Genomic DNA, 57671 nt, shown 5'->3' with positions numbered 1-57671 from the left:
GGTTCACTCTGCAGGTGGCACTGCGGACGCTGGTTGGTGCGGAGAAGATCGACTGGGCCATCCTGCTGCCGGCATCTGTCATCTCCATGATCCCGCTGGTCCTGATTTTCATGTTCTGCCAAAAGTACATCGTTGGTTCGGATGTCGATGCAGCCTTCAAGGGCTGAGCCATGTCCGGGCGGACATTCCATGGAGGAAAGGCCTATGTGATGTCAGATATGTCCTACACCCAAATCCTGAGCAGTAGCTCGCTGCGATTCGTTCGCACACGCTTGCAGGCTCTGGATAGGGATTCTGATTTGCTGGCTGGTTTGTCGCACCGTCCGACGATGGAGCTGATCAAGGCCGTGGTTGCTGTGTCTGCAATATGTCCCTCCGGGCAGACGGCGGACTTGGCCGAAATGCTCCCGGCCCTGCTGGAGCACTTGGCCGACTTGCAGTTGGAGGAGGGGCTCTTCTCTGGCGGGGATAATCTGGTTTCTCCTCCCGATAGCGCCTTCACCATCAATGATCTGTGCCTGACCTTGGAGTTGATGCAGGTCCAGGACTGCCCCCAGTCCGTGATCCAGGCCGTGCGTGAACCCCTCTTTGAGATAGCCCGCCGTGCCGCCCCGGCCATGTTGCAGGGGGGCGTGCATACTCCCAACCACCGATGGGAGATAGCCAGCGCCCTGGTTGGGCTCAACCTCTTCCTGGGTGGGAGCGAACTGCGTTCCCGTGCTGAGGCCTGGCTGGCCGAAGGCATCGATATTCAGCCCGATGGTCTCTATTCGGAGCGCAGCCCCAACTACGCAGCCTATGTGACCAACCCATGTCTGATTGCCATGTCGCGCAGGACCGGACATACCCAATACCTGGACCTGGTCGAGAGGAACCTGCGCGCCCAGGTTGCTCTGATGCGACCAGACGGAATGATGGAGACCGTTCAATCGCGTCGTCAGGACCAGAACCGGCCATTCGACCCCGAGCCCTTCCTTTCGCAGGCCCGGCTGTTGGCTGTGGTCAAGGGCGACCCGCGGGTGGTTCGCTGGGCCTCGTGGCTTTCCCGGCGCCGTCTGGCTGATCCGGCTCGACATCTGGCTGAGCTTCTGGTGGATCCGCGCCTGGCTGGGCCTCTGCCCCAGGTCGATGGGGCCGAGGACCGCGATGATCGGGTTCAGGAGTATCAGCAGTCCGGGCTGACCAGGGTCCTGCTGTCCGGGGATTCATGGGCTCAATCGAGCATGACAGCCTCCATTTATGCCGGATCGGACTTTCCCGATACTGGTCGGGTGGCCTCGGGGCTGGCCAACAACTCCACGATTGTCGATTTCTCAACGCCTGGGCTGACTCTGGAGACACTGAGAATATCCCCGGAGTTCTTCGGCCTGGGTCCGTTGCGCCCCGGCCACTGCGTCAGGCAGGGCAACAGGCTGGCCTGGGTCATGCGCGATATGCGTACCAGCGGCTATTACCAGCCGCTTGATCAGAGATTCTGCCGAAACGATGCTGCATACCGGTTAACCGACGAAGGAAGGTTCTTCGCCTGCATGGACTTCGATCGGCGCCGACGGGACGATCTGACTCTGTCTACGCGGATCGAAGTCGAGATGTGCCCGGATGGATTCAATCTGCGCGCCCGCTTTCAAGGTCCCGTCACTACCTATACGTGCCTGTTGGCTCTGCAGGGGGACCAGATGGGGATTCGTGCCGGAGCCAGGGCCGATGGCAATGGGGTTTGGAGGATTTCCGAGGCACAGCCGGCGGAGATCGTAGCCGGGGCCGAGGATGATCGCACCTGTTTGCGCCTGAGCATTCAGGGCCGACCGTCTGAGCATCCCATGGCATACGATCCCGGGGAATGCTATACCTACCCGGGAGGCGACGATGCAGTGGCTGGCCAGAAGTTGATTTACTCGGGGTCGACCGCCGGAGATCTGGTTCTTTCGGCTCGCTGGCAACGGAGTATGGCAAGAGCATGAAACAAAGTCAAACCCTGCAGACATTGCTATTACAGTTGACCAATCAATCGGAGATGGTGAGGAGGAAGCCCAAGGATGATTACCGTTGCAGTGAGGGGGCATGACGTTCCCGGGGTCGATGACTTCGAATCCCTGGGCGCCCGACTGGAAGGGTATGGGGTCCATGCGGTCCAGCTGTCTCTGGCTCGGCAGTTCCCCGATCTGGCTTCGGTGGACCGAATCAATCCCGGCATTGGTCAGACCTGTCGTCGTCAGTTGGGGGCGCACGGGGTCGATGTGGCTGTACTGGGGTGTTATATCAACATGATCCATCCCGACCCGGTGCGTCGGGAGGCCTTGCTGCGGCAATTCGAGGCGCATCTGCGCTTCGCGCGCTGCTTCGGCGCGCCGATGGTGGCCAGCGAGACAGGTTCGGTTCTTCCCGAGCCTATAAGTCGCACCGAGGCCAACTTCACTGAGGAAGCCTACCGGCAGGCCCGCGCATCCATATCACGGCTTGTGGCCTACGGGGAGCGTATGGGAACCATGGTCGGCATCGAGCCGGGCATCAACCATCCCATCTGTTCGGTGGCGCGCACTCGGCGGCTGCTGGATGAGATCGATTCGCCCTACCTGGGCGTGGTCTTCGATCCGACTTCCCTGATTTTTGCCGGCAATGCCGGGGAACAGATGGACTTGGCCCGGGCCGGGTTTGATGCCTTTGCTGACAGGATCCTGGCCGTTCATGTACGGGACTATCGAATCGTACCCGGCAAGGAACAGGTCCAACCCTGCGACAATGGCGAGGGGATCATGGACGTTCCCGCCGTTCTGGATCTTGTCAAGGCCTATAGGCCCATGTCGGCTGTGGTCTTCGAGGAGACCAAGGGGCCGGCCATCGCCCGCGTGGTGGAGAGATATGCCAATTATTGAATTGACGTATATTCGCGTCCGCGGAGCAGAGGAAAACGGTTGGGTGCCTTGGACCCCGACCAATTCGTAAGGAGGTTATCATGACAGGGTTTTCCATGGACCAGTTTTCACTTAAAGGTAAGGTAGCGCTGGTCACCGGGGCCGTCTACGGCATTGGATTCGCCATTGCTTCGGCCTTGCATGAGGCAGGCGCCACCATCGTCTTCAACGCCTCCAATCCCAAATCGGTGGATCGTGGATTGGCCGCTTATCGGGAAGCCGGGATTCCGGTGCATGGCTACGTCTGCGATGTCACGGATGAGCAGGCTGTGGCGGCCATGGTGGAGCGCATCGGCAAGGAGGTGGGTACCGTAGACATCCTGGTCAATAACGCAGGCGTCATCAAGCGCATTCCCATGCTTGACATGAGCGCCGCCGATTTCCGCAAGGTGGTGGACGTGGATCTGAATGGCCCCTTCATCGTCTCCAAAGCTGTGCTGCCGGGCATGATCGCCAAGGGCGCAGGGAAGATCATCAACATCTGCTCCATGATGAGCGAGCTCGGAAGGGAAACAGTATCCGCCTATGCGGCGGCCAAGGGCGGTTTGAAGATGCTGACCCGAAACATCTGCGCCGAGTATGGGCACGCCAACATCCAGTGCAATGCCATTGGCCCAGGCTACATCGCCACACCACAGACGGCTCCCCTGCGCGAGCGCCAGCCTGATGGATCCCGGCACCCATTCGATCGGTTCATCATCTCCAAGACCCCGGCTGCCCGCTGGGGTTCGACCGCAGACCTACAAGGGCCTGCAGTCTTCCTGGCTTCCCCGGCATCCGACTTCGTCAACGGTCAGGTGCTGTATGTGGATGGGGGCATCCTGGCTTATATCGGCAAGCAGCCGGAGTGAACTGCGGTGCCAGAATCCCACTATATTGACAATCTATCAGCAAAGGAGAATGCACGATCATGAAAGTGGCATTAATCAACGAAAATTCTCAGGCCGCCAAGAATCAGATTATTTTTGAGACCTTGAAGAAGGTCTGCGACAGCAAGGGATATCAGACTTTCAACTACGGTATGTACGGCAAGCAGGGGGAGAGCCAGCTGACCTATGTGCAGAATGGGCTATTGGCATCCATCCTGCTCAACGCTGGGGCAGTCGACTTCGTGATCACCGGCTGCGGCACAGGTCAAGGGGCCATGACCGCCCTGAACAGCTTCCCCGGGATTGTCTGCGGTCTGGCGGAGGAGCCCACTGACGCCTATCTGTTCAGCCAGATCAACGGAGGCAACGCCCTGTCGATTCCCTTCGCCAAGGGTTTTGGCTGGGGCGGTGAGCTCAATCTGGAGCTGATCTTCGAGCGGCTCTTCGCAGAGCCCATGGGAGGCGGCTATCCCAAGGAGCGGGCTGTGCCGGAGCGTTGCAATGCCGGTATCCTGCAGAAGGTGAAGGCTCAAGTCTATCGTCCTCTCACCGAAGTGCTGGATAGGCTGGATCCTGATTTCGTCAAGGAAACCATAGCAGGCGAACACTTTGCGGAATACTTCATGGCCAACGCCCAGGATGGGCCAATCAAAGACCGCATCGCTGCCCTGCTGGCCTGAACGGCTAAAGACAGGTCAGAAAATATAAATGAGGCGCCGGGATTCCGGCGCCTCATTTATATCTACAAGTGCGAACGGAGGGAGTTGAACCCTCACGAGCATCAGCTCACTGCCACCTGAAGACAGCGCGTCTACCATTCCGCCACGTTCGCAGACAACTGAAAAGGTTAGCACGGTTGTCTGCGCGGCGCAATAAGGGCGTGTTGGTTCAGCCCTTGGATCCGTGAGCGTAGAACCGGGCCAGGGTCTCCTTCTTGTACTCGTCAAAGTAGCCGCCGTCGATGGACTGGCGGATTTCGTCCAGCAGCCTCACAAAGAAGCGTTCGTTGTGGATGGTGGCCAGCGTGTAGCCGTTGAGCTCATGGGCGCGAAGGAGATGGTCGATGTAGGCCCGGGAGTAGTGGGTGCAGGTGTAGCAGTCGCAGTCCTCTTCGATGGGTCTGAAATCGGTCTTGAACTGGGCGCGCTTGATGTTCCAGCGGCCGTCACGGGTGAAGACGGCCCCGTTGCGGCCGCAGCGGGCCGGGGATACGCAGTCGAAGGTGTCCCCGCCGTTCTCCACGCCTGCAAAGATGTCGTCCACGGCGGCGATGCCCAGCACGTGCCTGGGCCGGGATTCGGGCATTTCGTCGCAGATCCAGGCGCAGGTCTGTCCCAGCAGCCGTTTCTCTATGGCGCCTCCGATGCCCACGCCGTCGAAGTCCAGGGAGGCGATCTGGCGGGCGGCGCGTCTGCGCAGATCCTCATAGTTGGCCCCCTGTACCACGCCGAACAGGGCCTGGTAGGGCTTGCCGGTCCGTGCCTGGGTCAGCCTCTGGTGCTCCTCCACGCAGCGTTTGGCCCAACGGAAGGTGCGCTCCACTGACTGTTCCTGGTAGGTGCGGGTGTTCATCAGTGTGGTCAGCTCGTCGAAGGAGAACATGATGTCGGCGCCGATGCGGTGCTGGATGCCCATGGAGATTTCGGCCGAGAAGCGGTGACGGTCACCGTTGAGCGGAGACTTGAAGGTGACTCCGTCCTCGTCCACGAAGGCCAGGCGCTCCTTGCCTTCAGCGATCACCTGGTCCGATTTCATGCCGGTCACGTCCATGGCCAGGGTCTTCTTGAATCCAGCCCCCAGCGAGAGGACCTGGAAGCCGCCCGAGTCGGTATAGGTGGGGCCGTCCCAGTTCATGAACCGGGCCAGGCCGCCTGCTTGGTCCAGAATGTCGGGACCGGGACGTTCAAACAGGTGGAAGGCGTTGGCCAGGAGGACCTGGGCACCCAGCTCCCGCATCTGCTCGGGCAGGACGGCCTTCATGGCCGCCTGGGTGGCCACGGGGATGAACGCGGGGGTGTGGATGTCTCCGTGAGGGGTGTGGATGATGCCGGTGCGGCCGTAGCGGCGGCCATCGTGTCCCAGGCCTTCGGCGCTGTCGGGCAGGCGGTTCAGGGTCTCGAATGAGAATGCGGCGCGGTCGCCGGGTCGGCCCGGCGCGGTTCCCAGTGGGTTGGTGATCAGGCTCATGGCTCCACTGTATCCAAGACTTCCAACCGTCCCGCTGCCGCCCTGCGAACAGTCGATGTGACTTTCATCCAATGTTCAGACAACATTCAGCATTTCGGCTCTAGACTTGGAAGCAATGCATGCGAGGACCCGCTTCGCCTGTCAGCCGGAAACAGCAAAAACCGCGGGCGACGGGGTAGATTGACAAGCGTGACCGAATAGCAGGCAGCGGCATCGATCCAAAGGAGCAGAAATGGCTGAAGAGCACAAGGCCGACCCTTGGAGGGGCGGCGATGACGATCAGTCCTGGCAGCCAAGCCACATCGAGCGCGGGGCCGCCGATCAAGAGCAGGAGACGGGAGCTTCCACGGACCAGACTGACTCTGCTCAAGTCCCTGCGACAGAAGAAGGGGACCAGCAGACCCAGGCCTGGGACCAGAGGCCCACCACCCCCATCACCATGCCTGGTGGTGATGCCCGGCCTACGACTACGGAAAACGGGTCGAATGACGATAGCGGCACCGGGACTTCAGCCTTCGCTTCCAGCGGCTCGACCACGGGGCAGGATGCGCCGACGCAGCAACAGCCTTTCTACCGGCCTGCGCCCGAATATGGAGCTTACGCGCCAGCAGGCTCGCGTCCGCCTGCCAACGATCAGGGTCAGCAGCAGCCGAACCAGCAGCCCAACAACCAGGGGTATGGTTCCAGTCCTCAGCAGGGTTTCTTCGGACAATACGGGCAGCCTGGCCAGTTCGGTCAGGGTGGCCAGCCCCGTCAGAATGCCGGCCAGAACCCCCAGGGTGGCCAGCCCTCCGGTCAGGGGCCGTTCGTGCCCTTCGGCTCCGGCGGCCCCAACGGCCGGCCCGGTCCAGCCAACAACGCCGGCAGCAACATGAGCGGCACGGGCAAGTATGTCTTCACCGCCGTGGTGGCCGCACTAGTGGCTGCCGCCCTCATGCTGGGCCTGGGTTGGGCGGCACTGTCCAACGGATGGATCACCCTGCCCTCGTCCTCCTCGCTCAGTGGGGTCTCCTCCAACTCCTCGGGCCAGGGCACAGCCAAGGTCCAGGGCGGGCAGGCTCCTGACTGGCAGGCCATCAGCAAGCAGGTCTCCGAGTCCGTGGTCTCCATCCAGGTGCAGACCAAGAGCGGGGTGGGGGCTGGATCGGGCGCGGTCTTCGATACCCAGGGCCATGTGGTCACCAACAACCACGTAGTCGATGGCGCCCAGGAGATTCACGTCACCCTCTCCAATGGGCAGATGTACACGGCCAAGGTGGTCGGCACCGACACCACGGCCGATCTGGCCATCCTCAGCCTGGATCATGCGCCCTCCGACCTGAAGCCCGTGAAGTTCGCCGACTCCGAAAAGCTGGCTGTGGGCGAGAATGTCATGGCCATTGGCAATCCCTTGGGCTACGAGAACACGGCCACCACCGGCATCGTCTCGGCTCTGAACCGCCCGGTCTCGGTCATGGACGAGAGCAACAACAACCCCATCGTGACCAACGCGGTTCAGCTGGATGCGGCAATCAACCCCGGCAACTCAGGCGGTCCAACCTTCAACGCGGCTGGCGAGGTCATCGGGATCAACTCCTCCATCGCATCCATGGCCTCCTCCAAGTCCGAGGCGGGATCCATCGGCATCGGGTTCGCCATCCCGTCCAACCTGGTCAAGCGGATTGCCGATGAAATCATCAAGGACGGCAAGGCCAAGCATGTCTCCTTGGGTGTCACCATCCAGAGCAGCACGGCCCAGGCCGATGGGGTAACCCGAGGCGGGGCCAAGGTCACCAAGGTGGTCTCCGGCTCACCGGCCGACAAGGCGGGCATCAAGACGGGCGACACCATCGTGGCTTTCAACGGCCATGCGGTCAACAACAACTACTCCCTGCTGGGCTTCGTCCGGGCTGCCGCCTTCGGCGATTCGGTCAAGATCACCGTGGTGCGCGACGGCAAGACCGCCGAATTGAGCGCCACACTGGACAGCGAGGAGCAGACCGTCCAGGGCAAGCCCAGGACCAACAGGAGGAACTCGGACGGCAGTGGTCAGGACGGTGACTCTGGCCAGGGCGGTTCGGGCGACGACGATGACTCCATGGATCCCTTCCGCTTCTTCTTCGGGCAGTGATCCGGGACTGAACCCAGGGGCCGCATCCGTCAGATGACAGGTGCGGCCCCTTGTCATACCGCCGTCCATCGCTGACCCCTGCGCGGTATAGGCTTGAAATGTCAAGAGCAGAAGAGAGCCGTGATCCGGCTACGGCTGTCAGGTCGACAAGTCCGGAGCGGGGAAGTGGTCATGTCAAGAATCCTGGGTTTCGCCAAGAAGGTCCCCATGCTTTGGGTGGTGCTGGTCTGCGGGCTGGTCATGGGCCTGCTCTGGCACCCCTATCGCCAGGCTGCCCAATGGCTGGTCGCCGTCCTGGTGGCCGTCTCGTTGGTGGATACCCTCAAGGGGATGATCGATGACGTGCGCCAGGGCCACGTGGGCGTGGACATCCTGGCCGTGGTCGCCATCCTCTCCACCCTCGCTGTGCAGCAGTACTGGGCCAGTTGGGCCGTGGTCCTCATGCTTTACTCAGGTGACGCCATCGAGCAGTACGCAGGGAACAAGGCGCAGAACAACTTGACCGTGCTGGTCCAGGCTGCACCCCAGGTGGCCCATGTGGTCCAGGCAGAGTTGCCAGAGGGGGAGCATGCCCTTCCCAAGGAGAGCGACTGGAGCACGGTGGATGTCGATAAGGTCCGTCTGAACGACCTCCTGGTGGTCAAGCCCGGCGAGACCGTGCCCGTTGATGGTGAGCTGATCAGCCCGACCGCCACCCTGGACATGTCCACCATCAACGGCGAGCCCATGCCCCGCAGGCTCTACCAGGACGCCCAGGTCATGTCCGGAGCGGTCAACGGTTCGGGCACCTTCCTGATGCGGGCCCGGCAGCTGGCGCGGGACTCCCAGTACCAGCGAATCCTCAGCCTGGTGCGCTCCGCCCAGAACTCCCGGGCTGCAGTCGTCAGAACAGCCGACCTGATGGCGGTCCCCTTCACCGTGGTGGCCTTCATCATCGCCTGCGTGGCCTGGATCATCTCCGGCGTGCCGACCCGGTTCGCCCAGGTTCTGGTCCTGGCAACCCCCTGCCCTCTGCTGATTGCCGCCCCTGTGGCCTACATGGCCGGGACGGGAAGGCTGGCCAAGGCGGGGCTGCTGATCAAGACCCAGGATGTGATCGAGAATCTGGGCCGGGTCTCGCACATCTTTTTCGACAAAACCGGCACGTTGACCGTAAAACGTCCCCAGGTGTCCAAGATCGACCTGCCATACGGTGAAAAGCAGAAGGTCGATACAGACCGGATTCTGGCCATGGCGGGCGCTGTGGAGTCCTACTCGGTCCACATTCTGGCCAACGGGATCGCTGAAGCGGGAGCCGCCGCCCAGGACCGACTGCGGGCACAGGGCAAGGGAGAGGCCCATCTGCATGCGCGGGAGGTTCAGGAGGACTCCGGCAACGGGGTACAGGGCCAGGTCGACGGCCACCAGGTCAAGGTGGGCAGGGCCCAGTTCGTGGCAGACGGGCATTCAAGTGATTTATTCGGCCCCCTGGCGCCTGATGAGATGGCCTCCTACGTCTCTATTGATGGGGTCTTGGCCGCCAGGGTAGTCATGAAGGACGTGCCCAGGTCGGATGCCGCCCGGACCATTACCCAGCTGCGGGAGTTGGGCATCACCCGTCTCTCCATGGTCACCGGTGACAAGGAGGCCTCGGCCCGGATCATCGCCGACCAGGTGGGCATCACCGACGTGCATGCCGGTCTTTTCCCGGAGGACAAGGCCGATCTGATTGCCAAGGCCTCCAAGGAGGAGCCCAACCGGCAGCCCATCTGGGACATCTGGCTGTCCAAATTCCTTGGTGAGTCAGTAACCAAATCCATCACCCTGATGGTGGGGGACGGGGTCAACGATGCCCCGGTCCTGGCCGCGGCCGACGTGGGCATGGCCATCACCGACGGAACCACCACGGCCGCCTCCGAGTCCGCCCAGGCCGTGATCATGAATGACGACATCGCCTGCCTGCCCAGGTCAATCACCATTGCACGCAGGACCAAGCGGGTCATGCTCCAGGCGGTCATGCTGGGGCTGACCCTGGCCACGGTGGGCATGCTCTGTGCCGCCTTCGATCTGATTCCGGTGGTTGTCGGCGCCTTTACGCAAGAGGCCATCGACGTGGTTTCAATCCTCTGGGCCCTGACTGCGCTGATAGACCGGGACTGAGGCCTTTTCGCGACGCTTGGTGAAAGTCCCGGGGATGGAGCCCAATTTGCTCTGTTCCCGGCAGTCGCTTTGCGTTAGGCTGACAAGCATGAGCGATAATAATGTCAACGATTCCACCATGCCCGCACCGGCCCGCGGCGAGGAAGCCGACTCCCCCCTGCGCGTGGCCGTCATAGGCGCGGGGCCTGCAGGGGTCTACGCCTCTGACATCCTGCTGCGGCAACTTCGGGAGAAGGGCGCAGACCTGGGTCTGGGCGACAGGGCCCGAATCGATCTGTTCGAGAAGTTGCCTGTTCCCTTCGGCCTGGTCCGTTACGGCGTGGCCCCGGACCATCCCAGCATCAAATACATAGCTGGTGCCTTGGAGAAGACCCTGGACAACCCCGAGATCCACCTCTATGCGGATGTGGAGTTCGGCAAGGACGTCAACTTGGATGATCTGCTTCAGCGCTACGATGTGGTCCTCTTCGCCACCGGCGCCGTGGACGACCGCCCCCTGGAGATCGCCGGGCACGAACTTGATGGCGTTCACGGTGCCGCCCACTTCGTCGAATGGTATGACGGCTATCCTGATGCTGACCAGGACTGGCCCCTGGATGCCAAGCAGGTGGCCGTTATCGGAGGCGGGAATGTGGCCATGGATGTCTCCAGAATCCTGATGCGCCGGGCCGACGACCTGCTGGGCACGGACATCCCCGATAATGTCTACCAGGGGATCCAGGGCAACCAGGCCCGTGAGCTGCACATGTTCATCCGTCGCGGTCCGGCCCAGGCCAAGTTTTCGGTCCAGGAACTGCGTGAGCTGGAGAAGCTGCCCGGAGTGCAAATCGTCATCGACGAGGAGGACTTCGACCTGGATCAGGAGACCATCGACCGGGCCGGTGCCGACAAGCTGACCCGGCAGATGCTGGAGGAGCTCTTCACCATTAGGGAGATGGCCGAGGACATGGCTGAGGACGGCGGCGTCGACTTCGAAGGCAATCCCGCCGACCGCCGTTTCTATATGCACTTCTACCGGATGCCTGCCGCAATCATAGGCCAGGACGGCAGGGTGACCGGCATTCGCGTGGAGAAGACCAAGGTTACGCCCGAGGGCACCATGGAAGAGACCAGCCAGTACGAGGAGTATCCGGTACAGGCCGTCTACCACGCCATCGGCTACAAGCCTGCCGAGGTTCCCGGCATTCCTTACGACTTCTCCGGCTACACTCTTTCCAACGTCCACGGTCGCGTGACTACTGCTCCCGAAGGGCAGGATGGTCGACCTATCGACCGGCTCTACGCCACGGGCTGGGCCAAGCGGGGACCCGTGGGCCTGATCGGGTCCACCAAGTCCGATGCCCTGGAGACCATCGGCAACATGCTGGATGACTTGGCTGCCAGCCCGTCTCGCGGCCGCTTCGCCAAGGACCGGGACGACGATTCGATTGATCGCTTCCTGGCTGACAAGGGCATCCAGCCCATCGACTTCGCCGGCTGGAAGCGGGTGGATGCCTACGAGCGAGCCGAAGGGGCTAAGGTCGGCCGCGAGCACATCAAGGTCATCGACCCCGACCAGCTCCGCCAGCTCGCCCACGGCGAGTAGGCGATCGGCCATAGGCCGTCAGTGGTAGGGCCTGGATGAGGTTCATGAATCCTCATCCAGGCCCTGTTTTTAATCTGGACTACTGGGCGCTCGCAGCGGACGGATAGGCCTGGCGCAAGTATCATTGTTACTAGGAGCCCTCACTGAATCGAAGGAGCGTGACATGGCTAACCTGACTCTCTACCCGGCCACCCTCCAGTGGGCCGTTGAGGAGAGCGATGCCGATCCAGTGGCCCTGTCCCGGCGCCGGGGGCTTGGCCAGTTGCCGGATTGGCTGGAATCCAAGGAACCCGTGTCCGTATCCTTCAACAAGGTTGAGCAGCTCAGCAGGGCCCTGCATGTGCCTTTCGGCGCCTTGGTCAGGTCGGTCGTGCCCCGGCACCGCCTTGAGCCCCTGGTCCGGTACCGTACCGTAGGCAATACGTCTGTGCAGCCCAGCAAAAATCTGCAGGACACCATCGACCAGATGCGATTCAGACAGGAATGGGCCAGGGATGAATTGCTCGAATCCGGTTTGGATGCTAACCCGCTGGTCGGGTCGGTAGGGGATGCAGAGCAGGACGACGCCCTGGCTGATGCGCTTCGCTCCACCCTAGGACTGGATGTGCGCTCTACCTGGGAGGGCGGCAATTCCAGTGACCGCTTCCGTCAGATCAAGGAACGGGCCTCTAATGCAGGCATTATGATCATGCTCAACTCCCAGGTGGGCTCCATGAGTTCTCGAAAGCTGGATCTTCAGGAATTCCGCGGGTTCGTGCTGATCGACGACATGGCTCCGCTGGTGTTCATCAACAGAAACGATTCCTTTGACGGCATGATCTTCACCTTGATTCATGAGGTGGGGCACGTATTGCTGGGCACTCAGGAGCTCTTCGACGGCATTGGCGGCCAAGGGGATCGCAAGGTCATGGAGCGCGCTATAAACCGGGCAGTGGTGAAGGCCGTGATCGACGATGAGCGCTTCCGGCAGGTGTGGCGAGAGCAGTTGGAAGAGGGACAAAAGCCTGCCGATGCCGCCGAGTCCATAGCTGATGACTTCCACCTGAGTGCCTTGGCTATGGGCATACAAGCCCATCAGTTCGGCTTGACTGGCGAGGATACGCTTGAGGAACTGCAGGCACGAATGAATCGGCATCTTCAGGACAAGGCAACTCGCCATCAGGATCGGGAACCCCATGGCAATGGCAACAGGACCAACGCATCCAGGGTCGACACCGGTTTCGTCCGCCTGGTCAATGCCGCCATGGACGGGGGCAGATTGGCCCCGACCGAGGGCTTCGACCTGGTGGGGGTGCGTTCTCCGCAGTCTTATCAGGGTTTGATTCGTGAAAAGAAGCTGATATGACCCCTACTCTCTACCTGCCCGATTCCAACGTCTTCATCGCCTCCTACCGGCTCAACCATCCTTTCGACTACAAGGAGTTCCACCCCTTCTGGCGATGGATGGAAAAGCTGGCTGAGGACAGGGTGATTGCCATGGTGGATGTCGTCTACGACGAGCTGGTCAACGAGCAGGCCGCTGATCCCGATATGTTGGCTCTTTGGGTGCGTGCAGTGTTCAAAGGCCGCCAAATAAGCCACAAGGACGACAGGTATGCACAGGTCTATGCGAAAATCCAGGATTATCTGGTCACCTGCGGGCAGTATACGGAAGGGTCGCGCCAATACTGGGAGTCAGAGGACAAGGCGGATCCCTGGCTGATTGCCGTTGCCAAGGTCGAAGGGGCGGTCATTGTGACGGATGAGGCCCGAGTTCCGCTGCAACAGGGGCAGCACATGAAGAAAGAGCCCAAGATTCCCAACATCGCAGACCAGTTTGGGGTGAAGACCATGAATCTTCGGCGATTCTTCGATGCCAACGGGAGGTTGAAGAAGGCCCAATATGTTCCTAAGCCTCGTGACAGGAAGAGCGTAGATCCAATCGTATTGTTCTGAACAAAGAGGGGGACATCGGCAGCCCCATCTTTTCAGCGGTCGTTCAGCAAAAATTCAGCGGTATTGTCTACCATGGAATCCATGAATGGCAAGCTGAAGGTTCACGGACATTTCAACGGCCTTAAAACGACGCTTTTGTTCGCCCTCATGTGGGCCGTTATCATGCTCATCTGGTGGCTGACTGGCGGTCGCCAGGGGACGCTGGGCATCTATATCCTTATAGGCCTGGCCACCACTTTCGGGTCCTACTGGTTCTCCGACAAGGTGGCGATTGCATCCATGCATGCCCGGCCGGTCAGCGAGCAGGAGGCCCCCGACCTCTACCGGATCGTCCGAGAGCTGTCGGGGAGGGCCGGTAAGCCCATGCCCCGCATCTACATTGCCCCCACTGACTCGCCCAACGCTTTCGCCACAGGTCGCAACGAGCGCCATGCCGCCGTCTGCTGCACCCAGGGGATTCTGCGCATCCTCAACGAGCGGGAGATTCGCGGGGTGCTGGGCCACGAACTCATGCACGTCTACAACCACGACATCCTCACTTCAGCTGTGGCTTCGGCCATGGCCACGGTCATCACCTACCTGGGTTACTCCCTCATGTATTTCGGCGGTGACAGCCGGGACAGGGATAGTGATTCCGGCGTCTTCGGCCTCCTGGGCGTGCTGATCAGCTCGATTCTGGCCCCTCTGGGTGCTTCCCTGATCCAGATGGCCATTTCGCGCACCCGTGAGTATGACGCCGACGAGGACGGCAGCCGGCTGACTGGGGATCCGGCGGCTCTGGCGTCGGCGCTGAACAAAATATCCTATGGGTCTCAGGCTGCGCCTATGCCGCAGACCGCCGGTACCCAGAGCGCCGCCGCCATGATGATCGAGAACCCCTTCTCGGTCAAAGGATTCAGCAGGCTCTTCTCCACTCATCCGCCCACCGATGAGCGCATCGCCCGCCTGATGCAGATGAGTCAGGAGATGGGGCAGACCCAGGTGAATTCCGGGCATGGAGCTCAGGTGGGGTACTGAGAGGTCGAGCAGTTTTGCGTCCCTGTCGATAGGAGATGATGCCTGGGATGACGGAGACCATCAATCTGGCCATCGTCGACGATCAGGAGCTGGTCAGAGCAGGACTGGTCTCGATACTGGCTGATGAGGACGATATCAACATTGTCGCGGATGCAGCCAGTGCCCGGGAGCTTCTGGAGCACCCTCGCCTGAGAGATGTCGATGTGGCCCTGGTTGACTGCCGTATGCCTGACATTGACGGGATTCGCCTCATCGACATCTTGCGTAAGAGAGGACTGAAAGCCCGATGCATCGCACTGACGGCATTCGACGAGGATGAGAACCTTGTGGGAAGCATCAAGGCTGGAGCATATGGGCACCTGCTCAAAGACGCCGATGCAGAGGAGATCATCGGCACCGTGCATAGGGTCTATAGGGGTGAACGCGTCCTCGGGACTGCAGAGTCGGGTAGGCTGATGGACCTCATCAGCAGGGAAGGCGAACCGTCGCAGCCTGTCAAAGCAGCGGGAGGAGTCGACGTAGCCGACGACTTCGATCGGACTGACCGTCAGATCATCGACATGATTGTGGCTGGTTTAACCAACAGGGAGATTGCCGATCATCTCTGCCTATCCCTGGGCACGGTCAGAAACCGCATCAGTAGCATTTTCGACAAAACCGGCGTGCGCAATCGCACCGAGTTGGCCATGACCTCAAGGCGGTCATGAGCCCGTCAGAAACTGAGTCGTCTCAGGAGCGGAAACCAGGGTCCCTCCCATACGTGGGCCTGGTGGAGGTCGCTTCGTTCTGCTGCTCCTTCCTGTGGTCAAAATATGGCAATCCTCTCAACTTCTTCCTCTTCCAGACGGTCATGGTGTCGGCCTGGCTGGGTTATAGGCTGATTCGGCGACGTATTCCTGCCCTCATTTGTGGGGGCCTTCTCATCGCGGTTTGTCTGTCAGCCACTCTCTTCGACAATCCGCCGCAGATGTTTCTCACCACCATCGTGACCGTGGATGTTCTCTTCGCCTTTCCGGAGATCTGGACCTGGGTCGCAGTAGGAGGGGAAATAGGGGTCTACATTCTGCATATGGCATGGAGGGGAGAATGGCGACGGGACTCCTGGGGCGATACGGTCCTGAACCTGGCTCTGATCGTCTTCTTCGCGGTGGCTTTCCTCTTTTACGCACGGGCCAGCCGTCTGCTCATTGAAAAGAACCGGCAGCTCGCCAGGCAGTCGCTCACAATAGAGAGCCTGGCCCTAGCTAAGGAGCGGGCAGAGATGGCCTCGCAGATGCATGATTCGATTGGTCAGTACCTATCGGCCATGCACATGGAGCTTGAGGCGGCGCAAAGGACCCTGCACAAGGGTTCATCCATCGACCGGGCCCTCACCCATGTGATCAAGGCCGAAGACATCGATAAGAAGGCACTGGCTCAGGTACGTCAGCAGGCCAGGGCTTTGAACCCGGCTGCCTTTGGCGGGGAGCTGACCAAGGAGTCGATTGTCGGTCTGGCAGACTCCTTTGAATCCACAGGTCTGCATGTGACCGCTACGGTGAATGGGAGCCTGGAGGGCCTGTCATCGCAGAATAAGGTCCTTATCTACCGGGCCTTGCAGGAGACTTTGACCAACGTGGTCCGTCACGCCCATGCCTCCTCCGCCTCGATTGTTATTGATCTGGCACCGAGAACCCTTCGCCTGTGTGTGACGGACGACGGGGTGGGTCCTGGCAAAGGGTCTGGTCGGTTTGTGCCGGGCTTCGGCCTGTCCTCCCTTGAGCAGAGGGTAAAGGACTTGGGCGGCTTCCTGCAGGTAGGACCGGCAGAGACAGCGGAGTCTTCCCGAGGTACCCGGGTAATACTCTCCCTTCCATTGACCGCGGATTCTTGCAGGTAACTTCTGCGGTGCAGCGGACGCAGTGACATTTGTCCTCCTGATGGTGACATCTGTCGGTAGCATCTCCACTATCCGTCGATATAGCTTGGCCCTATGCAATGGGCAGCAATAGGCGGTGAAAGGAAAGGACCCGGAACGGAAGGGGCTGAGGGGCGGAGTATTAGGATCGGGTACATCCGCCTGGTGAATTCCTTGTGGAGGGGAAACCGCGGCCTGCAAATCCTGAACATCCTGGCTGGAGCCTGTCCCATGGCCTTGATTCTCCTGGTTCTTGAGGCTATGGTCCGGGGAGGAGAGGGTGCCGATTCGGCCACTCCGGTAGTCATGGTAGCCATCTTTCTGACGTCTTCAGCTTCCGTTTCCAAGACCATCAGCGACCATGCCTTCACTGCTCAATGGGACAGGCTCATGCGCATCCGTCTGCTGGGCGCCTCCCCCTGTCGGCTCCTGGGCTCGATACTGGCCGTCCAAGGTCTCATGGCTGCCTTCTCAGGCCTCATTGGCGTGGCTCTGGGCGAGCTGATGAAGCCTCTGGCAAGGCCTGCCATGGCACGGCTGGACATGCTTTTGCCGGAGCATGGCATCCTGCCAAACCTCTCCTACATTCTTATGACGGTCCTGCTTTCCGTTTTGTGCCAATGTCTGGGCGCCATATTGGCTGCAGTGAGGGTCATCCGAGCTCGGCCCGATTTGCAGTCCATGCCCCGCTCTTCCGGGAGACGGCACCGCGCCCTGTCTACTGCGGCCATGCTCATGGTGGTCCTTGCGACTTGCATGATGATCTACCTAAAGGGGACTGGAGCGGCCGCCGGCGGTATGGGCATCTTTTTGATTCCTCTCTTGGCATGGGCCTTGATAAGAGTGGGCAGACCCCTATTGAACCGAGCAGCGGGGGTCATCATGGCGGGTTACCCAAAAGGTCCTGTGGTCACCTTGGCTTTGCGCAATCAGGAGACCACTAGGGCGGCCTCGCTCTTCACGATGGTGGTCGTCGCCACTGCAGTTGCCTGCGGACTTTTCGGATTCTTGGGATACAGCGATGCCAATGCGCGCGCCTCTCTGACCACGGCTCTGGCAGGAGGGTCTGTGATCAGCCCGGTCGGCAGTGACCGAGGGGCCCTGGATCATTGGGCTGCCTATGTTCGGTCGCGCGATACTGATCCTCTTATTCTGGCTCCTGCCACCGTAGTGCCTATGGCAAAGGACGGTGCGGGATGCGACCGGCAAATACGCCGGGCCGCCTCCTACTATCGTGGTGCCTCACGCCTTCAAATAGATGGCGATCTGAGTCGGATTTTTCCGTCGGCAGCCCTGCATCCTGCGCGGGATAGTACAGGATTGGACGGGCTCGATGGGGTAGTGGCTTCCAGTCCGGAGGTGGGTGCGGGTCTGTCCCTCGGTGCGCCGGTCTGTATTGATGATGGGAACGGACCAGCTCGACGGAGTCGGATTGCGGCTATAGCTGACCTGCCGGGTGGAATGGGTCAGTACTTCATCCCCTCGCATCTATCTACTTCTACCTCCCGAAATGCATGGAAGACCGGATATGAACGTTGGGGCGGGCGCACTCCCCTGGCTCTGGTTTCGTCACAGGTGGGTGGCCGGGAGGTGCCGACAGGGGTCGTTGACCAGACGGCTGAAGCATGGGTGGCGAATCTGCCGACTGGCAAGATCTATGCACAGACCGGAGGGGAGGGGATGAAGGAAATGGCCGTCATCGTCTACCCGGTCTTGGTCATATGTGCCGTGGGCGTCCTGTCGCTGATCTTCACCATGGTTGAGGAGAGGCGTAGAACCAGGGCCGTGGCCGTCCTTCTTGATTTGGGAGTCTGGCGGTACGGATGCAGTGGGACGTTAAGGTACCTGAGCGAAGTCTTGCCGGCCTTCCTGCTGGCCTGCGCCGGTTCGCTCCTGGTTGTCAACCTCTGCTCTCACCCGCAGTCAGTCGAACTCTATGGAGGTATCTCCTTTTACTGTCCCGCTGGGCAGCTGGGTCTGCTTCTGGCGGTGGTCCTGGCGATGGGGCTGGTGGCCCTGGTCGCCCACATGATTTCCTATGTTCGTCTGGTCTGTCAGGGATGAGCAAAGCAGCCTGTGGTGGACTGGAAATAAGTGAGAGCGCCATGAAATGAGACGGAGTCTTACATTCGGCGGTTGTGAGCGGATGTTTTGAAAATTGCGTGTAAGAAGGCTGGGCGTGAGAAGGAGGGATGTATGGAAACAGGACATGATGGATGGGATGCAAGAAAATCTCAGGTAACTGCCCAGGGTGTGGGCCCGGATGGTGGCGGTACGGTCTTGCGGGCCAGGTCCGTTTGCTACGACTACTCGGAAAATGGACGACGCAGGCATCGTCTGCTGGGAAAGTCGTATGACAGGAATGGGCCGGCACCTCAAATCGGGCCAGTCAATATAGAACTGCAAGATGGCTGTATTGCGGCCCTGATTGGACCCTCGGGATGCGGGAAGTCCACTGTGCTCAAGCTGCTTGCCGGCATCCTGACCCCCTTGCGAGGTCAGATCTGGTATGAGCATCGGGATATTGCTCGGCAGCCGGATTTTCGCCGGGCAAGGCTTCGCAGGACCGAATTCGCCTTCATTTTTCAGGATTACATGCTGGTCGATTCTTTGACGGTCGCCGAGAATATCATCCTGCCGCGGTCCTTGAATGGTTCAGCCACCGATGATGGTGCTGTACGTCGGGCTCTGGCCTGTGTGGACCTGCCGACCGGTGTAATGAGGCGAAAGGTGGGCGAGCTGTCAGGAGGTCAACAGCAGCGGGTGGCCATCGCTCGGGCCATGATCATGGATGCGCAGGTTCTCTTCGCGGATGAGCCCACCGGCAATCTGGATCCCAGAGCCCGTGAGGACACCCTTGATGCCATCCAAGCAGCCATGAGTGCGGGACTCAAGGCCAGCCTTCTGGTTACTCATGATGCCAGGGTGGCTTCCAGGGCCGACAGAATTCTGTATATGCAGGATGGGAGGATTTGCGGTTCCTATCCCCATATGGATCAAGAGGATATAGAGCGGCTCCTTCTGTCCGGGTCGGAGTAGGAGGAGCCGCTGAGGTCGATTCAAAGCTGAATTCTGTGCCCGTTACAGACCACGGTTTTGACGGACCAGTCAGCTGGGTTCAGGAGGAGGAGGTCGGCCGCATAGCCGGGTGCCAGCAGACCCAGCGGAGCACCGGTGATCGGGTTGGAGCGGTCCAGTCCCAGGGCCCGGGCAGGTGTCAGCGTGGCGGCTTCCACGGCCTGGGGGGCTGGCAGGCCGATGGCCTGGATAGCTCTGCCGACTGCCACATCCAGGGTCAGGGTTGAGCCGGCGATGGCCCCGTTGGAGGTCAGACGGGCGTGGCCGCCCTTCACTGTTACATCCAGGGAACCCAGCTTGTAGGCGCCGTCCTCGCAGCCGGTGGCCTCCATGGCGTCGGTGACCAGGGCTATCCGATGGGGGAAGAGCCTGAAGGCCAGGTCGACGCAGGGGTCCTGCACATGGAAACCGTCGTTGATCAGCTCGGCTGTAACCCGGCGGTCCTCCACGGCGGCTGGAATGGGGCCCGGCTGACGGTGGTGGATGCCGTTCATGGCGTTGAAAACATGAGTGAGTATACGGGCGCCGGCATCGAATGCGCGGCGGGTCTGGTCATAGTCGGCATCGCAATGGCCAACCGCAGGCACCACACCGGACTCGGCCAGGCGGGATATGGCCTCGTAGCCATGGTCGCGCTCGGGGGCCAGGGTCACCTGGCGTATGCAACCGTCGGCAGCCTCCAGGAGATTGTCAAGAACCGCTGGCTCAGGATCGCGCAGGCATTTGGGATCGTGCGCGCCCTTACGGGAGAGTGCGATGAAGGGCCCTTCCAAGTGGGCGCCCAGCAAGTCGGGCCTGGAGTCCATGACCCTCTTGACTGAGCGCAGATTGGTGCACATCGTGTCGACCGGATTGGTGATCAGGCTGAGCACCTGTCTGGTGGTTCCATGGACCATATGGCAGGCCCTGGCTGTGCGAATGGCCTCGTCCCCGTCATCGAAGGAGTGAACCCAGCCGCCGTGGGAGTGGATGTCGATGAACCCGGGGGTGAGGATGAAGCTGGCTGCATCGATGAACTCAGCACCGTCCACATTCACGTCATGGGCATCTGATCCAGGCTGGAAGGAGGGGGGCAGGCTGGGCAGCCCAGCGGCCCTCAGGGCGGATTCCAGGCTCTCTCTGCCTTGCCCGACCTGCTCAATCCTGCCATCCAGGGTCAAAATCCAGCTGTTTTCCCTGATTCCTCGAGCGTCTATCAGCCTTGCGCCAGTCAGGACAAGGGGATGGGCCGGTCCGTGGAGGGATGATTCAACCGCGAGCCCCGCCGACTCGTATGCTTCCTTGGACATGTTTGGTTTGCCTTCTAGATGGACTGCCAGTCAGGCTTGTTGGTATATGCCCACTTGTAGTAATCGCGGTTGCGCAGGCGGGAGGCGGCGGCCTCGTCCACGATTACGGTGGCGTGGGGATGCATCTGGAGGGCGGAGGCCGGGCAGAAGGATGATATGCCGCCCTCTACGCTCTCGGCCACGGCTTCTGCCTTCCCGGCACCGAAGGCCAGGAGGACCAGCTGGCGTGCTTTGAGGATGGTCCCGATGCCCTGGGTGATGCAGTGGGTGGGCACCTGATCCATGTCATTGTCGAAGAATCGGGCATTGTCGATGCGGGTCTGCTCGGTCAGTGTCTTGATGCGGGTGCCCGAGGCCAGGGAGGATCCAGGCTCATTGAAGCCAATGTGCCCGTCTGTGCCGATGCCCAGGATCTGCAGGTCGACTCCGCCGGCATCCTCGATTGCCTGGTCGTACACGCGGCCAGCGTCCTTGATGGTGTCCAGGTTTCCATTTGGCACCTGCACCTTGGCAGGGTCCAGGCCCAGAGGCTCGACCACGGTTCGGTCGATGGTGGAACGGTAGGACTGGGGGTGGGCAGGATCCAGCCCCGCGTACTCGTCCAAGGCGAAGCCGCGCACCTGGGAGACGTCAATCTTCTCCTTGCGGACCAGATCGGCAAGCGCTTGGTATGCCGCCAGGGGACTGGACCCCGTGGCCAGACCCAGCACGCAGTCAGGCTTGCGCCGGATCAGGTCGGCTGTGTAGCGGGCATAGATTTTGCCGGCTTCCTCCTGGGACTTGACGATGATGATTTCGGTCATGATGCGATTTCCTTTCCAATAAAGTCAGATGGGCGACTGTCGGCGGCCATGCGTCCTGCCAAGGCTGCGCCGATGGCTGCGATGGGCAGGTCGGCCGGGGCCAGACGCAGCCGGTCTGGCAGACTCAGCGAGGCGATGAAGTGGCTGCAGGCTGCACTTCTATTCAGATGTTCGGTGACCAGATCCAGCAGCGGCTGGCCGATTTTGCTCATGCCGCCGCCCAGGATGATGACTGCGGGATCGATGGTCAGGGCCACAATCTGTACGGCCAGGGCAATGCCATGGCCGATGATGTCCTCGACTTCCTGGGCGTGCTGGTTCCCTTGGCTTGCCTGGGCAATCAGGTCAGGCATGGGGTGGGCGATTCCCGGCCAAAGGGCTTCCGCTGCCGAACCTGAAGCCACGGTCTCCAGGCAGCCACACTGGCCGCACTTGCAGGGAAACCGATGGTGATCCACTGAGATGTGGCCAATTTCGCCGATTGCCCCGCTGGCTCCGTGTTCGATCCGACCCTCTCGAATGATGCCCGCTGCCAGACCGGTGCCTAGGTTGATGAAGGCCACTACGTGGTCGTCTTGGTCGGGCAGGGCCCTGGGCCCATCACGCCCAGGCTCTGATGCGGGGCGTCGGGACTGGTCCCGGGCAGCCTCGGAGTGGGGTGTGGTTCCAGGGGCCACCAGTGTGTCATCGGCCTGCGATGCGGCTCCCAGCGCAGCGATGTTGACATCGTTCTCGACGCGGACAGGTAGGCCGGTCGCCCTGGCGACGGCAGGGCCCAGAGCCATGTGACGGATGCCCAGGTTGACCGCGTCATCCACTATTCCCCGGTTGGCATCCACACGTCCCGGGATGCCTAGGCCCACGGTGGCCGTACCCTGGTTCGGGCCCAACTGATCCAGCAGGTGGCGGATAAGCGTCACCGTGTCGTCATAAACCGCTTGGTTCCCCTTGCGCGTGGGGATTCGAAAGCTGGCCAGCATGTGCTTGTCGCCATCCATGGCCACGCCTTCGATCTTGGTACCGCCAATGTCAATTCCTAGGCTGATCGGGCCAGCCTGGACGCTATCTGTATCCGCCTCGGGATGCGGGGTCGATGCTGCCATGGATTTCAGCGGGCCTGATTCTGGTCCGTCCGTCCCTGTCCACAGGCCTTCTTGACGGCCGTGGCGATGGAGGCCGCCGGGTCGTTGTAGGGGATCAGTGTGGACTGGAAGGCGTGGTAGAGGTCGGACTTGCCGGGCCAGACCGTGCCGATCACGTGGTTGCCGGCATCCAGCTGATGCCACCAGGACCCGCCTTGGTGATCAATCAGATAGTGGTCTACATAGCTGCAGAAGGTGGCGTACCAGTCAGCGTAGGTGGCCTTGCCGGTGGCTGCGTAGAGGGTGGACGAGGTGTTCAGGGCCTCGGCCAGGGTCCAGTGCATGCGGTCGTGGACTACAGGGCGGCCCTGCCAGTCCGTGGTGTAGACCAGGCCCTCGGCCCCGTCGACGGCCCAGCCATCCTCCACTGCCCTGGCGAACAGGTGCTCGGCTGCCTCGATATAGCGGCGACGGTCGGCCTCCTGATCGAACCTACCCAGGGCGTACTGGGTGATCAGCCTGGCCCATTCGATTCCGTGGCCCGGCGTAGCTCCATAGGGTTTGAACTGGTCGGCCTTGTTGTCCTGGTTGTAGTTCAGGTCGGCCTGCCAGTCGCTGTTGAAATGCTCGGGGATGCGCCACTGGTTGTTCTCGGCCCACCTGATGACCTGGTCGATGATGCGGCCGGCGCGCTCGCGGTAGTCTTCCTTGCCGGTGGCATCGGCCACGGCCAGGAAGGCCTCGGTGCTGTGCATGTTGGCGTTGAGTCCCCGGTAGGGGTCCAGCTGCGTGAAGCCGCTGTCCCAGGTATCGACGGCCAGGCCCTTCTCGTCATCCCAGAAGTAGCGGTTGAAGATCTCCAGTGCCTGGTCCAGCAGGTCCTGCCCATCTGGGTCGCCCGCCAGCATGGCCGAGGAAGCGGCTAGGACTACGAAGGCGTGGGTGTAGCAGGACTTGCCGCTCTCGGGCTGGCCCTGCCAGGAGACCGAGGGATACCAGCCGCCATGTTCGTCGTCGTGCAGGTTGCCTTGGAGGGCCTGGACGCCACGATGAACCAGCTCTGATGCGCCCGGGTATCCCAGGAGGCTGCCGATGGCGTAGACGTGGGTCATTCTGCAGGTGATCCAGGTCTGGATTCCCTGGTCCGGGTCGATGCTGCCGTCGTCATTGAGCCAGCCGGCACCGCCCTGCTCGGTAGGGAACCCTCGTCCGAAGTCCAGGAAGCCATAGGTCTGCGAGGCCATGAAGATGTGGTTGGCCTCGTTGCCCAGCAGGTATCGGGGATTTATGGCGGACGGTGAGACTCCCGAATGGTTCGGTGTCGTGGTCATGGCGATCGCTCCTTTGCTCAGCGGGGGATGCAGCTGTTTCTGGTAACTGTTTACAGCCTAACACGTAATTGTTAGGAAACTGAACTTTTTACTGGCTGTACCTGTTTTCTTGCTCACGATGCTAGTGGGTAGTCCTGAAAACGAACCGCTTTGGTGCCGTAATGACGAGGTATGGACCTGCCCGAGCAAGGAAGTTTACAATATAAGTAGCAAGCATGGATGGGCATGATCACGGGGTTCAAGGCCCAATCCCCATGGCGGGTCCCCGTTCCCGCATTATCTATCGTCAGGCGAATCATGACCAGCAATACCGGCAACCTGTCCAAGGCGCTGCCCAAGTCGGTGCGGCACCACAACCGAGCCATCCTGCTCAGGCTGCTCTACCCCGATGTCAGTATGACCAGGGCTGATCTGGCCCGCGCATCAGGGCTGACCAGGGTCGCCATATCAGACATCGTGGCCGAGCTGCTGGGCGAGCATCTGCTCATGGAAGTGGGTTATAGCAAATCCACTGGGCCGGGCAAGCGAGGACGGCTGCTGCGCATCAATCCCGATGGGCGCAGCATCCTGGCTCTGGACCTTTCCACGCCCTACGTCTTCAGGGGGGCGGTGCTCAACCTGACCGGGCAGGTGGTGGCGCGTGAGGAGATCCCGCTGACCGCTGACGGCAGGGTCCCCCTGGATTTGGTGGGGGAGCTGGCCGATTCTTTGATGCAGCGTGCAACCCACCCCATCATGGGTATCGGCGTATCCAGTCCCGGCATTGTCAGTGCTGAAGGTGTGGTGGATGATGCCACCAACCTGGGCTGGGTTCAGACCGACCTGCGCGGCTATCTGTATGAGAAGACAGGCCTGGAGGTGACTGTCAATAATGATGCCAACAATGAGGTCCTGGCTGAGCAGCAGTTTGGCTCAGGCCAGTCCGACCTGCTCCTGGTCCATCTGGGTGACGGGGTTGGGGCAGGGTTGCTGGTTTCCGGCGAGCTGGTGACCGGTTGCAATCGCGCGGCCGGCGAGATCGGCCATGTGGTGGTGGACCCCACCGGTCCTCAGTGCCGCTGTGGCAAACGCGGCTGCCTGGAATCGCTGATTACCGTTCCCAAGCTGACTGCTGCAATAGATCGGGATCCTGACAATCTGGCCAGCATTTTGCGCCGGGCTGGTGAACTGCTGGGCCGCGTTCTGACTATTCCCGCAGGCCTTATGGACATTCCTCGAGTAGCTGTCCTAGGCGACTCCAGAGTGGTCAACCGCATCTTCCTGAGCGCCATGGAGAAGACCATGAACGAAGCTCTGGCTGCTGATTTCCGACGCCCCCTGGTGGTTGACCGCTCGGCCTTGGGCGAGGATGCCGCCTTGCTCGGGGCCTGCTCCACAGTGGTGGCCGACCTGATCGAGCCTGATGGCACTATCTGAAAGTGGATTGAAGGCCTGTCACGCAACTGCGACTGGAATTGGTGATTCGCGCACACCGCCGAGACCTGCTACTATAGTGACTCGCATGCGGTTGGCCGGGGCCTGACCCCGGTAGCCGGATTTGCGGGCGTAGTTCATTGGTAGAATGGAAGCTTCCCAAGCTTCAGAGGCGGGTCCGATTCCCGTCGCCCGCTCTCTTTTCTAGAAAATCGCCATCAGCATTGACATGTGGCTTTGGGAAGTTTTCAACTTTGGCAAAGATAAGTTCTTGAGCGCATCTGGAGCTGACCGGCCTCATGCCAAGGGTGGAGCCGAAACCCTTGCTCGAGCGTATGCTGCGTTCCTTGCGAATCCAGATCGTTAGACATTTGATGAAGCTGATTGATTTATAGGCGGTGAGCGAGCGTCAGCATCAGCGTTTACTCACAGGGGAATATCGCTGACGTCTATCGAGAGGAACAGTACCCCAGCCAGACTATGCAGCAAGACGATCAACGTCACTAAAACAAGCAGGATTTTTGTGACGACGTTCCACCATTTCCGGGCTTTGCGCGACTTCCGTTTATACAAGGCAACTATATGGACAATGCCGCTTATCAGCCAGCAGACAAGCCCCACAATAGTGGTCGCAATTATCCTGTTCACCCAAGTGTCCGAGGCAAAATCAACGGCATACGGGAATGCCATAAAGAACTCAATGGGAGTTCTGCTATACCAGCCCCAGCTCATTGGCAGTAACAGAACCAGGCCTAGAAGCCATAGGACAAGGTCGGCATGAGCTGGTACATGGATCATGCGGCGAAGGTCGGTCTTCTCCGTATCCTCGCCTGTTTTATCCGATTTCCGTCCCCTGCATGCCATAGCCGCAAGGCTACAGCATCTGTAGGTATGAAGAGCCACATGCAGACGCTTCCTTACATTCCCCGTCAATCTTGTTCCACTTGACCGCCAGCTTTCACTGAAGAGTTTCTCATCTGTGAAAGATCTGACTGTGTAATCCTCGAGGAGACGACTAGGGCCAAAGACGGTACGAACCGTCACGGGGTCTCATTTGTGTCCTCGCATCTGATTAAGGCGTGTGTGCAGATTTTTGCACGTTGCATCCAATGTGAGGAAGCTATATAGGAGTTTGATTTGTAGGTAGGAAATCCATGACGTGGCGCTTGCCAACTCTAATCGAGACTATTCTGGCGGGCTGACACCGCTTTGCTCCAGACATTCGCACCGGCGAGAGCCGGGCACCATTAACGATTCCTGGGCATACCGGCTTTCGCACCGGCGGAGCAATCATGTCTTCGATTTCGAACAGTAACATGCTCAAATCCGCGGAATCTCAAAGTTAAGGCAGATGGATCCATCCCAGGCCATGCATCCAAATGGGTTACAGCACATCCATGGTTTCGACCCACTTGAATTACCTCATGGGAACTGCTCTGGTCATTTTTATTTTCTTGTTTTTGTCCGTAATTGATGCTTCTGCATCTGGACTAAAAGTTGCAAGGCTGGCAACGGCGGCGAAAAGTCCTTTCCGGCTTCATCTTCGGTGAACAATATTCCAGGAAATTCTGGAGTGTCGAAGCACGGTGCCCCAGGTCAGGCAGTGGAAGATGAGGGGGGTACAGGGAAGTATGGAAAGGACGGCCATCATGGCTGATTATCACGTGCAATACGACGGGGATCGCGATCTCTGGACAGTCAAGCGGGCCGGAGCCTCACGCGCCTCCCGCACCTTCGCAACCAAGGCGGAGGCCACCAAGCAGGCCAAGGTCTTTGCAGACCGGTCCGGCGGCGGTGAAGTCAACATCCATAACAAGGGTGGCAACAAAATACGCGACAAGCGCACCATAGGCAAGAAGGATCCCCGAGACATCAAGGGCTGAAGTCCAACTGAAATTTGGGATCTTTCGCCGCCATCGGATTTGTGCGGGGGCCGAGGGTCGTGGCGATGAGCGACTATGCCTAATTATGCCCTTCCATTAGTGCGGCAGGATGTTGGGATGGTGAAGCATTGGCCGCCGTCGCTGGTCTGTATGTGTCCGCCCCCATAGACTGAAACCAACCGTGAAAGGTGGCGAGGTCGATGGCCGATGGATTCAACCAGCTGGATCAGCGGCTGGCGGACAGCGGGTATGACGAGGGTCTGCCAGCCTCCTACCCTCCTCGCCCGGATATTGATGAGCGTCCCATTCAGATAGCCCATGCCAACATTTGGAGTCGGTTTGCGGCGGTTACGGGGCTGGTCTCGGCCCTGGCGGGCGCGGCCTTGCTGGCCCACGCCATAGCACCCTCCAGGCTGGGGGTCATAGGTCAGGTGGGCATCTCGGCTTGGGTGGGTGTCTCCGTCGCCTTTGCCCTTTTGACCTTGATTCTGGTCGTCATAGCCCGTCACTCCGGACCAGTCCCGAACCGGCCATCGGTAGGTTCGGCGGGCATTATTCTTCTGATATGCGGAATGCTCTTGACCTTGGCAGGCTTGCTTATTGCCAGCTCCTCCCCCAAGGGCATCATCAAGGCCCCTGCGCGTGACGACGCGCCCATCGGCTCGCCCCAGGCCATGACCGACGGTATCGACAAGGCTGTTGGCCAGTGTGCCTCCGGCTGGCATGATATCAGCATGGGCGGGTATGTGGGCATCTCCCAAGCCCAGTATTGCACGGATACGACCATGGCCTACGTGGTTTTCGACAACGATTCAGCGGCAACCCTGGCCAAGGGGCCTATCCGCGCCCGCGTGCCTGACCTGCTCTCCCGCTACGGAGGCGGGTTGCAGCCCCAGGATCTATGGCTGCTGACCGGCAAGCGCTGGATGGTGGTGGGCAGCAGGACCCAGGCGACGGAAGTGCAGGGTCAGTGGGGTGGCCAGGTCGAGCCGTTCATGGGCCGGGATTGAATGACCGGACCGGTCGACTATCGTGGCAGATATGGATCAAGCACAAAAGGATGACGGTGGATTGGTGGGTCGGCCCTCCACGGTAGTGCCCGGACGCTTTGGGCAGGAGCTCAAGGTCGAGCAGGTCCGTTGGTCCCGCAAGCAGGGCACGGCCAACCCCTCGCGGCCCATTTTTGTACTCATGCACGGATGGGGCTCCAACGAGGAGGACATGGCCGACTTGATGCGTTATGTGGCCCCCTACAACGACTATGCATCCCTGCGGGCGCCCATGGTGGTGCCAGGCAGCGAGCGCGGCATGTTCGGCCCGGGCTACACCTGGTTTCACGACATGCGCCCTGAGCAGGAGGACCTGGATCGGGATGGCTACGCAGCGGCTCGGGCTGTGGACGCCTGGGTGTCAGCCAATATCCCCGAGGATCGACCTGTGGTGGCCATGGGCTTCTCCCAAGGAGCCATGCTGGCTGTTCATCTGCTTCGGGTCAACCCTGAGCGCTATCGGGCCTCCATATGTCTGTCCGGATTCCTGGCCCCAGGCCTGGTACCGGGAACCGCTCCGGCGGATGAGCGTCTGGCCGGCTTGAATAAGCCGGTCTTCCTGGGGTTCGGTTCGGATGACACCACAGTACCCAAGTACGAATTCCGGGCCCTGGCCGCCTGGCTGGACGAGCATGTATGGCTGCACACCACCGAGTACGACCACATGGAACATGCCGTCGACATGCGCGAGATGAACGACCTTCGCCAGTGGCTGGGCGAGATCGATGTGACCTCGGGCCTTATGTAGATCGGCTCACAGGGCCGAGTCGGCGTCGACCTGCATGACGTAGACGTTGCGGCGCATCTTCCTGGCCGTCGTGCGTGAGATCTCCCCGGATTCGACCATGTCCTGGATCTGGCTCAGCTCGATGGCATACCCTTCGCGCTTGGCCTCCTCCACCTGATCCCTGACGGCAGGTATCCCCGCGTATTCGGTCTTTCCCTCCGCCGAGGATTCAATCATCTGATGGTTGATGATGGTGGTCAACAGGTCTTCGGTCTTGAAGCGTCCCTTGCCCAGCTCGGAGTAAAGCTTTTCGATCAGGAAGTGGTTCATCTCCGCCTGCAGGTGGCGTCCTGCCACGTAGACCTGGTCCTTGTCAATCGGCTGGGTCAGGTGCTTCAGGCGGTGGAACTGGCTGTGCAACAGGCCTCGGATACGTCTGCGGGCTGTGTAGGCCCTCCAGCGGAGCTCCCCGCCCCTATCCAGGTGGAATAGGGACCCGGATATGGTGGACAGAATCCTGCGGGCAGCCTGTTCCTGACTGCGCAGATTCAGCAGTTCGTCCTGGTCGTCTCCGCGCTCGCTGCGTCGGTCGATCAGCTGGGCGTCAGCATCCCTGTCGGCTACGGTCTCGGCCTCAGTACTGGGTTGGGTTCCGGTTTCGGTCCCGGCGGCAGACTGCCTTGATGCAGGTGCCTGTTCTATGCCTCCATCTTCGCTTCTGGGCTGCTCTTCCAGCTGATCCTGGGCCTCTTCGATCCGGCTCAGCCGCTCCTCCATGTAGTCCTGCTCCCACTCCATGGTCTGTACCTGCAGGTCCTGGAAGTCCTTGGGCGAATACTGTCCGATCTGTGACTTGAGTTTGGCGATGCGGTGGTTGTACTGCTTGATCACCTGCTGGATGGCCAGCCGGTTCTCGTCGGTGATCCTGCTGGAGAGTTCCCGAACCGTGCCCCTGAGCACCTTGATTGATTTTTCGACCTGTTGGGCCGGTACCTCGCTGCTCTGTGAGGGAGCCAGCAGCGGCAGGGCGAAGTTGGCCAGCACCAGGGTGACGATGATGACCCCGGCGGCCACGAAGATCAGCTCGCTGCGCATGGGGAAGGCTGACCCATCGTCGGTCATATAGGGGATGGTCAGAGCCAGGGAGAGGGTGATGGTTCCCTTGGGGCCACCGAAAGTCATGACGGCTGCCGACCTCAGGAGCTTGGATGTGATCCGTGGCCTGCTGCCGGTTTCATGGTCCTTGGTGAAGATCAGGACGCTGGCCGTCCAGAGAAAGCGCAACACGATCACGGTCAAGCAGACCACAGTGATGGTAGCCACCAACATCCAGTTGCTGACCCGCCGGTCTCGCCAGCTGGTGCCCATGGCTGCCGGCAGCAACATGCCCAGAAGGACGAAGACCGCACCGTTGAGGCTGAAGGAGAGCACCTTCCAGACGCTGGACGAGACGATGTTGGCCTTGGAGGTATTGGGTCCCACTCCGGTGTGGTCGAAGCGAATCAGCAGTCCGGTGGAGACCACGGCCAGGATTCCGGACACATGCAGAATGTTCTGCCCGACCATGTATATCAGGAAGGGAAGGAAGAGCTCCAGCAGGATCCTGGTAGTGGTTGTTTCCCAGCCCAGGCGACGGGCCGACTCAAAGAGCCAGTTGATCACAAAGCCCATGATCAGTCCGAAGCCGATGCCGCCCACGAACTCAACGAAGAACTCGCCCAGGGCCTGGGGCAGGGAGAAGGAGCCGGTCACGGTTGCCAGGATGGCAAACTGGAAGCCGATGACGCCGGTGGCATCGTTGAAGAGCGATTCACCGGCAAGGATTGAATGTTCGTCCGGTGTCAGGTCGGCGCTCTCGCCCAGGGACGAAACGGCCACGGCATCGGTGGGTCCCAGGGCTGCGCCCAGGGCCATGGCTGCAGCCAGGGGGAACATGGGCCAGGCGGCATGCAGGATGACGCCCACCATGAGCATGGTCAGAGCAGCCAAGCCAATGGCCAGGGAAAGGGATGATCGCAGCCCCTTGAGCAACTCCACCTTGTTGATGGTATGGGCCTCGTAGTAGAGCAACGGCGCGATGAAGAGGACCATGAACAGCTGGGGATCCAGCCGCATCCGCGGGAAAATGGGCAGTAGGGCCATGACTGCGCCCAGAACGATCTGGACCAGGGGGGTGGAGATCCGGGGAACGAATCTGGAGATGAAGGAAGAGACGAGGACGGCAGCAAGTATGCACAGAATGAGGATGAATGTTTCCACGGGCTTCCTTTCCGCCACGCAATCCCGGGCGGGCTGCTGCAGGCCCGACTAGCAGGGTTCGTTCGACCAATGAAGGAATCTCCGAGTGCAGGGTCGCATGAGGATCGACGTCGCATCGTCCATTATACGGAATCACGGCATCCAGGAACAGCATCAATGGACAATGTGCGCCAAGTTGACACCTCAAGCCAAAATGGTGGACAGACTGTGCTCGCGATAGGCGAACATTTGTGAAAATCCGGCCCGGGGACCCCTCGTAATCGCATGAAAGACCGGCTCAATCGGTATACTCATGAAGACCGGGAAGGCTCCGAACCTCCCAGAGGTTCACCGCTTGCGGCGGATGACCATGGAGCCCCATCTCTTGACCCCGGGGACTTGCGTGCACGCTATTGTTTCCCCGATGCTTTTGGACATCCCCCGGTCCGGAAGGAAGATTGCAAGAACGACTGCAGAGGGTCGCATGCGGGGACAAATGACCGATCCGGTTTGGAAAGGCCAGGTTGACCGATGACATCATCCATGACATCTACAAACATTAAGAATCAGAACGCAGCGGCAGCAGGGTCCGACATGCGTTTCGACGACACCGATTGGCATAGCCTGGAGACCTCGGCTGTGTTGGAGACCCTGCGCACCGGGGACCAGGGTTTGGATACGCAGGAGAGCGCACGCCGACTGGAGCTCTTCGGGCCCAACAGCCTGGCCGAGGTCCAGGCCAAACCCCGTTGGAAGCTCTTCCTGGAGCAGTTCGCCGGCCCCCTGATCGCCGTCCTGATGGTCTGCGGCATCATCACCATTTTTCTGCAGCACTATGTGGATGCTGCGGCCATTTTCCTGGTCCTTTTTCTCAATGCCATCATCGGCTATGTGCAGGAGTCCAAGGCCGACAAGGCCGTGGAGGCCCTGACCACCCTGTCCACCCCCACCACACGGGTGGTGCGTCAGGGCCGGATGGAGCAGATTGACGCCGACCAGCTGGTGCCGGGCGACCTGGTCCTCCTGGAGAGCGGCGATCGCATCCCCGCCGACCTGAGGCTGATCGAAGCCCTCCACCTGCGCATCGATGAGGCCATGCTGACGGGCGAGAGCGAGGATGCCAAGAAGAATACGGACCCCGTGGACCGCGATGCAGCCCTGGGCGACAGGCACTGCATGGCCTTCTCAGGCACCATGGTCACCAGTGGCCGTGGCCGAGGTCTGGTGGTGGCCACCGGTTCCGACACCGAGCTGGGCGAAATCAACGATCTGGTCCATGTGGCCAAGGGCCGTACCCCTCTGCAGCGGATAATCCACCGCACAGAGGTGGCCATCGCCGTCGCCGTCATTCTGGTGGCCATCTTCGTCTTCATCGGCGGAGCCATCCTCAATGGCGACGCTACGGGGGCCTTCCTGTCCGCAGTCTCCCTGGTGGTGGCCTCCATGCCAGAGGCCCTGCCTATCGTGCTGACCGTGGCCATGGCCTTGGGAGTCTCAAGGATGGCCGAATACCATGCCATCGTCCGCTCTCTGCCGGCCGTTGAAACCCTGGGTTCCATCACCGTCATCGGCTCGGACAAGACCGGCACGCTGACCCAGAACCGCATGACCGTGGAACAGTTCACCCTGGGTGGCGGCCAGCCGGTCCCAGTTGAGGGTATGGACCTGGGCGCAGCGACCGTGTCCGACGACGACCGTATGCGCGGTCTGGCCGCCCTTGCCCGGGCCGGGGCTCTGACCAATGAGGCCCACCGGCAGCCGAATGAACAAGGCGGCATCGAATACAGCGGCGACGCGGTCGATATGGCCATGGCCCGCCTGGCCGACCAGACCGGGGCCGTGACTACTGAAGACCTGGATGCTCCCATCGTCATGGAGACCCCCTATGAGCCGGAGCTGCTCCACTCCATGACCATCCGCCGCAGCCCGGACGGCACCCTGACCCAATACGTCAAGGGTGCCCCGGACGCGGTCATGGCCATGAGCCGAACCATGCTGGATCCGGATGGCCAAGTCGTCCCCCTGGACACCCAGGCCGTCCACAAGTCCTACGAAGCCATGGGTTCCCAGGGGTTGCGGGTAATCGGCGTGGCCAGCAGGGTCCTTTCCCCTGACCAGGATCCCGCCTCCCGCCGTCGACCTGACGATCTGACCTTCCTTGGGCTGGAGGGTATGCTCGACCCGCCTCGACCCGGCGTGCGCGAGGCCATTGCCGAATGCGCCGGGGCCGGCATCCGCGTGGTCATGATCACCGGCGACCACCCGGTGACCGCAGCCGCCATAGGCCGCCGCCTGGGTCTGGAACACACCGACCAGGCCCTGACCGGCAGCGAGATGCTGGAGATGAGCGACGAGGTCCTCCGGGCCCGTCTGCGTGAGACCTCCATCGCCGCCCGCGTCTCCCCCCAGGACAAGCTTCGCATTGTGGAGGCTCTGCAGGATGAGGGCCATGTGGTGGCTGTGACCGGCGACGGCGTCAATGACGCCCCGGCACTGAAGGCCGCCTCGGTGGGCATCGCCATGGGCCGTTCCGGCACCGACGTGGCCCGGGAGGCCAGCGATGTGGTCCTGACCGACGACAACTTCGTCACCATCACCCAGGCCGTGCGCCAGGGAAGGGTCATCTTCAAGGCCATCCGCGGGTCCGCCTACTTCCTCCTGTCCACGGCTGCAGCCGCCATGATCGCCGTGGGGGTCAATGTAATCTCCGAGGAGCCCCTGCTCTTCCTGCCCCTGCAGATGCTCTGGATCAACTTCGTGACCAACGGTGTCCAGGACATCGCCCTGGGATTCGAGCCCGGCAACGGGGATGAGCTGGAGTCGCCCCCGCGTTCGTCTGGAGAGGGTCTGCTCTCGCGGGTGCTCTGGGCGCGACTTGCCGTCTGCGGGCTCTGGATGGCCACCTGCATCCTGGTCCTCTTCCGCTTGAACATCAACGCGGGAATGGATCTGGCCCATGCCCGGACCATCGCCCTGACCCTGCTGGTCCTCTTCAACTTCTTCGTCGCCATGTCGGCCCGGTCCGAGAACAGGCTGATCTTCCAGCTCAACCCCTTGGACAACATCTTCCTTCTGGTGGCCTCGTTCGTGGCCCTTGGCATCCATGCGGGGGCCATGTATCTTGCTCCGGTTGCGGGCGTTCTGGGCATGGCCCCCTTGAGCGCAAGCCAGTGGCTCATCTGCCTGGGGATTGGACTGACGGTCCTGATCTTCAGCGAAGGCGACAAGATGGTCCGTGCCTTCCTGGCCAAGCGTGGCATCGACACGTCGGGGCGGACCAAGGGCCATCTGCACCACGTGCGCCGCCGCATCGCAGGCATGATCAACTGAATCGACCTGTCTGGCTGGACTGTCAGACTGAATCCGTGCGAGAACGGTGGAAGGCGCCCATGGGGGAGGCCCTGCGGCTGGCCGGCATAGCCGGAGACCGGGGGGATGTGCCCGTGGGTGCCCTGGTCTTGGATGCCTCGGACCGGGTCATCGGCCGGGGCTTCAACCAGCGGCAGGCCCTGGGCCGTCCCCTGGCCCACGCCGAGATGGAGGCCATCGGGAAATCCGACGCGGGCTGGGATCTGGCAGGATGCACCATGGTCGTCACCCTGGAGCCCTGCCCTATGTGTGCTGGAGCCCTGATGGCCTGCCATTTCAGCAGGGTGGTCTTCGGTGCCTGGGATCCCAAGATGGGTGCCTGCGGATCGGTCTGGGATCTCCCTCGTGATCCGCACACCGGAACGAAGGTCGAGGTGCTGGGCGGTGTGTGCGAACAGGCGTGCGCCGGTATTCTTGCCGACTTCTTCGCCCAACACCGCCAGGACTGAGTCCCTTTTTTCAGCGGTGGTTGTGATTGGCTCTGTACTGCTGGAAGGCCGGGGTAACCTGGAGAGCCGCCCAGATGCAGCGCAAAACAATCAGGCAGAGGTAGGCGGCGAACAAATTGGCACCCATTCGCGCGCTGACCCCTGAGGCCGCCCAGGTGCCCACCGGCGTGGTCAGAGCGGCCACGATTCCCAGAAGCAGCCCCTGACCGGCGTGGACCAGATGGTGGCGCAGGTTGGTGAACGTTCCCGACAATGAACTGGGCAGGATGGCCAGCAGGGAGGTTCCCCTGGCGATCAGGTCGCTGGCGCCCAGCAGGGCCAGGGCCGGTACTGCAATGGCTCCGCCGCCTACGCCCAGCAACCCTGACAGGGTTCCGATCAGGACGCCGACCAGCAGAATGATCAGGGCCACCGCCGGGCTCAGCCGGATGCTGCTCTCCCTGGAGGGTGTGGACAGCAGCTGCTGGGCAATGACCGCCATCAGGAAGCCCACATAGAGCCATCTGAGTATCACCTCAGGAAGCCGGTCCAGCAGCCAGGTGCCGATTTGCGCCCCAATGACCGTGCCCACGGCCAGCAGCAGGGCGGCCAGCCAGTCCACATGCCCGCCCAGGGCGTAGGAGGCCACTCCGGCCAGCGACATAGGAATCATGGATGCCAGCGAGGTGGCTGAGGCCTGCCGTTGCTGCAGTCCGGTCCATACCAGTGCTGGCACGATGATCGATCCGCCGCCGATGCCGAACATCCCCGACAGGAATCCGCTGATCACGCCCACCAGGACCAGGATGGCCAGGGTCCGCCGGTCCATCCTTTCGGCTCCGCTCTGCTCTTTCTGCATGGGTTCCAGCCTAGGTCGACGTTTTCTTCGGGATGACAGGATGTCCGCGTATGCGGCCAAGTCCTCCAAGGTGCAGGAATCCACGCATATTTCGGTCCTTATGTCCACCATGCGACCTTTGCCCTGGTTCCCCTCTGCCGTCTCGGCATACTGCTTGGTATCCCCCGGGCCGGTCCCCGGAGGTGCGTTGCCTAATCAAGAGAACAAAGAGGGTGTGTTTCGATGCGTTATACGGTCATCGGTGCCGGAGCCATGGGCTATCGTCTGGGCGTGCTGCTGCAGGAGCAGGCCGGCCTGCAGGTGGATTTCGTGGATACCTGGATGCCCAATATTGACAAGGTTCATGACCAGGGAGGCGTCTATGTATCCCGCGATCATGAGAATCGGCATTTGGTGCCCGTCAACATTTACACCCCCGAGGACTACAAGGGCGACCCCGACGTCTGGATCGTCATGCTCAAGCAAATGCAGCTGGAGGGGGTCCTGGAGCGTTGCGCACCGCTCTTCCGCGACCATCAGGTGGTCTTCTCTGCCATGAACGGCTGGGGTCACTTTGACAAGCTGCTCAAGTACTTCCCCAAGGAGCGCATCTACGGCGGCACGGCCATGATCGGCACGGTCCTCAATGGGCCGGGCGACGTGGACTTCATCGGCAAGTCCGGGGCAGGTTCCATGCACCTGTGCGCCATGACCGAGGAGACCACCGACCTGGAGCGCCGGATGGCCGAGGACTTCAAGGCCGCCAACCTCAACCCCATCCTGACCGAGAACTTCGAGGGCACCTGCCTGGCCAAGATCATCTTCAACTCGGTGGTCAACACCATCTGCACCATGTACCAGATCACCATGGGCCAGTTCATCTCCTACCCGGGCGCCAAGGACATGTCCCGCCAGCTGATCGACGAGGCTTATGACGCCTGCGAGCGGGCCGGCAAGCAGCTGATTCAGACCCGCCAGGAGACCCTGGACGAGGTGGACTACGTCAGCCGCATAGGCAATCCGCTTCATTACCCCTCCATGTACCAGGACATGTCCAAGGGCCGTCCGACCGAGGTGGACTACATCAACGGCTACCTGGCGCGCCTGGGCCGCGAGCATGACTACGTCTGCCGGACCCAGGAGTTCCTGACCCACGGTGTCCATTTGGCTGAGCTGGCCTTCCGCGTCCACCACGAAGAGCAGGCTGACCAGGGGTGATGCAAACGGCCGCTGAGCGGATCTCCATGAATTACTTTCCCAGGTAAGAAAAACACGCCCTTCCAGACAAGTTAGCCACGGGTCCCTAGCATGGAGCCTGATTATTCAGTGCCGACAAACGGCATCGTCGGGCTTATGGCGGAGGTGTCATGGAGGATCATCGCGGCGGCCCAAGGATGGGGTCTTATCAGAGCGAGTCCAATCTGGGGGTTTCCCTCAGGTTGGTTTACATGGAGCAGTCCGGGTTGTCCCTTGCTGTCCTCTTTCCGGGGAAGGGTCTGCCGCGAATAGTTCACTGGGGCGATCCAGTGGCCGATCCGCAGGCCCTTCTGGGATCCTACGACGCCCTGGTCCCGCAGCGGGTCTCAGGAGGGCTGGACCTGACGGCCTGGCCCAGCATCCTTCCGACCCAGTCCGAGGCTTGGACCGGACAGCGCCGACTGTGCATCAGCCGGGGTGGTGTTGAGGTCTTTTGCTGCTTCCAGGTGGAATCAGTCGATCTGGGTGCAGAACCGATTCGGCCTGACGGCTCCGCTGTTCCGACACTGAAGGTTCGGGCCTGCGACCGGGACCAGGGCGTAGGACTGACCTGGCGTTGCCAGATGCTCCCGTCCGGTCTCGTCAGGCAGCGTGCGGACCTGTTCAACCTGGATATGGTCGCAGATCTGGATGTCAACGGCTTGGAGCTGGCTTTTCCCTTGCCGGCTGAGGCAACCGAGATTCTGACCACCACCGGTCACCACCTGCGCGAGCGCAGTCCTCAACGCCAGCCCTTGACTGTAGGCCGTCTGGAGCGTTCGAGCCTGGTGGGCCGGCCGGATTTTGACTCCTCCCTGGTCATGTGCGCGGGCCGACCCGGGTTCGGATTCGAGCATGATGAGATATACGCAATCCACCTGGGTTGGAGCGGCAATGGTCTGCTCAGCGCCGAGCGGATTCCTTCAGCTTCCGCATTGCTGGGCGGCGGCGAGATTCTGATGGCAGGGGAGATCACGCTTCCTCCTGCCGACGGTCATTCCGGCCAGCCGGCGTATTCCACGCCTTGGCTGTATGGTTCCCGGGGCAAAGGTCTGGACCAGGTGGCCCACAGGTATCACGCTTTCCTACGGTCCCTGCATCCTGGTTTTGCATCACGTCCCAGGCCCGTAACGCTGAACACCTGGGAGGCGGTCTACTTCGATCAGTCCTATGACAAGCTGGCTGCCCTGGCCGAACAGGCGGCCCGTATAGGTGTGGAGCGCTTTGTCGTTGATGACGGGTGGTTCCAGGGCAGGCGTTCGGATGAGTCCGGGCTGGGGGATTGGTCCATAGATCGGCAGGTATGGCCCGAAGGACCTAAGAGTCTGGAAGCCCTGGCTGCCAAGGTACATCAGCTGGGGATGGAATTCGGTCTCTGGTTCGAACCCGAAATGATCAGTCCGGACTCAGGCGTCTTCCGCGATCATCCTGACTGGGTCCTGTCCCCGGGGCCTTCCCGGTTGCCCGTCATAGGCCGCAACCAGCAGGTCATGGATCTGACCGATCCCGGTGCCTATGCCCATGTGTTCGAGGCCATGGACTCGCTCATTGCGCTTATGGGCATCGACTACATCAAATGGGACCACAATCGCTATGTGACCGAGGCCTGCTCTCCCCGGTCGGGACGTCCTGCTGTGCATGCGCAGACCCAGGCGGTCTATGGAATCATGCGCGACCTGAAAACCAGGCATCCCGGTTTGGAGATCGAGTCCTGCGCTTCCGGAGGCGCCCGCATCGATCTGGGCGTATTGGAATATGCCGACAGGGTCTGGGTCTCGGACTGCGTGGATCCGGTCGAGCGGGCCGACATCCAACGGTACACATCCCTGCTGGTGCCACCGGAGATGATGGGTGAGCATGTGGGTGATTCCCCTGCCCATTCCACCGGCCGCGCCACCTCGCTCGGTCTGCGTGCGGCCATGGCTTTCTTCGGCCACATGGGCGTGGAATGGAACCTGCTTGCCGTGCCCCGGGTTCAGCTGAATGAACTGGGGCGCTGGATCGATCTGTATAAGCAGTGGCGGCATATACTGCACACCGGTCGTGTAGTACATGGCGACGCGCCCGACCCGGCAGTCCGCCTGGATGGAGTGGTCTCAGCTGACGGCTCGCAGGCGCTCTACCGCTTCACCCAGTTGACCTCTTCGGTCAATTACCCCCCGCAGCCCCTGGCGCTTCCCGGCTTGGATCCCAGTGCCGACTACCGGATCAGACCCTTGGACGTCTGCCGTGATCTGGATCGGATCGGCAACGGGCAAAGCCCTCTGGCCTGGTGGCGTCCCCAAGGCGTGGTCCTGCCGGGTGCGGCCTTGGGCACTCAGGGAATCCGGCCGCCGGTCATTCACCCCGCTGAGGCCGTGATCTTTGAGGCGAGCCGTATCTGAATCCGTCCAGTCGTTCCCAGTTCATTCGGGCTTATCGGCCTCTTCGGGACCCTGCAGGTACCGGGCGATTGCTCTGGCCGCCGGTGCTTGGGCCCAGCGGAGCCAGTCGCCGTCGATGATCTTCACGGGGACCTCGACCATCTGGCTGTGGCGGAATGATGCTGTGCCCTTGCGTACGGATTCGATGCACCTCTTCATCAGATAGGAGGTCTCCCCGCCCACCAGGACCTTGTCGGGCAGGGCTACATTGGCCACCAGGGCGATCAGGACCCCTAGCCGATAACCGGTCAGATTGAGCAGGGTCTCCGCCTGCGGCATGTCCTCCTCCAGGTCCTTGACCAACTTGTCAAGGCTGGCAGCCTGCCCGATGGCATGTGAGTATTGCTCAGCCAGGGAACCTGTAGTCAGGCACTGGGCGCAGCCACGATGGCCCAGATAGCAGACCGGCCCATCCGGATCCACCAGCTGATGGCCGATCAGCCCAAACCCTTCATCCGGCGAGGAGACAGGCATACCGTGCTCGCTCAAGGCATAGCCAATGCCGGATCCCATGGTGATCAGAGCGAAGCGGTCCAGCCCGATGCCCTCGCCAAACCATCCTTCGTACAAGGCCAGGGCATCGAGATCATTGAAGACCAGGCAAGGCAGATCACATGTGTTCTCCATCTGGGTGGCAAGATTAACGGGTTCGCTCCAATGCAGGAAGGGGGCGTAGGTGACGACCCTGTCTCCCTCCGCCCGACCGCCCAGGGAGATGGCCAGGCCGGAAGGGCTGGGCAGCCCGGCCTGGCTGATCTCGCGCATGCAATCTTGCGTAAGGTTTGACAGCATCCTTACGACCTGGCCCGGGTCTCGTTGCCGAATGTGATGACTGTGGGACTGGCCGACGGGTCGGCAGGCCAGGTCCGTCGCCGTGGCCAGCGCGGTGCCACCGTGAAGATTGATGCCGATGAAGGTCTTGGCTTCCCGGCGGATGAGCAGGGCCTGCTGCGGTCTGCCTACACTGCTGGAGCTATGCTTGCGACGATCCTGCCTTCCTGGTTCGTGTGCCTGCGGTAGAGTGCCGGCTTCCCGGATGACCCCGAGATGGGTCAGATCGTTGGTGATACGTGATACAGCGCCCTGGGTCAGGTTGAACCGCCGCGCCAGAGCCACTCTGGAGATCGGGCCGTGCTGGAGGATCTCGATGGCGATGCGGTGGGTGTATTTGGATGCCGTGAACCAGGCTGGGAATGGCCGTGCTTCCCCTGAGCAGTCAGCATCCTCGTGATGGTTTGATCTCTTGTTTTCTCTGTCGGCCACAGTGCCTCCTTGCGGAAAACTGGTACGACCCGATCGCGGACAAATCCCTTATACCGAACAGCCTATCTTAATTACTTTCTTAACGAAAGGAACTCGCCGGAGCTGGGAATGAAATATCCCGGTCCCCTATGCTGATCCGCAGAATCATCTAGGTCATTGTTGCCCATACGGATGGTAAAGGAGCCAAATATGAAGGATATCGGCAGTAGGGAGGGATCCGGGCTTGGAAGAATATCGGCCTGGGTTCGCAACGGAGTCGCCTCACTCCTGGCTCTGTTGACCCTCGTGGCCATGGCTGGCTGCGGTTCCGCAGATTCAGGCCTGGTCACTCTGGACTTCTTCCAGTTCAAATTCGAGGCCGCCGACCAGTTCAAGGCCATGGTGGCACAATTCGAGAAGGAGAATCCTGATATCAGGGTGAATATCAACAATTCGGCCGACGCTCAGACGGATCTGCGCACTCGGCTGGTCAAAAACCGGGTGCCCGATGTCATCACCTTCAACGGCGATATCAGCTTCGGCATGTTCGCGGCATCCGGGGTCTTCCATGATTTCACTGACGATCCGCTGGTCAAGGATCTGAATCCGGGCATGGTGTCGATAGCCAGGAACCTGGTCCAGACCAAGGATCCTTCGGCCAAGCGCCTGTATGGCCTGCCCTTTGCCGGCAACGCCAGCGGATACATATACAACAAGACGCTTTGGCGAAAGGCAGGGGTCGATCCCGACAATCCGCCCCGCACCTGGTCGGAGTTCACGGCCGTCATGGACAGGTTCAAGGACCAGGGCATCGAACCTGTGCAGGGCACCCTTTCCGATTCCTGGACCGCCCAGGCCCCCTTGGCATCACTGGCGGGGACCCTGGTCCCCGAGAGCAGGTACAGGGATCTTTTGGCTGGGAAAACCGATTTCAAGACCCTGTGGACACAGCCGGCTCGGCGCGAGGTCGAGCTTTTCGGCCATTCCACCGGCGACAAGGGCGTCACCTACCAGCAGGGCACCCAAAACATGGCCAAGGGCAAGGTGGCGATCCTTCCCCTGGGAACATACGCCATACCACAAATCAGGATGATCGATCCGGATGTGGACCTCGGATTCGCCCAGATGCCGGCCAATGATTCCCCCTCCCGGCAGATACTGACGGCTGGCGACGATGTCATGCTGACCATGGGCGCCACCACCAGGCATCCCAAGGAGGCCATGCGGTTGATCCGTTATCTGATGCAGCCCCAGCAGCTGCGCACGTATGCAAAGGCCCAGACTGCCTTTACGCCGACCAGAAAGGTGGAGGCAGGCGATCCGGCCCTGAACGGGGTTCTTCCCTTCTTCCAACAGAACCGCCTGGCTGACTTCTGCGACCATTACATCCCCTCTTCCATCAACATCGGCGGCTACCTACAGACCATGGTCACCAAAGGGGATGTGGATGGCTTCATCGGTTCCATGCAGAACGAATGGGACAAGGTCCAGGCAAGGAACTTCCAATGATGAAAGGTCAGGATTCAGACATGGCACAATCCAAGGTCGTCGGCATCCGTACCGCTGACGCAACAGCCAAGGCCGGAAAACGGCCTTCAAAGTTCTCCAATCGCAAAGTGGACCGCGCCTTCTACTGGATGGCTGTCCCTGCGGCACTGATCTTCACGCTCTTCCTCTATGTGCCCTTCCTCCAGGGTGTGGCCTACTCCTTCACGAATTCGCAGGGATACGGGCGCTATTCATGGATCGGCTTCAAGAATTACGGCGCTCTCTTCCGTGACGGTCGCGTGGGCCACGCCTACCTGTTCACTCTGCTGATCGCCATTCTGATCACCCTGTTGGTCAACTTCATCGCCCTGTTCATCTCGGTGGCGCTGAATGGGAGGATCGCCTTCAAGAACGGGTTCCGGGTCATCTATTTCATCCCCTACACGCTCTCGGTTCTGGTCATCGGCTATGTCTTCAAATACATCTTCATGACGCCTCTGCCGGCTCTTGGCAAGGCCCTGGGCATCGGCTGGCTCTCCCAGTCCCTGCTGACCAGCGAGCACTATGCCTGGATTCCCATTGTTTTCCTGTCGGTCTGGCAGGCGGTGGCTTATTCAACCCTGATATATCTGGCGGGTCTGCAGACCATCGACTCGGAGGTCTATGAGGCCGCATCCATTGATGGCGCCAACGAGTGGCAGAAATTCTGGAGGATCACCTTCCCCTTGATTGGCCCATTCTTCACCATCAACCTGGTGCTGACTCTGAAGAATGCCTTCAACACCTTCGATCAGGTGGTGGCCCTGACCGCAGGAGGGCCCGATTCCAAGACCGAAACAGTCACCTACCTCATCTATAAGGGCGGCCTTACCGGAGGCGAGTACGCCTACCAGACAGCCAACGCGGTCATGTTCTTCATCGTCCTGGCCGTGATTGCGTTCATCCAGCTGGGCATTTCCAGAAGAGGGGAGAAGATTTGATATGGCACAGACAGCGCTTATGCAGCCTCAGACACCGGCACAATCAGCAGGAAGAGGGGGAAGGCGGCATCGGGGATTCCCGGGATCGCGCCTCAAAAGGGTCAACTGGTGGCTGACGGCCACCGTGGCTGTCCTCTCCCTGACGATTCTTGTGCCGCTCTACTTCACCGTGGTCACGGCTCTGAAGACCCCTGCGGAAGCCGGAACCTTCAGTCTGCCCTCTTCCTGGCAGTGGCACAATTTCGCCGATGCTTGGAACAAGGTCAACTATCCCAAGGCCGCGCTGAATTCGGCCATCGTCACGGTCTGCGCAGTGGCACTCACCCTGCTGACCAACACCTTCGTGGCCTATGCCGTAGCCAGGAATATGGACAAGCGCTTCTTCCGCTTCCTCTACTACTTCTTCATCGCGGCCATGTTCGTCCCCTTCCCCGTGGTCATGCTTCCCATCGCCAAGCAGTTCGGCAGCTGGCACCTGGACAACGTGCCCGGTCTGATCCTGCTCTACGTGGTGTTGGGCCTGGGCACCAACCTCTTCATCGCCACGGGGTTCATCCGATCCATCCCCACCGCTCTTGAGGAGGCCGCCCGCCTGGACGGCGCAGGTACCTGGAGGATATTCTGGACCATCATCTTCCCTCTGATGGGTCCGATCAATGCGACCATCGCCATCACCACGGCTCTCTGGGCCTGGAACGATTTCCTCATGCCGTTGATCGTTTTGACGGATCAGACCAGCCAGACCATCCCTCTGGCGCAGTATGTCTTCAGCTCCCAGTTCGCCACCAACTATCCGATGGCCTTCTCCAGCTACCTGATGGCCCTGGCGCCCATCCTGATCGTCTACTTGTTCGCACAGAAGTGGGTCATCAGCGGCGTTATGAGAGGAGCTGTCAAGTAGCCCCGCCAGGACAGGCGGTCAGGGCAGCCTATAGTGGAGGTCGCAGAACAAGGAAGTCCCAGGAATCCAATCTTCGTGAGGAGGACCATGACCCAGAAAGAACGCATGCAGCTGCCCGATCGGGTACGGACCAACGGAGCCACCCCCAATCCCTGGTGGGCCAACGCGGTGGTCTACCAGATCTATCCACGGTCCTTCCAGGACACCAACGGCGACGGCTACGGCGACCTGCCGGGCATCACCCAACGGCTGGACTACCTGGCCGACCTGGGCGTGGACGTGATCTGGCTGAGCCCGGTCTACAAGTCCCCCCAGGACGACAACGGCTATGACATCGCCGATTACCAGGACATCGACCCCATCTTCGGCACCATGGACGATATGGACGAGCTTCTGGACCAGGCCCACCGTCGGGGGATCAAGGTGGTCATGGACCTGGTGGTCAACCACACCTCGGATGAGCACGCCTGGTTCCAGGCCTCCCGCAACAAGGACGACCCGCACGCCGACTGGTACTGGTGGCGTCCCGCCAAGACCGGCCACGAACCCGGCACCCCGGGCGCAGAGCCCAACCAATGGGGGTCCTACTTCGGAGGCTCCGCCTGGCAGTACGATTCACAGCGCGGCGAATACTACCTGCACCTGTTTTCCAAGAAGCAGCCTGACCTCAACTGGGAGAACCCCCAGGTCCGGCAGGCCGTCTTCGACATGATGAACTGGTGGATGGACCGGGGCATCGACGGATTCCGCATGGATGTGATCGTCATGATCTCCAAGACCGTCGACTCCGAGGGCCGCCTGCCCGGCGAGGACGGATCGGCCATTGCTGACGGTCCCGTGGGGCCTGAGGGGTACTCGTCCTCGGTGCCCTTCTGCGTGGACGGCCCCAGGCTGGATGAGTTCCTCCAAGAGATGCGCAGCCAGGTCTTCCAGGGTCGACAGGGTTACCTGACCGTGGGGGAGGCTCCTGGCCTGGCGCCTGCCCGCAGCGGGCAGATCACCGACCCGGCCAACCACGAGCTGGACATGCTCTTCCTCTTCACCCAGACCGAGGTTGACACCGGGGACAGCAAGTGGGACATCCGTCCCTTCCGAGTTCCCCGGCTCAAGGCTGCCATGGACGAGCAGCAGCAGGCTGTGGCCAAGGCCGGATGGGCCAGCCTCTACTTCGACAACCATGACCAGCCCAGGATCGTCTCCCGCTGGGGCGACACCTCCAGTGAGGAGCTGCGCTCGCGTTCGGCCAAGGCCCTGGGGCTCCTCCTGCACATGCACCGGGGAACCCCCTACATCTATCAGGGCGAGGAGCTGGGCATGACCAATGCCGGCCTCACCAGCCTTGACCAGTACCAGGATCTGGAATCCATCAACCTCTACCATCAGCGGGTCGACCAGGTGCATGAGCAGGATCCGGAGTCCATGATGGCCGCCCTGGCCTATATGAGCCGCGACAACGCCCGCACCCCCATGCAGTGGGACTCCACCAAGTTCGCCGGCTTCACGGCTCCATACGCTCCCAAGGAGCCCTGGCTGGCCGTCAATCCCAATAGGGATAAGGTCAACGCCAAGACCGAGCTGCGTGACCCGGACTCGGTCCTGGCCTTCTACCGGGAGCTGATCCGCCTGCGTCATACCAATCCGGTCGTGGCGGCCGGCGACTTCACCCTTCTGGATCCGGATGCGGACCAGATTTACTCATTCACCCGTTCCCTGGACCAGGCGCCCGAGCCCAAGTCGGGACCCGAGGCTGCCAGCGTGCTGGATGCCCTGCCCTGTCAGCGCCTGCTGGTTGTGGTCAATCTGAGCAGCCGCCCGGCCTCACTGCCGCCTGAAACCGCCGCACTTCTGGGCCTGGATCAAACCGGATTCACCTCCATGGCTCTCGGAGCGGTGGACCCCGATCGGATCCTCATATCAACCTACAGACCGGAGCAAACCGCCAGCTCCCTGCTGACCGGCCGCCTCTCCCCCTGGGAGGGCTTCGTCTACCGACTCTGAGGAAAACCCCGCCGTCGGCACGCTTTCCAGGCTAGAGTGGAAGTCAGCGATGCCCTGATGGGCCTGTGCGGACCGGTCGGGTCCGCGGGTCCCGGGGCGATGGGTTCGCGCTGTGGTCAATCCCGACGATTCCGGCGCGGACGGGAAAAGAAAGCGGGTTGCATGTCTCGTCTGATCATCGTCTCCAACCGTTTGCCCATGTCCTTGCAGGCACAGGAGGACGGCTCTTACACCTTGCGACAGAACGTGGGGGGACTGGCCACGGCCATCGGCCCCTACCACCGTTCCCATAAGGACAGCCTCTGGATCGGCTGGAGCGGCATCGATCCGCAAAAGTACTCGGAAAAGGAGCTGGACCGCATCCGTCAGGCCTACCGGGAGAGCCGGTGCATTCCTATCTTCCTGAGCAAGGAGGAGCTGAATGGATACTATGCCGGATTCTCCAACAACACCCTCTGGCCGCTCTTCCATGACTTCTCGCATGAGGCCGTCTTCCGCCAGGAGGACTGGGAGATGTACCGCAAGGTCAACATGCGTTTCGCGCAGGTGGTGGAGCCGCTCATCCGCAAGGGCGACACCATCTGGGTCCAGGACTACCACCTGATGCTCCTGCCCAAGATGTTGCGCGAACGTTACCCCGATGCCTCCATCGGCTGGTTCCTGCACGTGCCCTTCCCCAGTGCCGAGATCTTCCGCTCCCTGCCATGGAGCCGCGAGATCCTGGAGGGTGTCCTGGGCGCCAACCTGATCGGCTTCCATACGGTGGACTTCTCCGCCAGCTTCCTGGCTTCGCTGCACAGGCTGTTGCCCGAACTGCCGGTCAACCGGGACGGCGTGGTCGAAATGCCTGACGGCCACCGAGCAGCCATCGACGCCTTCCCCATCGGCATCGACTACAACCTCTACCGGCGTACCGCCCACTCCGGCCTGGCCCGGGCCATGCGTCGAGGAATCGACGAGGTCTGCGGCAAGTCTCCCCGTCATCGCTACCGCACCTCGGTGACTGCCGAGGGCGTGGCGGCCAACGAAGCCGCCACATCGGACGCCAACTGGTGGAGCCACTACATGGAGAAGGACATCCCCGAGTCCACGCTGGCCAAGCAGGCGGCTTCCTCGGTGGGCAGCCGCTCCAACAAGGTCATCGTTTCGGTGGACCGGCTGGACTACACCAAGGGTCTGCCCGAGCGGCTTCAGGCCTTCGGCCGCATGCTGGACAAGTACCCTGAGTGGGTGGGCCATGTCACCTACTACCTGCTGGCCACCCCCTCGCGGGAGGTCGTCGAGTCCTATCAGCGGCTCAAGGCCCAGGTGGACCAGCTGGTGGGCGAGATCAACGGTCGCTACTCCCTGCTTGCCTGGACTCCCATCCACTACATCACCCGCTCCCTGTCCATCAAGCCGGTCTGTGGCATCTACACGGCTGGCGACGTAGCTTTGGTCACCCCCCTGCGCGATGGGATGAATCTGGTGGCCAAGGAGTACCTGGCCTGCCATGACGGACGCGACGGCACCCTGGTCCTGTCGGACATGTGCGGGGCGGCCGACGAGCTGACCGATGCTTTCATCGTCAATCCCTACGACATCGACATGGTCTGCGAGGCCCTGCACAACGCCCTGGAGATCACCCCCGAGGAGTCCAAGCGGCGCAACATCCGCATGCAGGCCCGACTCAAGGTGCGCACTGCAGCCAACTGGTGCACCTCCTTCCTCGACTCACTGCGGCAGGTGTCTGCTCCGGGCATGACCGATAGGAGGCTGCGTATGGATCACCACAACGCCATCGTTCGTCAGTGGGACGGCGCCCATCGTCGTCTGATCCTGTGTGATTATGACGGAACGCTGACCCCGCTGGTTCGCCGTCCTGAGCGGGCCAAGCCCACCCAAGCCCTCCGCCGTCTGCTGACCCAGGTGGGGAGCAATCCTGATGTGGATTTCCTGCTGGTCTCCGGCCGCAGCCATCAGATCATGCAGGACTGGTTCGGCGACCTGCCGGTGGGGCTGATTGCCGAGCATGGCGCCTGGAACCGCAACCTGCCCGGCAGCGACTCGGACGAGTGGCAGCGGGCGAAGGGCCTGCCCGACTCCGATACCTGGCAGAAGGTGATCCAGCCCATCATGGATGAGTCGGCCACCAGGGTCCCCAACTCCTTCGTGGAGAGCAAGTCCGATGCGGTGGCCTGGCACTACCGGATGAGCGATGCCCAGGTGGCCGACCATGAGCGTCAGGATCTGCTCCGTCGTCTGCGCGGCGTAGTAGTCGGCCTAGGGCTGATGATCATGGAGAATTCCAAGGTCGTCGAGGTCACCCCCGTAGCCACCAGCAAGGGCCAGGCCATCCTGCCCTTCGTCAACAGCGGTGACTACGACTTCATGATGGCCTTGGGCGACGATGACACCGACGAGACCATGTTCGCCGTCATGCCCGATAAGGGATGGACCATCAAGGTCGGGCCCGGCCAGACCAAGGCTCGGCTGCGGGTCAACGATCCGACTGCGGTCACTCTGTTGCTGGCCGACCTGGGTGCCGGTGTGGCCCGTGACACTAATGAGCCTGTGGCCTCCCACGACTTCCGCGACGACCATACCGTGGTGGACGAGGCGCACGCCCAGCTCACAGACGACAAGTAAGACAGACGACTGCCAGCCACTACCGGTGACCGTTAGCCACTACCGGTGACTACTCGTGAAGTCCGTCAAGTTCATGGGTGGCTGGAGCTTCGCCTGGCTATCGGTCTGGTTGTCTCGGGTCTGTCCTCATACCTGTCCGGTCTTCGGGTGCCCAAACGTCTGATTGCCCACATGTTTTGGTTTTCGGCATGTTCGGGTGTCCACCATGTTGACGGCTGACCCTATTGGTCGGGCCCGGCCGACCATACTTGGAGCATGGATACTTCAACAATCACTGCCTGTCTTGAGGCCGATCATGCCGCTGATTTGCGCAAAGCCTCCCAACGTCTGGAAGGTGTGGCCCGCCATACCCTTATCGAGGAATCCGATGACTTGGGTGCTCGGATAGGCCATCGCGTCCTGCTCAAACCGGAGAATCTGCAGCTGACCGGATCCTTCAAGATTCGCGGAGCTTACAACAAGGTGGCCTCACTGAATCAGGACGAGCTGGACCGCGGCATCGTCACCGCCTCCGCTGGCAATCATGCCCAGGGGGTGGCTTTTGCCGCACGCAGCCGGGGCGCGAAGGCCACCATCGTCATGCCCCGAATCACGCCGCCGCTCAAGGTCGATGCCACTCGGGCCTATGGTGCCGAGGTTGTCCTGCAGGGCGAGGTCTTCGACGAAAGTTCCGATTACGCCTTGGGTCTGGCACGTGATCGCGGCATGACCTTCGTCCCGCCCTTTGACGACTACGAGGTCGTCTGCGGTCAGGGAACCATCGCCATGGAGATTCTTCAGGACGTGCCCGATGTCACCGACATCGTGGTTCCCCTGGGTGGGGGCGGGCTGGGCGCTGGTGTGGCGCTCGCCGTAAAGACATTTAAGCCTGAAATCAGAGTCATTGGAGCCACCCCGGTCGGATCTCCGGCTTGGCGTGAATCTCTGACAGCTGGTCATGTGGTCGCAGCAGATCAGATGCGTACGGCTGCCGAGGGTGTTGCCGTCAGGCGTCCCGGCGATCTGAACTATGCTCTGCTCAGCCGCTATATGGATGATCTGGTCCAGGTGACCGAAAGCGACATCTCAGAGATGATCCTATTCATGCTGGAGAAGCACAAACTAGTGGTCGAGGCAGCTGGTGCCGTCTCCCTTGCGGCCTTGGGCCAGTTGGATCTGCAGTCCGATGTCTTCCGGTCGGCTCCCGGGCCACATGTGATCGTCCCCATCATCTCGGGCGGCAACATCGATACGGTCACCATGGGTGCAGTCATCCAGCGGGGGATGATTTCCCGCGGACGCATCATGCAGTTCGGTGTGGAGCTGCCCGACGTTCCTGGTCAGCTGGTCAAGGTGGCCACGGTCCTGGCCGATCTGCGTGCCAATGTAATCGAGCTCAACCACGATCAGTTCAAATCCTCCGGCCACTATGACAACGGCGTGCTCTTGGAGGTGACTGTGGAGACCAACGGCCCCGATCACATCACCCAGATTCTGGACACCTTGCGCAGTCGAGGCTTCCAGGTCCATCAGAACTACTGAGCACTAGGTCCCGATTGGATCCGGTGCCGGTGTCTGTGCCTGGCATCCGATGTTCGGGGACAATGATGGACCATGATCATCGCCGAGAGAACAGTCGGAATCGCCGATGCCTTTGCTGGGCTTGGATGATGGGTCCTGCTGGTTCTTGAAGGTCCAATCTATGGCGATTCTTGTGCTGCCTTGCGTCTCATCACAGGCGGAGTCCCTTTCTTGATGCTCTCATGAGGCCTGCCCTCTGCGCCGGCATCGGTCAGGGCCGCGACCCAGAGAGCGGCCGCATGCTTCAGCGACTGCTTGAATCTGGTGACGAGGTTTCGTGTTTCTGCATAGTTCGAGCCCATTTGGTTCTGGAGCGATTTCCAGGCGATGAGCGGGTCTGGTAGGCGTGTGAATGGTTGAGCGCGTATATGCGCTGCGACAGCCATGCGTAGATGTCGAAGTAGGACAGGGTGCTGATCTGGCGTTTGAAGTTCTCGTAATCGGTTTTACAGGGCTTGCGTTGGATGCCCAGGTCTTCCATCGGCTGCCGCAGCGTGAAGGGAAGCATGATGACGCGGCTGGTCTTGTGCTTCTTCTGGCGCACGACTTGGGTGCTTATCCACACCATGAGCAACCCGGCCTTCTTCCCGTACGGCCAGATATGGGTGATGCCCTTCCCCAGGGTCGTCACGGTCTGCGGTTGGAGGACGTGGGTATATCAGCCTATCTCGATAATCGACGAACAGATTTGCTTTATTTCTTCATTGTGCGTTGAGATGATGACGGCGGCACCTTGTTGGGCAAGTTCGCACAGTATACGTATTACGACGTTAGCGTTGTCTTGATCCAGCGCAGAGGTCGGCTCGTCTGCAAGAATGACACTCGGCTGCTTGAGCAGGAGCCTCGCGAGGGCGATTCTCTGTTGTTCCCCGCCCGATAGGGTGTAAATCTTTTTCTTCTGTGAGCCATTCATCCCGACGATGTCAAGTACGCTGTCGATTCGTTCGTCCCGTTCCTTGCGATGCTCGCGCTTCTTCATTTTGAGGGGAATCTGCAGGTTACGCGATACGTTCCACTGTTCGACAAGACCATAGTTCTGGAATAGAAATCCTATGTTTTCGCGAAGACACACTCGCTGTCCCTTCCTGCTCTTGTGTAAATAACCGGAACGGAATGTCCCTTCGTTGTAAGTGACCGATCCTTCATCGAAGTCCTCCAACAAGCCGACGCAGTTGAGCAGGGTCGTCTTGCCTGCGCCGGACGGTCCGCTCACTGCGATTATGGAACCGGGTCCAGCGTCGAAGGACAGTCTCGACCATAAGGTGTGTTCTGCAAATCTCTTGGTAAGTCCTTCGACTTTCAATGTCGGCTGCATGCCTGCGTCTGTCATATGCATCTCCCTGCGCACCGCGGATTCACGGGCGTTTGATGTCGTCGGCACGGAACCTTGATTCGTATGCCGATACGGTAATGGCCATGATGAGGCTGGATCCGGCGAAGAGCAATGTTCCAGCCACCAGATCCGCAACCTTGTTCATCGAGCCGATCATGCCGACTGCCATGAGGGTCAGCAGCACCCCGGTGTTCTGCATGATAAGGAAGCCTCCATGTCTTCTGAAAAACCCGTATCCATGGATGAATTGGACGAAGGAGAGCCTGCGTCGTCTTGCGCAATACGCGGCCGAGCACACGAGGATGGCCATCATGGCAGCGGCCAGACCGAACGATATGGCTATGATGTCCCCGCGTTGCTCGTTCCGGGATAATGACAACGTATACGCCACCGAGTCCTTGGCGTTGTCAATACCCTGGAAGTATCCGGAGATTCCATAATGGTCCAGCTTGCTTTGCAAGAGTTCCGGATCAGAGAACAATACACTATCGCTTGATGTGTATGACAGGTATACCATGGGGCTGATCAACCCTGACGATGGGGATGTGACGGCTACCACTGGATCTTTCAAAGACAGCCTCTGCTGATCTTCCGCAGGCATGAACTGGGTCCCCGAGAAGAGAGATATGTCTTGGCCCGAACGTGTGCGGACCAGGACGCCGTGAGGGTTGCAGGAATATGGTTTCTGTTTCCGGGTAACACCCAGTTGGCACTGTGTCTTGAAATATTCGGCGTATTTCTTCAACAAGGCTCCGGGGTCCCCTTTATATGATGAAGGCACCAGGAGTGTGAAAGCCCCGATATCTCTTCCAGCCACTCTAACCGGTTTCCCATCAAGTCCGGCAATGGGTTGTTTGTCAAGATAGTTCGGGCTCACTATCATCGAATCGGATCCGTCCGGTTCGTAAGGATCATCGTAATAATCGGAGCCAAATTTATTATACCCGACCAACATCGCCTTTCCTCTACTGTCAAGATCCTCGATCACTTTCATCAGGGGCGGCGCTGCCCGGAGCATATCCTCCTGTGTGATGTTGATTGAAAACCTCAGGACATATTGATCCGAGATGCGAGACCACTGTGCCAAGGACCGGCTGGTGCTCTGTACCGCGCTGATTCTATTCAGAGAACCGCTGATGGTGCCAAAGAGAACAGCCACCACCATGAACTGGGCAAAACCCGCGATGATGCCATCACGGAGTTCGTTGCCCTCTCCGTTGAGAACGGCGGGTATTCGATCGCGGAATGTACTGGCACCACCCAAAACCAACGCCAGGAAGACAAGATAGGCCGTCAATACAGCCACGGCGATAAACAGCGCTCGAAGGAGCCGCCAAATCTGGTGGAAGTTATTGATAAACCAGAGGAAAGGTAATCCCACTAAGGTAATTGTCACCAATCCCACGGCGAGTGTGGCGAGCAGTGACGCCAGCTCGCCGACGAGTATCCTTCCGCTGGTATAACCGTGCATCGCCTTGATTGCATGTATCTTCCTGTTCCTGGACAGGGAATACGCGGTGGAAACCACCAATGTGATGGCGATGATAACGACTCCCGCCCAAAGGCCACCCCTCCCTAACGCGTATATCATCGCAGCTATCCAGAAGCCTCGTGACCAGAGGCTTTGTGATTCGTCAACCACTATCCGGGAACGTGACAAAGCCTTGGCGAGCTGTTCCATATGCGACCTATCCGCATTGGTCGCATAGCTTCCGCGCAAGTCCTGGGTGGTAATCTCCTCAAAAGAAACTACTTTCGTTGACTGGTCACGCGTTGAAAAGGAAGGATAATCGTACCCTCCATTTCGTTGAAAAGACTTTTGGTCACCCACAAAGGCCACGAGAACACGAGACTTCATTGAATCACGAAATGAAGGTTGGATTTTGAAGACATTAATCCCTAAATTTCTTGATGCTTGAGCAATCGCACGCACAGCATCCGCCTTCGTCGCGGTATCAACCCTCTCGACGGTGAAAGAGGTACCGGTACCTGCCGGAAGCTCCTGGTCGATAGTGATAAGCATCTCGAATGTCACCACTATGGTGAGAATCAAGGAAGCCCAAATCGTCAACCGTTCAATCCAGTGAATTTGCAAATACCTCACCAAAACTTCCTCAGAGTCTTCTCCTTTGAAGGCAAATATGATGGCGAAAAATCTTCCATCACGGGTTATTTTACCCCATAAATACAGCTGATTCATCCGGGCCTCTCACATATAGAGACCGTTCTTATGCCACTGACACCGATGTGGAAATCCGAACTGGTACGATGACGCCACCACTCCTGGAACAATACCCCTGCCGGAATTCGAACAACACATAAAAGACCAGTTTGCTTGGTTACACTCACACCATGAGCATGGGATGTTTAGTGGATGCAGTGCGGAATCATGTAGAGAATGTCGCTGGTGATGACACTGGTGGGGATGGTGGCGGTCAGCCAGTTGCGGGTCTGATGTCAGCCGAGCCGGTTGCTCATCCGTCTGATCTGCTCGCTGGCCTGTCTATCGAGTGAGACCAGTGCCTCGTCGAGGTGTCGTGTGACGTCGTGGGCGAGCGAGTCGAGCCCGCTGTTCTGCATGCTCTGCAGGCTTAAGAGCTGCTCGTTCACGTGCCGCTGCTAGTCGTACATCTTCCTGAGCTGTGTTTCGTCCCTGCTGGCCGTTTGCTCCACGCTCTCCTCGAACGCCTTGTAGCCAAAGAGAATGACCTTCCTTGAGGCTTCGCTCTGCCTGTTGCCTGAGTCCTCTAATCGCTGCAAGCTGGTCAACAGCATCTGGTTGACCTGTTCCATCGTGGAGGTTATCGTCTCCAACTACTCCTTGAGGTTCACCTGGCGGCTGGTGACGAGCTGTATCTGCGCGCCCTGGTAGTTCCTGAGCTCCTCGAGCACCTGCCTCGTCTCGCACAGTCGTGCACTCAGGTCCTCCTCGTTGCTCTGGTTCGGGTTCTTGTCCATGTCTCCTCGTTTCGTCCAGCAGCGATTGCAGTTCTCCGGCCACGCTCTTAATCTGTTCGCGCAGCTTCTCGATGGGCGTCCCCCCAATGACCGCGAAGCGAAGTCATCCACCGTCAAAATCAAAATCAAAAATTCAAGTTTTCTAGTATAGGTATATAGGGGGATCTCTCATTAGCTTCACTGCGCGTGGGGCTAAGAGGGTTTGCTGCATTCAAAGTCCCTCAAATTACATTCAAGGTCCATCTCTTGAATTTGGTCTGATTGTGGCTTATCTGGACGTGATTGCTGTCTGCGCTGGTTGGTGCATTTGGGGTGTGTTGCTGATGGTGGTTTCGTGATTGCTGGTGGGTCTGATGCTTGGGCGGTTATGTTTGGTGGGCTGTGATTGCTGGTGTTTTATGGATGTGGTGGGCTGGTTTCGGGCCCTTTCTGGGATAACGGTGAAATGCTCGTTTCTGACTGGGGCGGTTCTTCCGGTGCGCACGTCCGGCTCTGTTCTTTCCTGCCGGCTCCGGTAGGCTTGTACTGCGTGTATGGAGGTGGAGAATCTGTCCACCAGGAGGATGGCCCAGGACCGGCTGGTTGTCCTGGACATGCCCTGCGGGATCGCCTACGCGCAGCCAACCGCATTACCGCATAAACGAAGGCACCCCTGGACCCGTGATTCATGGGTTCCGAAGGCGCCCTTGCGTCCTGGTACGGTGGCCATCAGGCGGTTGTCGGCTGCTTGTCCGTGTTCTGGAGGTACCAGGCGACAGCCTTGCGGATGATGGCGGATTTGTTTGTGCCCTCCTGCTTGGCCAGCCGACTGGCCTTGTCGTCCAGGTCCTTGGGCACCCTGACCCTTCAGGTGCGTCGAGCGGTCCGTGCCTCGGCCCGCCGCTCCTCCAGCTTCTCCAGATTCGCCAGACTCTGGGCCATGAGCGATGCGGCCTGCTCGTCGGTCAGCAGCGGGGCGCCGGGGTCCCGCCGGACGGCGGCCTCCGGGTGGTGGATCAGCTCCCCCCGGTCGGCTGCGCGGATCATCGCATCGATGTCCTCCTGGTTGTCGGATGTGACTTGCTTGGCCATTTTGCGCTCCTTTCCCTTCCTGCACGCCTGTCCCTCTCCGCCCTCACCGGGTGGCCTGAGGGCGTGGAAGACGGTGAAGTCGCCGTTTCGCTCCAGCGCCACGTACACCTCGATGTAATCCTCGCGCAGGGCGCCGAGATGCCTCGGGCCGATGATAGCGAGGCCGGGCAGACGCTTTAAACCGGCGCGACTGTTTTTCAGAGGTTTGCCTGGTGCTGTTCCTTCTCCCCTGCCCGTCCGATCGCCTTGTAGATGGTGCTTCGGCTGACGTTGAACTTGGCGGCTATCTCCTTGACGGTCACGGTCCTGGAATCGTACAGCTGGCGCACCATGGCGACGTCCTTGTCGGAGAGCTTGTAGGGGCGGCCGCCTTTCCTGCCGCGCGCCCTGGCCGCCTTCAGGCCGGCCATGGTGCGTTCCCGGATCAGATCCCGCTCGAACTGCGCCAAAGCGGAGAAGATGTTGAAGACCAGCACCCCTCCAGGCGTGCTGGTGTCCATGTTCTCGGTCAGGCTGCGGAACCCCACCTCCTGCCTATGGAACCGGTCCATCAGATCAACCAGGTTCTGCACGCTGCGCCCCAGCCTGTCCAGCTTCCACACCACCACCGTGTCGCCCTCGCGCAACGCCTCCAGCATCCGGTCCAACTGGGGACGGCTGGCCTTGGCACCGGAGGAATGATCGACATAGATCCTCCCGCAACCCGCCTTCCTCAGCGCGTCGGTCTGCAGATCCTCATTCTGCTCAAGCGTGCTCACCCTCGCATAGCCGATCAGCATGCACCCTCCCCTCGGCCGGCCGACGGCGATGTATTGGGCTCCTGCACTTGGACCTTCCTTGGGACCTTTGGGATCGGTCTGTTAGCGCCCGCCTCATGATTCGCCTCGTATGGGCCATCCTTGGGAACGATGCGTTCATTGATGATCTGCACCAGATAGTTGACGGCCAGAACGGAAGCGGCCACAGAGAGAATCAGCGAATAGTCTGATTCTTCGATATTGCATATTTTCATCAGGTACAGGATAATCACGAAGATTACACCGATGATGGCATAAGGTGTAGTGCGAATCCACCACCTGCTGGACGGGTCACCCTCCCGATTGTTTATAACATCGCAAGCATAAATGAACAGCGCAAATGCCTCAACTAGAAAGAGAAGCACGAGACATATATATGACGCCGACAACTTCAGCTTCTCAGAATAATCTATAAAAATATTTAGTATCAGATAGATATACAAAAGATGCAGGAGATAGGAGCACGTCGTTACCGTGCTATAACTCTTATCCCATTCGGCTCCATACATGACTAAGGCACCAAAACAAAAAACGAAGGAAGAAAAGACAACAGGAGTCCATCCGGCAACAAAGGCTAATCCTCCTTTGCATCCTTGCCAAAGAAGTTTGATTGTTGAGAGGAAAGTCAAAGCCATAAAGAGAAGGCCGACATCGGCCAACAACGACGTAAGACGGTATGGACCCTTATGAAATGGGTTTAGTTCCTATAGGCCCCACCATGGTATGGAGGCCCTGCATCATCAATCAACTGCAGATAATGCTCCAGTTGCTGTTTTGGCACGCACAAATAATACTAAACTGTGAGTTACTGAAAGTCTCCATGTGCGGAGTCTCTGCTTCCTGCAGATTTTGCAATGAGTTGTTCATGTTCCCCTCC

The 57671-nt window shown here is 60.3% G+C and carries 48 protein-coding genes and 2 tRNA genes (1 of these 50 running past the window's edge); 30 read left to right on the top strand and 20 right to left on the bottom strand.

Annotated features, from left to right (window positions below):
• The 5 genes from H3T89_RS08040 to H3T89_RS08020 form a co-directional block, all read left to right on the top strand.
• Positions 1 to 167 carry the final stretch of a carbohydrate ABC transporter permease gene (locus tag H3T89_RS08040; RefSeq protein ID WP_227028589.1) on the top strand. 667 nt of this gene lie to the left of the window's left edge, so 167 of the gene's 834 nt are visible here — the last part of the coding sequence; the start codon falls outside the window, past its left edge; its stop codon occupies positions 165 to 167.
• Positions 168 to 209: 42 nt separating this feature from the next.
• The gene (locus H3T89_RS08035; RefSeq protein WP_198216764.1) at positions 210 to 1961 is read left to right on the top strand and encodes a hypothetical protein; all 1752 of its coding nucleotides are present in this window, start codon (positions 210 to 212) and stop codon (positions 1959 to 1961) included.
• A 75-nt stretch (positions 1962 to 2036) separates the two neighbouring features.
• Positions 2037 to 2873, top strand: a complete 837-nt coding sequence (locus tag H3T89_RS08030) for a sugar phosphate isomerase/epimerase family protein (RefSeq protein ID WP_198216763.1) — start codon at positions 2037 to 2039, stop codon at positions 2871 to 2873.
• 80 nt (positions 2874 to 2953) lie between these two features.
• On the top strand, positions 2954 to 3763 hold the full coding sequence (locus tag H3T89_RS08025; RefSeq protein WP_015021140.1) for a gluconate 5-dehydrogenase: 810 nt from the start codon (positions 2954 to 2956) through the stop codon (positions 3761 to 3763).
• A 59-nt stretch (positions 3764 to 3822) separates the two neighbouring features.
• The gene (locus tag H3T89_RS08020; protein WP_015021141.1) at positions 3823 to 4461 is read left to right on the top strand and encodes an RpiB/LacA/LacB family sugar-phosphate isomerase; all 639 of its coding nucleotides are present in this window, start codon (positions 3823 to 3825) and stop codon (positions 4459 to 4461) included.
• 69 nt (positions 4462 to 4530) lie between these two features.
• Here H3T89_RS08020 and H3T89_RS08015 read toward each other — a convergent pair.
• Positions 4531 to 4613, bottom strand: a tRNA-Leu gene (locus H3T89_RS08015).
• Between the two features lie 56 nt (positions 4614 to 4669).
• Positions 4670 to 5968, bottom strand: a complete 1299-nt coding sequence (gene tgt, locus H3T89_RS08010; RefSeq protein WP_015021142.1) for a tRNA guanosine(34) transglycosylase Tgt — start codon at positions 5966 to 5968, stop codon at positions 4670 to 4672.
• Between the two features lie 232 nt (positions 5969 to 6200).
• Between tgt and H3T89_RS08005 the strand changes: the two genes are divergently transcribed.
• From H3T89_RS08005 to H3T89_RS07960, 10 genes are all read left to right on the top strand, one after another.
• The gene (locus H3T89_RS08005) at positions 6201 to 8078 is read left to right on the top strand and encodes a S1C family serine protease (protein ID WP_198216762.1); all 1878 of its coding nucleotides are present in this window, start codon (positions 6201 to 6203) and stop codon (positions 8076 to 8078) included.
• A 171-nt stretch (positions 8079 to 8249) separates the two neighbouring features.
• The gene (locus H3T89_RS08000; RefSeq protein WP_198216761.1) at positions 8250 to 10217 is read left to right on the top strand and encodes a heavy metal translocating P-type ATPase; all 1968 of its coding nucleotides are present in this window, start codon (positions 8250 to 8252) and stop codon (positions 10215 to 10217) included.
• A 118-nt stretch (positions 10218 to 10335) separates the two neighbouring features.
• On the top strand, positions 10336 to 11802 hold the full coding sequence (locus H3T89_RS07995; RefSeq protein WP_198216774.1) for an FAD-dependent oxidoreductase: 1467 nt from the start codon (positions 10336 to 10338) through the stop codon (positions 11800 to 11802).
• Positions 11803 to 11965: 163 nt separating this feature from the next.
• Complete coding sequence (locus H3T89_RS07990; RefSeq protein ID WP_198216760.1) at positions 11966 to 13147, top strand: ImmA/IrrE family metallo-endopeptidase; 1182 nt, start codon at positions 11966 to 11968, stop codon at positions 13145 to 13147.
• Positions 13144 to 13737, top strand: a complete 594-nt coding sequence (locus tag H3T89_RS07985) for a DUF4411 family protein (RefSeq protein WP_198216759.1) — start codon at positions 13144 to 13146, stop codon at positions 13735 to 13737. The genes H3T89_RS07990 and H3T89_RS07985 overlap by 4 nt, the downstream gene beginning before the upstream one ends.
• Positions 13738 to 13818: 81 nt before the next feature.
• Positions 13819 to 14754 carry a zinc metalloprotease HtpX gene (gene htpX / locus H3T89_RS07980; RefSeq protein WP_046322188.1) on the top strand — a complete coding sequence of 312 codons (936 nt, stop codon included), beginning with the start codon at positions 13819 to 13821 and terminating at the stop codon, positions 14752 to 14754.
• A gap of 47 nt (positions 14755 to 14801) precedes the next feature.
• A complete protein-coding gene (locus tag H3T89_RS07975) occupies positions 14802 to 15461 on the top strand; it encodes a response regulator transcription factor (protein ID WP_198216758.1) in 660 nt (219 codons plus the stop codon).
• Positions 15458 to 16633 carry a sensor histidine kinase gene (locus tag H3T89_RS07970; protein ID WP_198216757.1) on the top strand — a complete coding sequence of 392 codons (1176 nt, stop codon included), beginning with the start codon at positions 15458 to 15460 and terminating at the stop codon, positions 16631 to 16633. Before H3T89_RS07975 ends, H3T89_RS07970 begins: the two co-directional genes overlap by 4 nt.
• Before the next feature lie 249 nt (positions 16634 to 16882).
• Entirely contained in the window at positions 16883 to 18715 is a 1833-nt protein-coding gene (locus H3T89_RS07965) for a hypothetical protein (RefSeq protein WP_198216756.1), read from the top strand.
• A gap of 132 nt (positions 18716 to 18847) precedes the next feature.
• Entirely contained in the window at positions 18848 to 19690 is an 843-nt protein-coding gene (locus tag H3T89_RS07960) for an ABC transporter ATP-binding protein (protein WP_198216755.1), read from the top strand.
• 20 nt (positions 19691 to 19710) lie between these two features.
• Here the strand turns inward: H3T89_RS07960 and nagA are convergent, their stop codons facing one another.
• The 4 genes from nagA to H3T89_RS07940 are packed head-to-tail and all read right to left on the bottom strand — an operon-like array spanning position 19711 to position 24234.
• Complete coding sequence (nagA, locus tag H3T89_RS07955) at positions 19711 to 21018, bottom strand: N-acetylglucosamine-6-phosphate deacetylase (RefSeq protein WP_198216754.1); 1308 nt, start codon at positions 21016 to 21018, stop codon at positions 19711 to 19713.
• Between the two features lie 14 nt (positions 21019 to 21032).
• The gene (gene nagB / locus H3T89_RS07950) at positions 21033 to 21821 is read right to left on the bottom strand and encodes a glucosamine-6-phosphate deaminase (RefSeq protein ID WP_198216753.1); all 789 of its coding nucleotides are present in this window, start codon (positions 21819 to 21821) and stop codon (positions 21033 to 21035) included.
• Entirely contained in the window at positions 21818 to 22924 is a 1107-nt protein-coding gene (locus tag H3T89_RS07945; protein ID WP_198216752.1) for an ROK family protein, read from the bottom strand. The genes nagB and H3T89_RS07945 overlap by 4 nt, the downstream gene beginning before the upstream one ends.
• 5 nt (positions 22925 to 22929) lie before the next feature.
• Entirely contained in the window at positions 22930 to 24234 is a 1305-nt protein-coding gene (locus H3T89_RS07940) for an AGE family epimerase/isomerase (RefSeq protein ID WP_198216751.1), read from the bottom strand.
• 297 nt (positions 24235 to 24531) lie between these two features.
• On the opposite strand from H3T89_RS07940, the gene H3T89_RS07935 reads away from it, so the two are divergent.
• Together H3T89_RS07935 and H3T89_RS07930 are read left to right on the top strand one after the other, a co-directional pair.
• Entirely contained in the window at positions 24532 to 25650 is a 1119-nt protein-coding gene (locus tag H3T89_RS07935) for an ROK family protein (protein ID WP_198216750.1), read from the top strand.
• A 123-nt stretch (positions 25651 to 25773) separates the two neighbouring features.
• Positions 25774 to 25844, top strand: a tRNA-Gly gene (locus H3T89_RS07930).
• A gap of 229 nt (positions 25845 to 26073) precedes the next feature.
• Here H3T89_RS07930 and H3T89_RS07925 read toward each other — a convergent pair.
• Positions 26074 to 26550, bottom strand: coding sequence for a hypothetical protein (locus tag H3T89_RS07925; RefSeq protein ID WP_033511699.1), 477 nt, complete (start codon positions 26548 to 26550; stop codon positions 26074 to 26076).
• A gap of 746 nt (positions 26551 to 27296) precedes the next feature.
• Here H3T89_RS07925 and H3T89_RS07920 point away from each other — a divergent pair.
• The 3 genes from H3T89_RS07920 (at position 27297) to H3T89_RS07910 (ending at position 29327) form a co-directional block, all read left to right on the top strand.
• A complete protein-coding gene (locus tag H3T89_RS07920) occupies positions 27297 to 27530 on the top strand; it encodes a DUF2188 domain-containing protein (protein WP_015021159.1) in 234 nt (77 codons plus the stop codon).
• Positions 27531 to 27730: 200 nt separating this feature from the next.
• Positions 27731 to 28540 carry a hypothetical protein gene (locus H3T89_RS07915; RefSeq protein WP_198216749.1) on the top strand — a complete coding sequence of 270 codons (810 nt, stop codon included), beginning with the start codon at positions 27731 to 27733 and terminating at the stop codon, positions 28538 to 28540.
• 31 nt (positions 28541 to 28571) lie between these two features.
• Positions 28572 to 29327, top strand: coding sequence for an alpha/beta hydrolase (locus tag H3T89_RS07910; protein WP_198216748.1), 756 nt, complete (start codon positions 28572 to 28574; stop codon positions 29325 to 29327).
• Positions 29328 to 29333: 6 nt separating this feature from the next.
• Here the strand turns inward: H3T89_RS07910 and H3T89_RS07905 are convergent, their stop codons facing one another.
• Entirely contained in the window at positions 29334 to 31565 is a 2232-nt protein-coding gene (locus H3T89_RS07905; protein WP_198216747.1) for a cation:proton antiporter domain-containing protein, read from the bottom strand.
• A 522-nt stretch (positions 31566 to 32087) separates the two neighbouring features.
• Between H3T89_RS07905 and H3T89_RS07900 the strand changes: the two genes are divergently transcribed.
• Both H3T89_RS07900 and H3T89_RS07895 read left to right on the top strand, forming a co-directional pair.
• Entirely contained in the window at positions 32088 to 34874 is a 2787-nt protein-coding gene (locus tag H3T89_RS07900) for a cation-translocating P-type ATPase (protein WP_269749218.1), read from the top strand.
• Between the two features lie 59 nt (positions 34875 to 34933).
• The gene (locus tag H3T89_RS07895; RefSeq protein WP_015021164.1) at positions 34934 to 35362 is read left to right on the top strand and encodes a nucleoside deaminase; all 429 of its coding nucleotides are present in this window, start codon (positions 34934 to 34936) and stop codon (positions 35360 to 35362) included.
• 10 nt (positions 35363 to 35372) lie between these two features.
• On the opposite strand, the gene H3T89_RS07890 is transcribed toward H3T89_RS07895, so the two are convergent.
• The gene (locus H3T89_RS07890; RefSeq protein WP_269749217.1) at positions 35373 to 36311 is read right to left on the bottom strand and encodes a sulfite exporter TauE/SafE family protein; all 939 of its coding nucleotides are present in this window, start codon (positions 36309 to 36311) and stop codon (positions 35373 to 35375) included.
• A 111-nt stretch (positions 36312 to 36422) separates the two neighbouring features.
• On the opposite strand from H3T89_RS07890, the gene H3T89_RS07885 reads away from it, so the two are divergent.
• Both H3T89_RS07885 and H3T89_RS07880 read left to right on the top strand, forming a co-directional pair.
• Complete coding sequence (locus H3T89_RS07885) at positions 36423 to 37397, top strand: ketopantoate reductase family protein (RefSeq protein WP_198216744.1); 975 nt, start codon at positions 36423 to 36425, stop codon at positions 37395 to 37397.
• A gap of 149 nt (positions 37398 to 37546) precedes the next feature.
• On the top strand, positions 37547 to 39799 hold the full coding sequence (locus tag H3T89_RS07880; RefSeq protein WP_415873481.1) for an alpha-galactosidase: 2253 nt from the start codon (positions 37547 to 37549) through the stop codon (positions 39797 to 39799).
• 21 nt (positions 39800 to 39820) lie between these two features.
• On the opposite strand, the gene H3T89_RS09135 is transcribed toward H3T89_RS07880, so the two are convergent.
• The gene (locus H3T89_RS09135) at positions 39821 to 41101 is read right to left on the bottom strand and encodes an ROK family transcriptional regulator (protein ID WP_198216743.1); all 1281 of its coding nucleotides are present in this window, start codon (positions 41099 to 41101) and stop codon (positions 39821 to 39823) included.
• 291 nt (positions 41102 to 41392) lie between these two features.
• On the opposite strand from H3T89_RS09135, the gene H3T89_RS07870 reads away from it, so the two are divergent.
• From H3T89_RS07870 to ilvA, 6 genes are all read left to right on the top strand, one after another.
• Positions 41393 to 42589: an ABC transporter substrate-binding protein gene (locus H3T89_RS07870; RefSeq protein WP_232348558.1), complete on the top strand. Its 1197-nt coding sequence runs from the start codon at positions 41393 to 41395 to the stop codon at positions 42587 to 42589.
• 20 nt (positions 42590 to 42609) lie between these two features.
• A complete protein-coding gene (locus H3T89_RS07865; RefSeq protein WP_198216772.1) occupies positions 42610 to 43548 on the top strand; it encodes a carbohydrate ABC transporter permease in 939 nt (312 codons plus the stop codon).
• Position 43549: 1 nt separating this feature from the next.
• Positions 43550 to 44449, top strand: coding sequence for a carbohydrate ABC transporter permease (locus H3T89_RS07860; protein ID WP_229281726.1), 900 nt, complete (start codon positions 43550 to 43552; stop codon positions 44447 to 44449).
• A gap of 87 nt (positions 44450 to 44536) precedes the next feature.
• A complete protein-coding gene (locus tag H3T89_RS07855; RefSeq protein WP_198216741.1) occupies positions 44537 to 46447 on the top strand; it encodes a glycoside hydrolase family 13 protein in 1911 nt (636 codons plus the stop codon).
• A gap of 162 nt (positions 46448 to 46609) precedes the next feature.
• Complete coding sequence (locus H3T89_RS07850; protein ID WP_198216740.1) at positions 46610 to 49075, top strand: bifunctional alpha,alpha-trehalose-phosphate synthase (UDP-forming)/trehalose-phosphatase; 2466 nt, start codon at positions 46610 to 46612, stop codon at positions 49073 to 49075.
• A 255-nt stretch (positions 49076 to 49330) separates the two neighbouring features.
• The gene (gene ilvA, locus H3T89_RS07845) at positions 49331 to 50596 is read left to right on the top strand and encodes a threonine ammonia-lyase (RefSeq protein ID WP_198216739.1); all 1266 of its coding nucleotides are present in this window, start codon (positions 49331 to 49333) and stop codon (positions 50594 to 50596) included.
• 283 nt (positions 50597 to 50879) lie between these two features.
• Here the strand turns inward: ilvA and H3T89_RS07840 are convergent, their stop codons facing one another.
• The 10 genes from H3T89_RS07840 to H3T89_RS07795 form a co-directional block, all read right to left on the bottom strand.
• Positions 50880 to 51266: a hypothetical protein gene (locus tag H3T89_RS07840; protein WP_198216738.1), complete on the bottom strand. Its 387-nt coding sequence runs from the start codon at positions 51264 to 51266 to the stop codon at positions 50880 to 50882.
• 27 nt (positions 51267 to 51293) lie between these two features.
• Positions 51294 to 51965 (bottom strand): ATP-binding cassette domain-containing protein, encoded by a 672-nt coding sequence (locus H3T89_RS07835; protein WP_052733229.1) that lies wholly within the window; start codon positions 51963 to 51965, stop codon positions 51294 to 51296.
• 25 nt (positions 51966 to 51990) lie between these two features.
• On the bottom strand, positions 51991 to 54168 hold the full coding sequence (locus H3T89_RS07830) for a bacteriocin-associated integral membrane family protein (protein WP_198216737.1): 2178 nt from the start codon (positions 54166 to 54168) through the stop codon (positions 51991 to 51993).
• A 257-nt stretch (positions 54169 to 54425) separates the two neighbouring features.
• Positions 54426 to 54578, bottom strand: a complete 153-nt coding sequence (locus H3T89_RS07825; RefSeq protein WP_198216736.1) for a hypothetical protein — start codon at positions 54576 to 54578, stop codon at positions 54426 to 54428.
• A 9-nt stretch (positions 54579 to 54587) separates the two neighbouring features.
• The gene (locus H3T89_RS07820) at positions 54588 to 54782 is read right to left on the bottom strand and encodes a hypothetical protein (RefSeq protein ID WP_198216735.1); all 195 of its coding nucleotides are present in this window, start codon (positions 54780 to 54782) and stop codon (positions 54588 to 54590) included.
• Positions 54783 to 54926, bottom strand: a complete 144-nt coding sequence (locus H3T89_RS07815) for a hypothetical protein (protein ID WP_198216734.1) — start codon at positions 54924 to 54926, stop codon at positions 54783 to 54785.
• Positions 54927 to 55634: 708 nt separating this feature from the next.
• Positions 55635 to 55763 carry a ribbon-helix-helix protein, CopG family gene (locus H3T89_RS07810; RefSeq protein WP_198216733.1) on the bottom strand — a complete coding sequence of 43 codons (129 nt, stop codon included), beginning with the start codon at positions 55761 to 55763 and terminating at the stop codon, positions 55635 to 55637.
• A 9-nt stretch (positions 55764 to 55772) separates the two neighbouring features.
• Positions 55773 to 55997, bottom strand: a complete 225-nt coding sequence (locus H3T89_RS07805) for a hypothetical protein (RefSeq protein ID WP_198216732.1) — start codon at positions 55995 to 55997, stop codon at positions 55773 to 55775.
• A 197-nt stretch (positions 55998 to 56194) separates the two neighbouring features.
• On the bottom strand, positions 56195 to 56776 hold the full coding sequence (locus tag H3T89_RS07800) for a recombinase family protein (protein WP_198216731.1): 582 nt from the start codon (positions 56774 to 56776) through the stop codon (positions 56195 to 56197).
• Positions 56770 to 57429, bottom strand: coding sequence for a hypothetical protein (locus H3T89_RS07795; RefSeq protein WP_198204069.1), 660 nt, complete (start codon positions 57427 to 57429; stop codon positions 56770 to 56772). The genes H3T89_RS07800 and H3T89_RS07795 overlap by 7 nt, the downstream gene beginning before the upstream one ends.
• Positions 57430 to 57671: the final 242 nt, after the last annotated feature.

The organism is Bifidobacterium sp. W8114 (genome assembly GCF_016101165.1).
GTDB classification, from domain to species: Bacteria; Actinomycetota; Actinomycetes; order Actinomycetales; family Bifidobacteriaceae; genus Bombiscardovia; species Bombiscardovia asteroides.
The sequence above is the reverse complement of the archived record's forward strand: the minus strand, read 5'-3'. Positions and strand labels throughout refer to the sequence as shown.

Excerpts from the sequence above, each read along its gene's own strand:
- H3T89_RS08035 (WP_198216764.1), top strand. The coding sequence starts at position 210 with ATGTCAGATATGTCCTACACCCAAATCCTGAGCAGTAGCTCGCTGCGA.
- H3T89_RS08030 (WP_198216763.1), top strand. The coding sequence starts at position 2,037 with ATGATTACCGTTGCAGTGAGGGGGCATGACGTTCCCGGGGTCGATGAC.
- H3T89_RS08025 (WP_015021140.1), top strand. The coding sequence starts at position 2,954 with ATGACAGGGTTTTCCATGGACCAGTTTTCACTTAAAGGTAAGGTAGCG.
- H3T89_RS08020 (WP_015021141.1), top strand. The coding sequence starts at position 3,823 with ATGAAAGTGGCATTAATCAACGAAAATTCTCAGGCCGCCAAGAATCAG.
- tgt (WP_015021142.1), bottom strand. The coding sequence starts at position 5,968 with ATGAGCCTGATCACCAACCCACTGGGAACCGCGCCGGGCCGACCCGGC.
- H3T89_RS08005 (WP_198216762.1), top strand. The coding sequence starts at position 6,201 with ATGGCTGAAGAGCACAAGGCCGACCCTTGGAGGGGCGGCGATGACGAT.
- H3T89_RS08000 (WP_198216761.1), top strand. The coding sequence starts at position 8,250 with ATGTCAAGAATCCTGGGTTTCGCCAAGAAGGTCCCCATGCTTTGGGTG.
- H3T89_RS07995 (WP_198216774.1), top strand. The coding sequence starts at position 10,336 with ATGCCCGCACCGGCCCGCGGCGAGGAAGCCGACTCCCCCCTGCGCGTG.
- H3T89_RS07990 (WP_198216760.1), top strand. The coding sequence starts at position 11,966 with ATGGCTAACCTGACTCTCTACCCGGCCACCCTCCAGTGGGCCGTTGAG.
- H3T89_RS07985 (WP_198216759.1), top strand. The coding sequence starts at position 13,144 with ATGACCCCTACTCTCTACCTGCCCGATTCCAACGTCTTCATCGCCTCC.
- htpX (WP_046322188.1), top strand. The coding sequence starts at position 13,819 with ATGAATGGCAAGCTGAAGGTTCACGGACATTTCAACGGCCTTAAAACG.
- H3T89_RS07975 (WP_198216758.1), top strand. The coding sequence starts at position 14,802 with ATGACGGAGACCATCAATCTGGCCATCGTCGACGATCAGGAGCTGGTC.
- H3T89_RS07970 (WP_198216757.1), top strand. The coding sequence starts at position 15,458 with ATGAGCCCGTCAGAAACTGAGTCGTCTCAGGAGCGGAAACCAGGGTCC.
- H3T89_RS07965 (WP_198216756.1), top strand. The coding sequence starts at position 16,883 with ATGGCCTTGATTCTCCTGGTTCTTGAGGCTATGGTCCGGGGAGGAGAG.
- H3T89_RS07960 (WP_198216755.1), top strand. The coding sequence starts at position 18,848 with ATGGAAACAGGACATGATGGATGGGATGCAAGAAAATCTCAGGTAACT.
- nagA (WP_198216754.1), bottom strand. The coding sequence starts at position 21,018 with ATGTCCAAGGAAGCATACGAGTCGGCGGGGCTCGCGGTTGAATCATCC.
- nagB (WP_198216753.1), bottom strand. The coding sequence starts at position 21,821 with ATGACCGAAATCATCATCGTCAAGTCCCAGGAGGAAGCCGGCAAAATC.
- H3T89_RS07945 (WP_198216752.1), bottom strand. The coding sequence starts at position 22,924 with ATGGCAGCATCGACCCCGCATCCCGAGGCGGATACAGATAGCGTCCAG.
- H3T89_RS07940 (WP_198216751.1), bottom strand. The coding sequence starts at position 24,234 with ATGACCACGACACCGAACCATTCGGGAGTCTCACCGTCCGCCATAAAT.
- H3T89_RS07935 (WP_198216750.1), top strand. The coding sequence starts at position 24,532 with ATGACCAGCAATACCGGCAACCTGTCCAAGGCGCTGCCCAAGTCGGTG.
- H3T89_RS07920 (WP_015021159.1), top strand. The coding sequence starts at position 27,297 with ATGGCTGATTATCACGTGCAATACGACGGGGATCGCGATCTCTGGACA.
- H3T89_RS07915 (WP_198216749.1), top strand. The coding sequence starts at position 27,731 with ATGGCCGATGGATTCAACCAGCTGGATCAGCGGCTGGCGGACAGCGGG.
- H3T89_RS07910 (WP_198216748.1), top strand. The coding sequence starts at position 28,572 with ATGGATCAAGCACAAAAGGATGACGGTGGATTGGTGGGTCGGCCCTCC.
- H3T89_RS07900 (WP_269749218.1), top strand. The coding sequence starts at position 32,088 with ATGACATCTACAAACATTAAGAATCAGAACGCAGCGGCAGCAGGGTCC.
- H3T89_RS07895 (WP_015021164.1), top strand. The coding sequence starts at position 34,934 with ATGGGGGAGGCCCTGCGGCTGGCCGGCATAGCCGGAGACCGGGGGGAT.
- H3T89_RS07890 (WP_269749217.1), bottom strand. The coding sequence starts at position 36,311 with ATGGTGGACATAAGGACCGAAATATGCGTGGATTCCTGCACCTTGGAG.
- H3T89_RS07885 (WP_198216744.1), top strand. The coding sequence starts at position 36,423 with ATGCGTTATACGGTCATCGGTGCCGGAGCCATGGGCTATCGTCTGGGC.
- H3T89_RS07880 (WP_415873481.1), top strand. The coding sequence starts at position 37,547 with ATGGAGGATCATCGCGGCGGCCCAAGGATGGGGTCTTATCAGAGCGAG.
- H3T89_RS07870 (WP_232348558.1), top strand. The coding sequence starts at position 41,393 with ATGGCTGGCTGCGGTTCCGCAGATTCAGGCCTGGTCACTCTGGACTTC.
- H3T89_RS07865 (WP_198216772.1), top strand. The coding sequence starts at position 42,610 with ATGGCACAATCCAAGGTCGTCGGCATCCGTACCGCTGACGCAACAGCC.
- H3T89_RS07860 (WP_229281726.1), top strand. The coding sequence starts at position 43,550 with ATGGCACAGACAGCGCTTATGCAGCCTCAGACACCGGCACAATCAGCA.
- H3T89_RS07855 (WP_198216741.1), top strand. The coding sequence starts at position 44,537 with ATGACCCAGAAAGAACGCATGCAGCTGCCCGATCGGGTACGGACCAAC.
- H3T89_RS07850 (WP_198216740.1), top strand. The coding sequence starts at position 46,610 with ATGTCTCGTCTGATCATCGTCTCCAACCGTTTGCCCATGTCCTTGCAG.
- ilvA (WP_198216739.1), top strand. The coding sequence starts at position 49,331 with ATGGATACTTCAACAATCACTGCCTGTCTTGAGGCCGATCATGCCGCT.
- H3T89_RS07835 (WP_052733229.1), bottom strand. The coding sequence starts at position 51,965 with ATGACAGACGCAGGCATGCAGCCGACATTGAAAGTCGAAGGACTTACC.
- H3T89_RS07830 (WP_198216737.1), bottom strand. The coding sequence starts at position 54,168 with ATGAATCAGCTGTATTTATGGGGTAAAATAACCCGTGATGGAAGATTT.
- H3T89_RS07815 (WP_198216734.1), bottom strand. The coding sequence starts at position 54,926 with ATGGACAAGAACCCGAACCAGAGCAACGAGGAGGACCTGAGTGCACGA.
- H3T89_RS07805 (WP_198216732.1), bottom strand. The coding sequence starts at position 55,997 with ATGGCCAAGCAAGTCACATCCGACAACCAGGAGGACATCGATGCGATG.
- H3T89_RS07800 (WP_198216731.1), bottom strand. The coding sequence starts at position 56,776 with ATGCTGATCGGCTATGCGAGGGTGAGCACGCTTGAGCAGAATGAGGAT.
- H3T89_RS07795 (WP_198204069.1), bottom strand. The coding sequence starts at position 57,429 with ATGGCTTTGACTTTCCTCTCAACAATCAAACTTCTTTGGCAAGGATGC.